Source organism: Flavobacterium sp. AJR (assembly GCF_002156885.1).
Lineage (GTDB): Bacteria > Bacteroidota > Bacteroidia > Flavobacteriales > Flavobacteriaceae > Flavobacterium.
In genome coordinates, this window is the sequence record NZ_NCWQ01000009.1 from 1 (window position 1) to 57,671 (window position 57,671).

The 57,671-nt window shown below is 32.4% G+C and carries 47 protein-coding genes (1 of these 47 running past the window's edge); 13 read left to right on the forward strand and 34 right to left on the reverse strand.

Annotation, left to right across the window (positions count from 1 at the left end; genetic code table 11):
* Positions 1-142: 142 nt before the first annotated feature.
* The gene (locus B8T70_RS03510; RefSeq protein WP_039115122.1) at positions 143-1,006 is read right to left on the reverse strand and encodes a hypothetical protein; all 864 of its coding nucleotides are present in this window, start codon (positions 1,004-1,006) and stop codon (positions 143-145) included.
* A gap of 115 nt (positions 1,007-1,121) precedes the next feature.
* Here B8T70_RS03510 and B8T70_RS03515 point away from each other — a divergent pair, with 115 nt between their 5' ends.
* Positions 1,122-2,138, forward strand: coding sequence for a glycosyltransferase family 2 protein (locus B8T70_RS03515; RefSeq protein ID WP_086893930.1), 1,017 nt, complete (start codon positions 1,122-1,124; stop codon positions 2,136-2,138).
* Here the strand turns inward: B8T70_RS03515 and B8T70_RS03520 are convergent, their stop codons facing one another.
* The 7 genes from B8T70_RS03520 to B8T70_RS03550 all read right to left on the reverse strand — a co-directional run bounded on the left by B8T70_RS03520 (position 2,139) and on the right by B8T70_RS03550 (position 7,946).
* On the reverse strand, positions 2,139-3,095 hold the full coding sequence (locus tag B8T70_RS03520) for a glycosyltransferase (RefSeq protein ID WP_086893931.1): 957 nt from the start codon (positions 3,093-3,095) through the stop codon (positions 2,139-2,141).
* 77 nt (positions 3,096-3,172) lie between these two features.
* Positions 3,173-3,808 carry an acetyltransferase gene (locus B8T70_RS03525; RefSeq protein WP_086893932.1) on the reverse strand — a complete coding sequence of 212 codons (636 nt, stop codon included), beginning with the start codon at positions 3,806-3,808 and terminating at the stop codon, positions 3,173-3,175.
* Positions 3,808-4,818, reverse strand: coding sequence for a ketoacyl-ACP synthase III (locus tag B8T70_RS03530; protein ID WP_086893933.1), 1,011 nt, complete (start codon positions 4,816-4,818; stop codon positions 3,808-3,810). The genes B8T70_RS03525 and B8T70_RS03530 overlap by 1 nt, the downstream gene beginning before the upstream one ends.
* A gap of 8 nt (positions 4,819-4,826) precedes the next feature.
* Complete coding sequence (locus B8T70_RS03535; protein ID WP_086893934.1) at positions 4,827-5,570, reverse strand: SDR family NAD(P)-dependent oxidoreductase; 744 nt, start codon at positions 5,568-5,570, stop codon at positions 4,827-4,829.
* Positions 5,570-6,658 carry an aromatic ring-hydroxylating dioxygenase subunit alpha gene (locus tag B8T70_RS03540; protein ID WP_086893935.1) on the reverse strand — a complete coding sequence of 363 codons (1,089 nt, stop codon included), beginning with the start codon at positions 6,656-6,658 and terminating at the stop codon, positions 5,570-5,572. The genes B8T70_RS03535 and B8T70_RS03540 overlap by 1 nt, the downstream gene beginning before the upstream one ends.
* Positions 6,655-7,710, reverse strand: coding sequence for a 3-oxoacyl-ACP synthase III family protein (locus B8T70_RS03545; protein ID WP_086893936.1), 1,056 nt, complete (start codon positions 7,708-7,710; stop codon positions 6,655-6,657). Before B8T70_RS03545 ends, B8T70_RS03540 begins: the two co-directional genes overlap by 4 nt.
* Positions 7,711-7,715: 5 nt before the next feature.
* Complete coding sequence (locus tag B8T70_RS03550) at positions 7,716-7,946, reverse strand: phosphopantetheine-binding protein (protein ID WP_035621212.1); 231 nt, start codon at positions 7,944-7,946, stop codon at positions 7,716-7,718.
* 256 nt (positions 7,947-8,202) lie between these two features.
* On the opposite strand from B8T70_RS03550, the gene B8T70_RS03555 reads away from it, so the two are divergent.
* Positions 8,203-9,279 carry a DegT/DnrJ/EryC1/StrS aminotransferase family protein gene (locus tag B8T70_RS03555; protein ID WP_086893937.1) on the forward strand — a complete coding sequence of 359 codons (1,077 nt, stop codon included), beginning with the start codon at positions 8,203-8,205 and terminating at the stop codon, positions 9,277-9,279.
* Positions 9,280-9,335: 56 nt separating this feature from the next.
* Complete coding sequence (locus tag B8T70_RS03560; protein WP_039115124.1) at positions 9,336-9,908, forward strand: L-threonylcarbamoyladenylate synthase; 573 nt, start codon at positions 9,336-9,338, stop codon at positions 9,906-9,908.
* 28 nt (positions 9,909-9,936) lie between these two features.
* Here B8T70_RS03560 and B8T70_RS03565 read toward each other — a convergent pair whose 3' ends face one another.
* Positions 9,937-11,067, reverse strand: a complete 1,131-nt coding sequence (locus B8T70_RS03565; RefSeq protein WP_086893938.1) for a cysteine desulfurase family protein — start codon at positions 11,065-11,067, stop codon at positions 9,937-9,939.
* 86 nt (positions 11,068-11,153) lie between these two features.
* On the opposite strand from B8T70_RS03565, the gene B8T70_RS03570 reads away from it, so the two are divergent.
* Positions 11,154-12,146 (forward strand): hypothetical protein, encoded by a 993-nt coding sequence (locus B8T70_RS03570; protein ID WP_039115126.1) that lies wholly within the window; start codon positions 11,154-11,156, stop codon positions 12,144-12,146.
* 175 nt (positions 12,147-12,321) lie between these two features.
* On the opposite strand, the gene B8T70_RS03575 is transcribed toward B8T70_RS03570, so the two are convergent.
* Together B8T70_RS03575 and B8T70_RS03580 are read right to left on the reverse strand one after the other, a co-directional pair.
* Positions 12,322-12,873 carry a Smr/MutS family protein gene (locus B8T70_RS03575; protein WP_086893939.1) on the reverse strand — a complete coding sequence of 184 codons (552 nt, stop codon included), beginning with the start codon at positions 12,871-12,873 and terminating at the stop codon, positions 12,322-12,324.
* Positions 12,863-13,048: a hypothetical protein gene (locus tag B8T70_RS03580; protein WP_039115131.1), complete on the reverse strand. Its 186-nt coding sequence runs from the start codon at positions 13,046-13,048 to the stop codon at positions 12,863-12,865. The genes B8T70_RS03575 and B8T70_RS03580 overlap by 11 nt, the downstream gene beginning before the upstream one ends.
* Positions 13,049-13,171: 123 nt before the next feature.
* Here B8T70_RS03580 and B8T70_RS03585 point away from each other — a divergent pair, with 123 nt between their 5' ends.
* A complete protein-coding gene (locus B8T70_RS03585; protein WP_369827353.1) occupies positions 13,172-13,435 on the forward strand; it encodes a DUF2752 domain-containing protein in 264 nt (87 codons plus the stop codon).
* Positions 13,436-13,455: 20 nt separating this feature from the next.
* Here the strand turns inward: B8T70_RS03585 and B8T70_RS03590 are convergent, their stop codons facing one another.
* Positions 13,456-14,157, reverse strand: coding sequence for a DUF1003 domain-containing protein (locus tag B8T70_RS03590; RefSeq protein ID WP_039115134.1), 702 nt, complete (start codon positions 14,155-14,157; stop codon positions 13,456-13,458).
* A 188-nt stretch (positions 14,158-14,345) separates the two neighbouring features.
* On the opposite strand from B8T70_RS03590, the gene epsC reads away from it, so the two are divergent.
* Complete coding sequence (gene epsC / locus B8T70_RS03595; protein ID WP_039115136.1) at positions 14,346-15,137, forward strand: serine O-acetyltransferase EpsC; 792 nt, start codon at positions 14,346-14,348, stop codon at positions 15,135-15,137.
* Between the two features lie 2 nt (positions 15,138-15,139).
* Complete coding sequence (gene cysM / locus B8T70_RS03600; RefSeq protein ID WP_039115137.1) at positions 15,140-16,027, forward strand: cysteine synthase CysM; 888 nt, start codon at positions 15,140-15,142, stop codon at positions 16,025-16,027.
* 176 nt (positions 16,028-16,203) lie between these two features.
* Here cysM and B8T70_RS03605 read toward each other — a convergent pair whose 3' ends face one another.
* Positions 16,204-17,241, reverse strand: a complete 1,038-nt coding sequence (locus B8T70_RS03605) for a sensor histidine kinase KdpD (RefSeq protein ID WP_242667418.1) — start codon at positions 17,239-17,241, stop codon at positions 16,204-16,206.
* A 192-nt stretch (positions 17,242-17,433) separates the two neighbouring features.
* Between B8T70_RS03605 and rlmD the strand changes: the two genes are divergently transcribed.
* From rlmD to B8T70_RS03620, 3 genes are read left to right on the forward strand one after another with little or no spacing between them, the layout of a single operon-like run.
* Positions 17,434-18,846, forward strand: coding sequence for a 23S rRNA (uracil(1939)-C(5))-methyltransferase RlmD (rlmD, locus tag B8T70_RS03610; RefSeq protein WP_039115140.1), 1,413 nt, complete (start codon positions 17,434-17,436; stop codon positions 18,844-18,846).
* A 45-nt stretch (positions 18,847-18,891) separates the two neighbouring features.
* Positions 18,892-19,434, forward strand: a complete 543-nt coding sequence (locus B8T70_RS03615; RefSeq protein WP_039118824.1) for a DUF6452 family protein — start codon at positions 18,892-18,894, stop codon at positions 19,432-19,434.
* Positions 19,406-20,221 carry a DUF6048 family protein gene (locus B8T70_RS03620; protein WP_086893941.1) on the forward strand — a complete coding sequence of 272 codons (816 nt, stop codon included), beginning with the start codon at positions 19,406-19,408 and terminating at the stop codon, positions 20,219-20,221. Before B8T70_RS03615 ends, B8T70_RS03620 begins: the two co-directional genes overlap by 29 nt.
* A 63-nt stretch (positions 20,222-20,284) precedes the next feature.
* On the opposite strand, the gene B8T70_RS03625 is transcribed toward B8T70_RS03620, so the two are convergent.
* On the reverse strand, positions 20,285-20,521 hold the full coding sequence (locus B8T70_RS03625) for a hypothetical protein (protein WP_039115145.1): 237 nt from the start codon (positions 20,519-20,521) through the stop codon (positions 20,285-20,287).
* Positions 20,522-20,709: 188 nt separating this feature from the next.
* Positions 20,710-21,873, reverse strand: a complete 1,164-nt coding sequence (locus tag B8T70_RS03630; protein ID WP_086893942.1) for a class I SAM-dependent RNA methyltransferase — start codon at positions 21,871-21,873, stop codon at positions 20,710-20,712.
* A gap of 164 nt (positions 21,874-22,037) precedes the next feature.
* On the opposite strand from B8T70_RS03630, the gene B8T70_RS03635 reads away from it, so the two are divergent.
* Positions 22,038-22,802, forward strand: a complete 765-nt coding sequence (locus B8T70_RS03635) for a bifunctional 2-polyprenyl-6-hydroxyphenol methylase/3-demethylubiquinol 3-O-methyltransferase UbiG (protein ID WP_039115147.1) — start codon at positions 22,038-22,040, stop codon at positions 22,800-22,802.
* Positions 22,803-22,894: 92 nt separating this feature from the next.
* Positions 22,895-23,563 carry a ZIP family metal transporter gene (locus B8T70_RS03640; protein ID WP_039115151.1) on the forward strand — a complete coding sequence of 223 codons (669 nt, stop codon included), beginning with the start codon at positions 22,895-22,897 and terminating at the stop codon, positions 23,561-23,563.
* Positions 23,564-23,929: 366 nt separating this feature from the next.
* On the opposite strand, the gene B8T70_RS03645 is transcribed toward B8T70_RS03640, so the two are convergent.
* The 3 genes from B8T70_RS03645 to B8T70_RS03655 form a co-directional block, all read right to left on the reverse strand.
* Complete coding sequence (locus B8T70_RS03645; RefSeq protein ID WP_039116545.1) at positions 23,930-24,895, reverse strand: IS110 family transposase; 966 nt, start codon at positions 24,893-24,895, stop codon at positions 23,930-23,932.
* Between the two features lie 330 nt (positions 24,896-25,225).
* Positions 25,226-25,567, reverse strand: coding sequence for a hypothetical protein (locus B8T70_RS03650; RefSeq protein ID WP_086893943.1), 342 nt, complete (start codon positions 25,565-25,567; stop codon positions 25,226-25,228).
* A gap of 262 nt (positions 25,568-25,829) precedes the next feature.
* Positions 25,830-27,557 carry a M14 family metallopeptidase gene (locus tag B8T70_RS03655; RefSeq protein WP_086893944.1) on the reverse strand — a complete coding sequence of 576 codons (1,728 nt, stop codon included), beginning with the start codon at positions 27,555-27,557 and terminating at the stop codon, positions 25,830-25,832.
* Positions 27,558-27,918: 361 nt separating this feature from the next.
* Between B8T70_RS03655 and B8T70_RS03660 the strand changes: the two genes are divergently transcribed.
* On the forward strand, positions 27,919-29,145 hold the full coding sequence (locus B8T70_RS03660; RefSeq protein WP_086893945.1) for a PQQ-dependent sugar dehydrogenase: 1,227 nt from the start codon (positions 27,919-27,921) through the stop codon (positions 29,143-29,145).
* 234 nt (positions 29,146-29,379) lie between these two features.
* On the opposite strand, the gene B8T70_RS03665 is transcribed toward B8T70_RS03660, so the two are convergent.
* The 16 genes from B8T70_RS03665 to B8T70_RS03740 form a co-directional block, all read right to left on the reverse strand.
* A complete protein-coding gene (locus tag B8T70_RS03665; protein ID WP_086893946.1) occupies positions 29,380-30,480 on the reverse strand; it encodes a hypothetical protein in 1,101 nt (366 codons plus the stop codon).
* A gap of 33 nt (positions 30,481-30,513) precedes the next feature.
* Positions 30,514-30,864 carry a DUF5977 domain-containing protein gene (locus B8T70_RS03670; protein ID WP_086893947.1) on the reverse strand — a complete coding sequence of 117 codons (351 nt, stop codon included), beginning with the start codon at positions 30,862-30,864 and terminating at the stop codon, positions 30,514-30,516.
* A gap of 10 nt (positions 30,865-30,874) precedes the next feature.
* Positions 30,875-31,723 (reverse strand): DUF5977 domain-containing protein, encoded by an 849-nt coding sequence (locus B8T70_RS03675; protein ID WP_086893948.1) that lies wholly within the window; start codon positions 31,721-31,723, stop codon positions 30,875-30,877.
* A 168-nt stretch (positions 31,724-31,891) separates the two neighbouring features.
* Complete coding sequence (locus B8T70_RS03680) at positions 31,892-33,745, reverse strand: BspA family leucine-rich repeat surface protein (protein WP_086893949.1); 1,854 nt, start codon at positions 33,743-33,745, stop codon at positions 31,892-31,894.
* An 87-nt stretch (positions 33,746-33,832) separates the two neighbouring features.
* On the reverse strand, positions 33,833-40,591 hold the full coding sequence (locus B8T70_RS03685; RefSeq protein WP_086893950.1) for a vWA domain-containing protein: 6,759 nt from the start codon (positions 40,589-40,591) through the stop codon (positions 33,833-33,835).
* Entirely contained in the window at positions 40,566-48,023 is a 7,458-nt protein-coding gene (locus B8T70_RS03690) for a hypothetical protein (protein WP_086893951.1), read from the reverse strand. Before B8T70_RS03690 ends, B8T70_RS03685 begins: the two co-directional genes overlap by 26 nt.
* A 484-nt stretch (positions 48,024-48,507) precedes the next feature.
* Positions 48,508-49,071 (reverse strand): endonuclease V, encoded by a 564-nt coding sequence (locus B8T70_RS03695; protein ID WP_369827354.1) that lies wholly within the window; start codon positions 49,069-49,071, stop codon positions 48,508-48,510.
* Positions 49,068-49,406 (reverse strand): toxin-antitoxin system YwqK family antitoxin, encoded by a 339-nt coding sequence (locus B8T70_RS03700; RefSeq protein ID WP_086893953.1) that lies wholly within the window; start codon positions 49,404-49,406, stop codon positions 49,068-49,070. Before B8T70_RS03700 ends, B8T70_RS03695 begins: the two co-directional genes overlap by 4 nt.
* 251 nt (positions 49,407-49,657) lie before the next feature.
* Positions 49,658-50,182, reverse strand: a complete 525-nt coding sequence (locus B8T70_RS03705; protein WP_123912065.1) for a hypothetical protein — start codon at positions 50,180-50,182, stop codon at positions 49,658-49,660.
* 28 nt (positions 50,183-50,210) lie between these two features.
* Entirely contained in the window at positions 50,211-50,432 is a 222-nt protein-coding gene (locus B8T70_RS03710; RefSeq protein WP_086893955.1) for a hypothetical protein, read from the reverse strand.
* Positions 50,433-50,475: 43 nt separating this feature from the next.
* Complete coding sequence (locus B8T70_RS03715) at positions 50,476-51,024, reverse strand: transposase (RefSeq protein WP_086893956.1); 549 nt, start codon at positions 51,022-51,024, stop codon at positions 50,476-50,478.
* 146 nt (positions 51,025-51,170) lie between these two features.
* Entirely contained in the window at positions 51,171-51,752 is a 582-nt protein-coding gene (locus tag B8T70_RS03720) for a hypothetical protein (protein WP_086893957.1), read from the reverse strand.
* 6 nt (positions 51,753-51,758) lie between these two features.
* Complete coding sequence (locus B8T70_RS03725; RefSeq protein ID WP_086893958.1) at positions 51,759-54,632, reverse strand: hypothetical protein; 2,874 nt, start codon at positions 54,630-54,632, stop codon at positions 51,759-51,761.
* A 3-nt stretch (positions 54,633-54,635) separates the two neighbouring features.
* A complete protein-coding gene (locus B8T70_RS03730) occupies positions 54,636-56,801 on the reverse strand; it encodes a hypothetical protein (protein WP_086893959.1) in 2,166 nt (721 codons plus the stop codon).
* A gap of 42 nt (positions 56,802-56,843) precedes the next feature.
* Entirely contained in the window at positions 56,844-57,335 is a 492-nt protein-coding gene (locus B8T70_RS03735; protein WP_086893960.1) for a hypothetical protein, read from the reverse strand.
* A 43-nt stretch (positions 57,336-57,378) separates the two neighbouring features.
* Positions 57,379-57,671, reverse strand: the 3' portion of a protein-coding gene (locus B8T70_RS03740; protein WP_086893961.1) for a CHAP domain-containing protein. 160 nt of this gene lie beyond the right edge of the window; 293 of the gene's 453 nt are visible here — the last part of the coding sequence; the start codon falls outside the window, past its right edge; it ends in the stop codon at positions 57,379-57,381.

Here is a 57,671-nt window from a genome sequence, read left to right on the forward strand (position 1 = left end):
GTAGATTTTTATAAAAAAACAAAAATACGCATAGAAGTTAACACTTCAAATTAATATCCTGTTTTCATAAATAAAGTATAAAGAAACAGCAAGTCTTGAATAAAAACTTGCTGCTACTTTTTAAATTTTATACATAGTACGATTATACAAAGAAATCTTTAAACCATTGTCCAAAGTTCTTTTTCCATATAAAAAAAGAGGTAGGCATTATCTTTTCAAGATCCAGATTCTCTTTTATTTCTTCAAACGTAGTTCCTTTAACAAATTCTAGTCTTTTCCATCTTTCTGGCTCTAAATAATAAAAATCGAATATAGTTTTGTAATTATTCTCATTTACACTTTCCCATTTTTCTATAAGCGCCTTTTTATTAATCTCAAAGTCGTGCCCCCAATTGCTGAACTTCATCTCTAATTCTTCCTTTGAGCGCGATACACATTCGTGAAGAACCAATCCTTTATAATAAATTACCCTCTTACGTGTTCTTCTTCCAATCTTATAACTCGGATAGTTTGTAGCTACAATAACTTTTGATGTTTTTTCAACATACAACATACCACTATCAACTCTCTTATAAAGATTTATCAGATAAGGAGATATTTGAACTTGATTTTTCTCAGGGTTGTCAAGAAAATGATCTTTAGTTCTTAAAAAAGCAACAAATTCTTTAAATTTTAAAAAATACTCATCACAATCTAATTGGATTAACCAATTACCAATACCCATTTTTTCAGATAATATTTTACGTTCACGAACTTCACATTCCATACTGTTTAGTTCTGGGCAATAAAAATTCTCTTCTATAATCTGAATTTTCGAATCTACGTCTACTGCTTTAATCCATTGAAAAAATTCGTCTTCTATAATAAAAGACTCCCCTTTCCAAGTTTTTCTTTCTTTATCAATTGCTAAAAAAATTGAATCTGATTCTTTATATACTTGAGGAAGAGCAGTTTTAAGATAACTATAATCATAAGAAACCAAAAAGCCAACTTGAATTTTTTTCATTTATCTATATTTAAAGGTACAAATGTACTAATATTAATTAAAATTATTTTTAGAGCTAACCTCAATTGAAAAAGTAATATTATATATTTGCGTTTTTCTGTTAATAACAAATATCATGCACACTCCAAAAATCTCTGTTATAATGCCCGTATATAATGCAGAGCCTTTTTTAAAAGAAAGCATAGAAAGCATTCTGAACCAAACATATACTGACTTTGAATTACTAATCCTGAATGATAAATCTACCGATAATAGTTTAGAAGTAATTAAACAATGCCAGCAGAAAGATTCAAGAATTATTATAATTGACAAAAAAATAAACGTTGGTCCTGCAAACCTTAGAAATGAAGGAATGCAGATTGCAAAAGGAGATTTTATTGCCCTTATGGATGCCGATGATATTGCTTTACCAAATCGCTTTGAGAAACAAGTAGAAGTTCTAAAAAACAATCCCGAGATTGGAGTATGCGGAACGTGGTTTACCTTTTTTGGATCAAAGCAAAATAAAGTTATCAGACATGGTGAAGATCATGACCACATAAAAATTTCATTTTTACATAGCTGCGGTATCGGAAACCCAACAGTTATGCTAAAAAAAGACGCTTTAAATAATTTAGAATTTAATAATGATTATGTCCCTGTTGAAGATTATGATTTATGGAGCAGGTTGTTGCCTAAAACTAAGTTTCACAATATCCAAGAATCTTTATTAAATTATAGACAGCATAATAATAACATTAGCAAGACAAAAATTGACAATGTAAATAAATCTATAAAAAGAGTAAAAGCAAACCAAATGACAGAATTTGGGATAAATCCTGCTGATCCTAAAATAGATTTTTACATAAATGCACTTTCTATAAAAAGAGGACTCGTTACTGACGAAGTAATTGAAATTATAAATGCTTCTAAATTTTTACTTTCACAAAATGAAAAACTAAAAAACTTTGATCATCCTCAACTTGAAGAACACATAAACAGGACATTAATACGTACAATTCGTAATGCTAGCAACTATAATATTTCCTATTATAATCATTTAAGAAAAAATGAGAATAAACTTTTCCAGAAAATAAATGGGCTGGACAAAATTGTTCTTTTATTTAAATCTATAATTAACCTGAAGAAATAATTAGGTTTTAATATAACGCCAAAGAAATTTTATTTTAGTTAAAAAACCAGCATTCGCTAAAAATGCTTTGATTGCTTTTTTAGGTTCTGTTTTATCTTGATTTTTATCTTTAACTAATTTCAAAGCTTCCTGTGCTGAATATTTCAATAATGAATTCATAATTTTTGCCACATTCTTTGTTCTGGCTTCTGGAATACATTCGTATATTTCTTTTAGATTGAGATATGATGAATATCGCTGAAAGAAAGCAGATTTTAAAGAATATATTCCTCCTGGATGCCATCTATAAACGGCACTTTTAAAATTCATATAAGCACCTTTTCCGTGACATAATGCCAAAGAATAAAGTGTATTATCCTTTCCGTAAGTAAACTTTTTATAATCAAGTGGATCAACCGCCGATTTTCTAAAAAGACAAGTTAAAGTATAGGTACAATAAGGAACAAAAAGATTATCAAAATCAATAGTATAAACTGAAGGCAAAGTATCCTTAAAATCATTAGGAACTAATTCTGTTCCTTTTTTAGTAAAAAAATCAGTCCATGTTATTACATAATCATCATTGCTTTCTAAAAAATCAACTTGCTTTTGTAACTTCGATGTATCAATCCAATAATCATCTCCTTCACACAAAGCAATATATTTTCCTTGTGCCATCGGAAAAGTAAGATCACTCCAAAAATTAACTTTTTTAGAATATTGATTTTCTTTCTGAAAGATAGGCTTAATGATTAATGGATATCTATCTACAAACTCTTTTACGATAGTCGCAGTTTTATCTGTAGAAGCATCATCATGTATAATTATCTCAAAAGGAAATGTCGTTTCTTGGCTTAAAAAACCTTCAAGAGTTTCCTGAATAAATCCTTCGTGATTGTATGTATCACACAAAATACTTACCAAGGGTTGTTCTGGATTACCTTTCCAATTTAAAATAATATTATGTTGATCTTTCATGAAATTATATCTAAAATGTAGTTAACTATCTGCTTAATATCTCTATTAAAAAGCCTACGTTTTCTTTTGTATTTAATTTAAAATTCAAGTTTTTTGGCAGGAACTCCAAAAACTGTTGTATTCTCTTTTACATTCCTAATAACTAAACTTGCCGCACCAACTGTAGCTCCTTTGCGTACAACTACATTTGGTAATATTGTAGCTCTTGTATTTAAACAAACTTCTTCTTCTAACACCACAAACCCTCCCGTAAAACAATAAGCGTTTAAATGAGACCATTTACCCAACTTTGTATCATGTCCTAATCCTACAAAACCTTGTATTGTAACAAAATCTTCTATCACACAATCATTACTTATATTGGAGTTCATAAAAGCTATCAATCCATTACCTATAACTGCATTCGTGTTTAAAATTACCGAAGGGTGAATTAAGTTAATAAACTTTCCTCCTTTGTCCAAAATTAGTTCTACATAATGTTTTTTCCATTTTACACTTCCTAATGCGCAAACAAAAACATCATTCTCTTGAATTTCATAACTCTCGACTGATGAAATAATTTCTGGGTAATTTTCAAATCCCGCAAGCGCATCAGATTTATCATCCAAAAAACCTTTTAAAACATATTCAGTATTATATCCCGAACATTGTTTTGCTAAGTCATGAACCTCACGACCATATCCTCTTGCTCCTATTATTATTAAATTCTTCATTACTCAATTATTAAATTACATGCTGCCCAAGAATATCCTACTCCAAAACCGGCTATTATCAAATTATGACAATTTGCTAATCTATTTTCTTTTTGGGCTTCATACAATGCTATCGGAATTGTAGATGAAACGGTATTACCACAATGTTGCATTGAGATAAAGAATTTTTCTTCTGGTATTTTGATTTTTTTTCTCAAATGATTAAGCATATACTTATTCGCTTGATGAAAAATAAACAAATCTATATCATCTTTGGTTAGATTAGATTTCTCTAAAATGGCCTCAGTAAGTTTCGGAACAAACTCTCCTGTAAAGTTGAAGATTTCGGTTCCATTCATGAATAAATTTTTGTCATTTCGGACATTTCCAAACTCATCAGAAATATCTTCATTATTGTTTGAAACAGGAAAACGCATTCCTCCTTGTTTTACAATTAGATTCTCTGCTCCTTTTCCGTCCGTTCCAAAGATAAAATCACCAATAGAGCAAAATCCTTCTTCACTACTTATTAATGTTGCAGCAGCAGCATCTCCAAAAATTGTTTTATTGCTTTTGTCTTTAGGGTGAATAAATTTTGAATAGGTTTCTGAAGTAATCAACAAAACATTTTTTGCCATTCCTCCAGCAATCAGCCCTTTTGCTAAACTCAAGCCATATACAAATCCGGAGCATCCTAAATTAAAATCTAAGGCTCCTATAGTGGTATTTAAGTTTAATTTTTCCTGAATAATACAGGCTGTAGTTGGTAAAAAATAATCAGGGCTCTGTGTACAAAACAATAAAAAATCTATAGTCGATTTATCTATATTATGCTCAGCAAATAATTTCTCGGCAGCTTTCACAGCCATGTCTGATGAAAACTCATCATTTGCGCTTATGTGGCGAGAATTAATTCCAGTTTTTGAACTGATTTTTTCAATATCCCATTCTGGAAATTCCTGATTAATTAAATCATTAGATAAAATAGCTTCGGGTAAATAATACGAAATGGCTTTTATATTAGCTTTCATTGTCAGAATTATATCGTTGATGTTCTTCCTCCGTCTAAAACTATATTTTGTCCCGTAATCCAACTACTTGCATCAGATAGTAAAAAAACGATTGGGTTGGCAACCTGAATTGGATCTCCATAACCTAAAGGGTATTTCTTTTCATCTTGCTGAATTACTTCTAAAGATAAATCTTCAATAGACTTAGATGTTATTTCAGTTTTAACCATTCCTGGTGAAACACAATTTACACGCGTTTTACTTGTAGCAAATTCAGCTGCCCAAACTTTTGAGATTGCAATTAATGCTCCTTTGCTTGCAGCATAAATTCCGTTTCCTTTCATGCCAAACAAACCTGCAATCGATGAAACTAAAACAATTGAACTTCCTTTATTTATTTTTTTCTTTTTGAAAATTAAATTGATTAGATATACAATTGAGTCAAAATTTATCGATCGCATCTCATTCATTAATTCTTCTGAATAAAATTTAACTGGGGCTAATGTTACAACTCCTGCTGAATGCACAATTCCATCTACGTTTTCGATAGTATCAACAATAGCTTTAATATCTTCCATTTTAGATAAATCGGCAACTATAAAACTGTTTTCATTACCACATTCCTCTATTAATTTTTCGAGAAAATCTTTACGTCTTGCTATAGCTATAAAAGTTCCTCCTTGTCTTGTTATTGCTAAACAAGTTTCATAACCAATCCCCGAAGAGGCTCCGGTTACTATTATTTTTTTTCCTGATAAATCAAATGGATTCATTATATATCTTTTAATTCTTTTTTACCATTAAAATATTCGTAAAACTTTAAAATTCTAAATTCTTCATCTCCAAATATTGGTGAGCTGTCTTTAAAATTCACTAAATTCGACTGAATATTTTCAATGATTTTTTTATCTTCATTTAAAACTAAATCCAAGGATTCATTGGAGCTATTATTAATAAAATCAATAATATTTTGCTCTGACTCGCTTAGGTCTTTATCAAATTTTGGAGAGAAATAACGTACTCTTAAATTTGTTTTAGAAGGTGACTCGGGAAGCATAAAGCCAAAATAAAACCCTTTTCCTTCTACCGAACTTATAAATGCATTAGGATAGATATAAAAATGTAAATATCCCTGTGTTTTAAATGTTCTGCCTGATAATGACTTTTCAATAATTTTACTCTGTTTTGCGCTTTCTCCTTTTGGAAATTCGCACCAGCTATGTGCATTATAAAAATCAAATTTTTCGGGAGATACTGAACCAAATCCCATTTTTGCAAATGAATTTTCATGTACAGATGTACAATGGTAGCACTCTAAAACATTTTCGACCAAAAGTTTCCAATTTACATTGTGTTCAATTGTATAATCGATTGTTTTTGTCCCAAAATGCTTGCTTATATCTTCTAGCGGAGTAAATATATTCCCTAAATACTCTTCTAAATTTTTATCTAGCTGATTATTTAATTTTATAAAAATAAAATCACCACAATAACCAACTTCGTATTCTTTAAGCCTTAATTCATTTATGTTATCTTTCTCAAATGAGTTTCGACACATAAGACCTACTACATTACCTTTTTTGCCATAGGTCCAATTATGGTATAAGCAAGAAGAAACTCTATTTCCATAAGGTTCCTGATGTATTGTATTAAATCTGTGCAAACACACATTCTGAAAAGACTTTATTGTACCATTAAAGTTTTGGACAAAAATTTTATCTCCATAGTACTCAAAAGTTACAAAATCATTATTGTTTAATAATTCATTTTTATGAGCAACTAATATCCAGGATTCATCAAAAAACAAAGCTTTCTCTTTTTGATAAACCACTTCGTCTACGTAATTTAAATTTTTGGTCATATTTCTATCAAATCTGAAATCATAACATTATCCAACCTAACTCTGGCTGTTCCCCAAGATAAACCAACTCCAAATCCGCATAAAATCAAATCCTGACTAGTATTAGCAAGACTATCTTTTAATTCCGTTACTATTGTTAAAGGAATTGTTGTAGAAGATGTGTTTCCAAATTCTTTCAAAGAATAAGGAACTTTCTCAACGGGTAGTTTTAGTTTTTTAACAATCATTTTGTTCATCATCAAATTTGCCTGATGAAATACAAAATGATTTATGGCATCTTTATCAATTTCAAATTTTTCGATAAGTTTATTTACGGTCTTAGGAGCCTGTGAGATCCCAAAACTAAAAACATCCATTCCGTCCAAAATTAGCTGACAAGCATTTCTTTCGATTCCTGGCGAAATAGTATGATAGGTCAAGGACTCAGAATTTGTTCTGTTTCTAGAACCTCCATCATTTACGATTATCGTTTTATAACCTGAACCATCTGTACCTAAATCAAAAAGCAAACGCTCTGCTTTTTCATCAAGCTCAAATGCTGTTGCACTACCTCCATCTCCAAAAAGTGGAACGGTACTTTTATCTGATTTCGAAAGTAATTTACTACTGGTGTCTCCAGCCAAAAGCAATCCTTTTTTAATTCCTGTTGAATTCATCATACTAGCAATTATCGACATACCATAAACATACCCTGAACACCCTAATGGCACATCAAAAGCAATACAATTTGTCGATAATCCTAATCTGTCCTGAAGTATAGCCGCAGAAACGGGTAAAATATAATCGGCAGTTTGAGAAACAAAAACTAAGATTTCTATTTCTTCTTTCTGCCAATTTAAATCTTTGATTAATTTTTCAGCAGCCTCACAACATAAATCAGAAGTACAAATTTCCTTAGTTGCAATACGTCGTTCTTCAACGCCTGTTGCATCAATGAATTTCTGAATTTCTTCTTGTGTCAATATATCTAAATCAATATTACGTTCTGTGTTTTTCGGAACGCAACATGAAATACCTTTTATTGCAATATTATTTACTGAAAAAGTAGCCATTTCAATTACCCTTTATTTTTTATTATTTCGAAGATATCGTTTAATGTATTTGAAGATTTAATATCATCTCCCGTTAATTTTACCGAATATTCTTCATCCGCCATAGCAATTAATGATAAGGCTGTTAATGAATCCCATTCTTCTAAATCTCTAAAAACAGTTTCTTGTTTTATTAATGTTGCATCCGTATCATCTAAAATATCTGCAAAATTTTGCAAAAAAGTGTTGATTTCCATATTATTCTTAATTTTATTTTGGGTTTATTATGTATCTAAATTCTGTAATAAGTCTATAAAAAATATTCTTGTTGTACAGGAAAAAACTACTCTTAAAATATTGTTCTTCAAACAAGTCTGACATTAAGAATATTTCTTCTTCTTTTATAATATTGACTTATACTAATAAATTAGGTTTCTTTTCCTATTTTTACCCCGCAAATATAACAATAGTTTACCCTTAACGGTTAATTAAACTCACTAAATCCATAATTAAATGATTCCTGTAACCAAAACTTTTTTACCTCCACAAGAAGAATACAATTCTTATGTAAAACGTGCGTGGGATAAAGCTTGGCTCACAAACCGTGGTGAACTGACATTAGAATTAGAACAAAAACTTAAAGATTATCTTAGTGTTTCTAACCTAACAATTACTAATAACGGTACAATCCCGATACAAATTGCATTAAAATTATTTGGCAAAGGAGGCGAAATAATAACAACTCCTTTTTCATATGTTGCCACTTCGGCTGCAATTGTGTGGGAAAATTGCAAACCTGTTTTTGTAGACATTCATCCTGAGTATCTAACTATAGATGAAACCAAAATCGAAGCCGCAATAACTCCAAGAACTACGGCAATATTAGCCACTCATGTCTTCGGAAATCCATGTCACGTAACTGCTATAGAATCTATTGCAAAAAAACATAACCTTAAGGTTATTTATGATGCTGCACATTGTTTTGGCGTTAAATACAACAACCAATCTCTCTTTAATTTTGGAGATGTAAGCACTTGTAGTTTTCATGCAACAAAATTATTTCACACAGGAGAAGGTGGAGCGATGTTCTGTAATGACAAAGAAATACATCATCAATTATTTTACAGTCATAATTTTGGTCATAATGGACCTCTTGCTTTTCATGGCCTTGGGATTAATGCTAAAATTTCTGAATTACAATCGGCTATGGGATTAGCGATTTTCCCATATATGAAACACATTATTACCGAAAGAAAAAAAGTAACTGATTTTTATAATGAAAATCTAAATTTCAGCAACTTAAAAAGCATAAAAATTAGAGAAAACACAGAATGGAATCATAGTTATTATCCTTTACTTTTTGATTCTGAAACAACATTATTGAGAGTTCAGGAAGAATTACAAAAAGAAAATATAGTTCCTAGACGTTATTTTTACCCATCGCTAAACACTATTGATTACACAAAAGGCGATGCAATGCCAATATCTGAATCTATTGCATCAAGAATAGTTTGTTTACCACTTTACGTAGGACTTACTCCTGAAGATTTAGAAAAAATTGTTCAAATTATAAACAAAGAAGTATCATAGTATCAGTTATACGCTGCTATCATGAAAATTTATCTCTCATTTAATATCCAAACTTTATGAGTCAAGACATAAACACTGAAATTCTCAACGCCTATGAAGTCATTAAAAATGGCGGAATTATACTTTACCCAACTGATACTGTTTGGGGAATTGGTTGTGATGCAACAAATCCTGAAGCTGTTGCCAAAATATACAAACTGAAACAAAGAGCCGAAACTCAAAGCATGATTTGCCTAATGAATGGCGAAAAAATGATGTATAATGTATTTAAAGATATTCCTGAAGTAGCTTGGCAAATTATGGATTTGTCTGAAAAACCAACAACGATTATCTTAGACAAACCCCGAAATGTAGCTCCAAATATTATTGCTCCAGATAATTCTCTAGGAATTAGAATAGTAAAAGAGCCTTTTTGTTTTAAACTTTTAGAGCGAATGAAAAAGCCTCTAGTATCAACTTCGGCTAATATTTCTGGACAACCTACACCAATAGCTTTCAAAGACATTAATCCTGAAATCATTAAGGGAGTTGATTATGTAGTAAACCTATATCACGATAAAGTAGCAGGAAAACCATCTACAATTATAAAACTTACAAGTGATTCTCAAGTAAAAGTAATCCGTAAGTAATTTAGAACTAATTGATAATTAACAATTGTTAATTATCAATTAGTTTCAAACTTTCTATCAACCAATCAATATCTTCCTTGGTATTATAATGACTTAAAGAAATTCGCAAATTCGGAAGTTTTAAATCAGCTTCCGAAAGCATTTCTTTTAAAACATGTGATGGTCTAATACTTCCAGACTGACAAGCACTTCCTCTAGAAACAGCAATTCCTTTCATATCCAGATTAAACAACAACATCGATGTTTTGTCTACCGAAAAAGGCAATATTACATTCAAGATTGTATAGAAATCATCTTTTGTTCCGTTAATTCTAAAACCTGGCAACTCTTTCTCTAATTGAGTAATTAAATAGGTTTTTAAATCTAAAATATATTTTTTTTCATTATCTAAGTTTTCATACGAAAGTGTCAAAGCTTTAGCCATACCTGCAATCTGATGTACAGCCTCTGTTCCTGCTCGCAAGCCTTTTTCTTGCTCTCCTCCAAAAAGTAATGGTTGTAATCCTGAATTTTTTCGAACAAAAGCAAAACCAATTCCTTTTGGTCCATGAAATTTATGAGCGCTTGCAACAATAAAATCTAGCAAATTACTTTGTAAATCAATTTTTGCCTTACCTACAGATTGCACCGTATCCGAATGAAATAGCACATCGTATTGCTTACATATAACACTTACTCTTTCTAGGTCTAAAACAGTCCCAGTTTCGTTATTAACGTGCATTAAACTCACCAATGTTTTTTTCTCATCTGAAAGTAAATTTGATAAATGAGTTAAATCTATTGATCCATCAGAATTAATATTTACATAATCAACCTGAATATTATATTCTGATTCTAATACCAAAACAGTATGCAAAACGGCATGATGCTCGATTTTGGTAGTAATAATACGTTCAACTTTTAAATCCTTTACAGCTGAACGAAGTATCCAATTATTAGCTTCGGTACCACCAGAGGTAAAAATAATCTCTTGTGCCGAACAATTAAATTGTTTAGCTATACTTTTTCTTGAAAGTTCTAAAATTGTCTTAGCATTACGTCCAGAACTGTGTGGCGATGATGCATTTCCATAATCTTCTGTCATTACTTTTGTCATTTCCTGAATGACTTCTGGACGTATGGCAGTTGTAGAGGCGTTATCGAGGTATACTTTTTTCATTGTGGCAAAGTTATGAAATATCAATTGTCTATTCTTAAATATCAATTATCAATTTTTTCACTATTTTTGACCCAAATAAAAACATAATGAAAAAAATTGCAAGCATACTATTATTTGCCTTTCTATTAAACGGTTGTGACGATGGAGATTTATCGGTTGATCTCATTAATTTTGAAGATACTAAAACATTAAATTGTCCTACTGATGATACAGTTCTAAGCTCTCTACTTTTTAAACTAAAAGAGAAGGAATCATTATTACTCTACGTACCTAAAACCATTTTTGGAGGAGAGCCAAATATAGTACCAAAATTTTACGACATCAACCTTACCGATCATCGTGTTATTTATCGCGCCTATAATGGTAAAATTGAGGAAAATAATATTTGCGCTGTTATCCCGCCCGCAACTCCTAATGTAATTGAAGAATGGATAGCAACTTCAGGGTTAATTAGAGTTCTCACATCTCCTATTATTGTAACCAATGAAACCAATAATAGTACTCGTATAACAGGATACAACTATAACATCGTTTTTAATAATATTACATTTGATAAACCTAGTGGGCCTCAAACTTATCAAACATTTTCATTCGGAGATTATAATACGACCGTTACACCTGCTACTTTAGCACAACCTTTTCTTGCGTCAAACGCAGGACAATGCACTGAGTTAAAACAAGTATACAATTATAATGCTGGATCTAGTGAATCAATTACTATCGATAATATTGACCCTAGTTTAATAGTAAACGAAGTTACTCCTCCTGATGCTCCTAGAACTGGATTAATCAATGACACAACAAACAAAGTAATATATCGTACTTATAAAGGAGGTGTTTTAACAAAAGATTATTTCTGTAAAGCCATCCCTCCAACTAGTCCTTCAGTAACTCAAATTTGGGCAGGTATAAATGGTATTGCTGAACAAAGTGGTATTATAGAAGTTAAGACTACAGGTATAGGAAGCACAGGTTTTTTACATACAATAACACTTAAAAAAGTTTCTTTACAGAAAGGAACTAATGTGTTCAAACTAGGTGATGCTTTTGTCTTAGGCGAAATAACAACCAGTAAATAAAACAAAAAAAACAACATTCAAAAAATCCCTTTTTCGAATGTTGCTACCCATACTTAGAAAAAATAATTCTTACAAAAACGTCTGTTTTTAAATTGAGTTTCAAATTGAAATTCTCTTTAAAAACAGACGTTTTTTTATGCTTAATACTAATTTATTTTATGCCTTAAAATATACCTTATTTAGCATTTTGCACAAAATAAACTTCAGTTGCTCCTAAGCCATATTTTTGATAATTGGCGTCCTGAAAATTGATTCCGTCATAACGTCCTAACAAAAAATCAAGTTCGGCTTTTAAAATCCCTTCGCCAACACCATGAATAAAAACAATTTTAGGAATACGATTTCTAATTGCAAACTCAATGTGTCGTTTTGCCGTTTCTGTCTGCAAAGTCAAAATATCATAGTTAGACATTCCGCGTTTATTTGGCACTAATTTTTCGATATGCAAATCAAATTCTGGGGCAGGAATTTCACGTTTATCCTTGCGTTCTTTCACAAAACTCCTTGCTTTTGGCTCTTCTTTCTCTTTTGAAACCTCACTTATATCAATTCTTTTAATAGAATTCATTAAGTTACTGGAATCATGAATCTTAATTAACTCGTTGACAAAAAATGTCATCGTAAATCCGTCCTCAGTTTCTATCGTTACCTCGTTATTTTTAGTCGATAACACTACTCCATTTATAGCTTCGTCCAGAACCGAAACCTTGTCTCCTTTATTCAACATCTTCCTCTTCTTTATCTTGATTTTTACTTGGCGTTTTTGCACTTAACTGCATCATCCCTATCATAAAAATTACAATCGCAATAATTGTAATATAAATATTTTTATCCGCAGATGACTGTTCATATAATGCAATTAAAATTGCAATTATCATTATTGGGATTCTTAGTTTTTTCATTTTAATACGTTATCAGAATCCAAAAGTAATCAACTTTAAAATACGATCTAATTATTCTTGAAACGCATTCGAATATTTTTTGTAAAATTGTAAAAAACAAATCTCTTGAATCTAGAAAAATATATGCTGCCATGCTTAAGCAAAACACTCTTTGGGATAGAGTGTTTAGGATGCGGTTTCCAGCGCGCTTTATTCCTACTTTTTAAAGGTGATTTTAAAGCAGCTTTTGAGATGTATCCAGCGCTTTATACAAGCCTATTATTCTTAATAATTATTGCTTTATATTTTTTTGATAAAAGTCGAAATTACAAAAAACCTCTTTGGATTTTTGGCATCATAAATAGCGTGATAATGATATTAGGTTATGCGTACAAACACTATTATTAATTCTTCACAAATCAGAATAATTATTTTTTTATCTGGTTCAAAATATCATTAATCATTTCAATTTGCACTTTCTGAATTTCGATTAATTCTTGTTGTTGATGCAAAATTAAATGGTCTAATTTTTCATGCATCATTCTTATTTCTAATTCTGATTTTAGGTTAATCATATAATCCTTTTTAGCCCTGTCACGATCTTTTTCCTCCTGACGATTTTGGCTCATCATAATTACTGGAGCTTGCAAAGCGGCAACACATGACAAAATCAAATTAAGTAAAATAAACGGATAGGGATCAAAACCTTTATTTGTCAAAATATAAATATTAATGGAAATCCATAACATTATAAAAACTACAAACAGAATAATGAAAGTCCAACTTCCTCCAAAATCAGCAACTTTATCTGCTATTTTTTGACCAAAACTTCTTGGCCCCATATCATCTTCAACAGCACTTACTAAAAGTTTTTCATCCGTTAAAGATCCAATTACATTCTTTTCAAGATTAGAAAGTACTCCAATCTCTTCAGATAAATAATTCGAAATATATTTTTCTCGAAATACATTTAATTCATGTATCGAAATATATCCTTCTCGGGTAAATAACGGATAAGCAGCAACAATTAATGCGAAAATTGGGCTCTGAATGGATTTTCCTGATACTTTTTCACTCTCAGGATAAGAAATATGTGAAAGTGTACTTTTAAACATTCCGTTTGTTTTCATTTTAATAATTTTATAAGCTAATTTACTCTTTTAATTCGCTTTATACTAACAACTTTAGTGCTGCTTAAAATTTTTTAATTATTGCAAACAGAATGTTAATGGCTAAATTTCTTTAACCAATTACTACCTCTATTTACAAAAAACACATTACTTTTAACATTTCAAACTAACAATTCAATTTTATAATTGTGACAAAAAATATGATTATCCAAAATATAAATGCTTTAAAGAGCCACACTACTATAAACTACGGAATCAAAACTAAAACGGAAGATTTTACAGAGAAGCTATTTTATACTTTATTCGACTCTAATGCTCCTTTAGACAAAAGCATCAATGAACTTGAAAAATGCTTTAAAGAAATTGCGATAATAGCTTGCAAAAAATCAGAAAATTCCTGTGAATCGATTTGGGAACAGTTCCTGGAAAAACTACCCACTGTTTTGGAAAAATTAATTCAAGACGCAACATATATTTTAGAGAATGATCCTGCATCAAATAGCATCGAAGAAGTATACTTGGCTTATCCCGGTTTTTATGCTATTGCAATATATAGATTAAGTCACGAATTATATAAACTGGACTTATTACTGTTTTCAAGATTAATGAGTGAATATGCTCATCGAATTACCGGAACTGATATTCATGCAGGTGCAACGATTGCTTCCCCGTTTTTTATCGATCACGCAACAGGAATTGTAATAGGTGAAACGACGATTATAAAAAAACATGTAAAAATATACCAAGGGGTAACTTTAGGAGCATTAAGCATAGCCAAAGAAATGAAAAATGCTAAAAGACATCCTACTGTCGAAGAAAATGTTTGTATTTATGCCAACGCTACAATATTAGGAGGAGAAACCACTATTGGCAAAGACAGTATTATTGGCGGAAATGCGTGGATTACTAAATCTATCCCAGAAAAATCTATCGTAACCAATACCACCACAACCGAAGTTAAAGTAAAAGAAAAAAGATAATTATGAACACTCATACATTAGTAAACCTGATAGGAAATACTCCCTTGATGGAAACAGTGAATTTAGTCAAAAATAAAAACGTCAAACTTTTATTAAAGCTTGAAGGAAATAATCCTGGCGGCAGTGTAAAAGATAGAGCAGCATATAATATGATCTTTTCAGCTATGGAGAGAGGCGATATTAAAAAAGGCGATAAACTTATTGAACCTACAAGTGGTAATACCGGAATTGCACTTGCAATGATCGCACAATTAATGGGTATTGATATCGAATTGATACTTCCTGAGGATTCTACCAAAGAACGCGTACAAACTATGCGTGCTTATGGCGCTACAGTTATTTTAACGCCTGCTAGCGAAGGAATAATCGGCTCAAGAGATTATGCCGAAAGAAAAGTTGCCGAAGGTGGTTATATTATGCTAAATCAGTTTGCAAACGATGATAACTGGAAAGCACATTACAAAACCACTGGTCCAGAAATCTGGAATGATACCGATGGAAAAGTAACTCATTTTGTTTCGGCAATGGGAACCACTGGAACTATTATTGGCACATCAACTTATCTTAAAGAGAAAAATGCCAATATTCAAATTATTGGAGCACAACCAAGCGATGGTTCTCAAATTCCAGGAATAAGAAAATGGCCAATAGAATATTTACCAAAAATATTTGATGCTAAAAAAGTAGATACTATTGTAGATGTAAGCGAACAAGAAGCACGCGATATGACAAAAAGATTAGCGCTAGAAGAAGGTGTCTTTGCAGGAATGAGTAGCGGAGGTTCTGTAGCTGTAGCTCTAAAAATTGCCAACCAACTAGAGTCTGGGGTAATTGTTGCTGTAATCTGTGATCGTGGTGATCGTTATCTATCTTCAGATTTATTTGATTGATAGAAAAAAGGTTCAAAGTTGCAAAGATTCTGAGGTACTAAGGTTTTAAAAGCTTGCTACAAAAAAATCTTTGCAACTTTGTTTTCTTAGAACCTTAAAAAAAGATGCAAAATTGCAAAGACTCTGGACTTGACACAAAAAAACTTTGAACCTTTGTTACTCAGAACCTTTGAACCTTAAAAACTAAGTTTCTCAGAATTGTTATAAGAAAAGACAATTGTAAAAGTTGCTCCTTTATTTCTGCCAAGGCTCATTGCACTTAGTTTACCACCATTCTTATCGATTATCTTTTTACATAAATATAATCCAATTCCTGTAGAAGTTTCATTGGCAGTTCCTAATTTACTCATTTTCGTAAATTTTTTAAACAACTCTTCGATTCGACTCTGGTCAAAACCAGTCCCATTATCCGAAACAGTAAAAACCAACTCCTCATTATCCTCAAAAATACGCAATAAGATTTCACTTCCAGAATAAGAAAATTTTATGGCATTACTAATCAAATTCACAAGAACCTGAATTAGCAACCCTTCATCTATTTTAAGTACAGCTTCATCAACTGTAATATCCGAAACCAACTTAATGTTTTTTTGTGCCAAAAGCTGTGATACTTGTTCTCTTACAGCTGGAAGAATTGGCGCTATTTGAATTGTTTTAATTACCGAACTCGATTTAGCAATTTCATCTTGTTGTTTTAATAATTTAATGAAATTTTCGATATATCGAAACTGCAAATCTGTCGATTCACAAATTAATTCGGCCATATTTTTAACCGATTCTGACGGATTCTCTTCTATAATAAGCTTTGCTAATCCCTGAGGGTTTCCTGCAAAATTTCTTAAATCATGAGAAATCATATATATCAAATCTTGCTTTTCATTTATAAAACTCTCCGCTTCATCAATAGATTCCTGAATATTACGCATTAGTAATCCAGCTTCATCCTCGTATAGAGATGGCAAAACAGATAACTTTCGGGCTGTTCTGTAATTATCCAATGCTTTAGATGCAACAACAATTGGTTTTATTAATTGAGTTATAACCACCAATGTAACCAAAGTAGCAAATAAGGTCATGATTAAAGAAAAAATCAAAATAGAATTGGCCGAAATTGTATTGTTACCATAAAGGACAAAAAACAAAATTCCGATTAACGGAATATGAATGCCTATAAAAGCAACAAAAAGAAATTTGAACGCATAGCTTTTCTTCAAAAAACTAATCTTCGACAAGATGTGGTACAACTTCATAAAAATAGTGTAAGTTCCTGATAAGCCATAGAATTTGGGGTTCTAGATTAAAACAAAGTTAACTTTTAAACACAAAATAAATGTTAAATAAAAGAAATTGATAAAATTTTTCCGAAATTAAATTTATAAAAGTTTACAAACCCTTATTTTTGCGCTATGGGAAGAAAAAATACAGACAAAGTTGTCTTTCATCAAATACAAGTCCTTGATGCTGGAGCAAAAGGCGTATCGGTAGCAAAAGCTCCCGACGGAAAAGTAATATTTATCCCGAACGTAGTTCCGGGAGATGTGGTAGATGTACAAACCTTTAAGAAACGCAAAGCGTATTATGAAGGAAAAGCCGTGAAATTTCATGAATTATCAGAACATCGCATAGAACCAATTTGCGAGCATTTTGGTGTTTGTGGAGGATGTAAATGGCAAAACATGAAGTACAGCCAACAGTTGTACTACAAGCAAAATGAGGTTAAAAATCACTTACAACGTATAGGAAAAATTGAACTTCCAGAATTTGAAAATATTTTAGGTTCAGAAAAACAGTTTTTTTACAGAAACAAAATGGAATTTTCATTTTCGAATAGCCGTTGGTTAACCGAAAAAGAAATTGATAGTACCGAAGATTTAGGGAATCGTAATGCATTAGGTTTTCATATTCCTAAAATGTGGGATAAAATTCTAGACATTAATAAATGTCATCTGCAAGAAGATCCATCAAATGCAATTAGAAACGAAATCAGAGCTTTTGCTAATGAACATAACTTAGCTTTTTTTAATCCAAGAGAACATTCTGGTTTATTAAGAACATTTATGATTCGTACTGCTTCAACTGGAGAGATCATGGTATTGATTCAGTTTTTTGAAGAAGATAAGGCTAACCGAGAATTACTTCTAGATCATCTTTATGATAAATTTCCAGAAATAACATCGCTACAATATGTTGTAAACGGAAAAGCTAACGATACAATTTACGATCAGGATGTAAAACTATATAAAGGTAGAAATTACATTCTGGAAGAAATGGAAGGTTTAAAATTTAGCATCAATGCAAAATCTTTTTACCAAACCAATTCTGATCAAGCATATGAGTTATACAAAATCACTCGTGATTTTGCAGGTCTTTCTGGTCACGAAACAGTATATGACCTATACACAGGAACTGGAACAATAGCACAATTCGTATCTAAAAAAGCTAAAAAAGTAATTGGTGTAGAAAGTGTTCCAGAAGCAATTCTAGATGCTAAAGCAAATGCAGAACGCAATAATATTACCAATTGTGAGTTTTTTGTTGGAGACATGAAAGTTGTATTTAACGAAAGTTTTATTGCCACACATGGTAAACCAGATGTTATTATTACTGATCCACCTCGTGACGGAATGCACAAAGATGTAATTGAACAAATTATGAAAATTGCTCCAGAAAAGGTAGTTTATGTAAGCTGTAACTCAGCTACACAAGCACGTGATTTGGCATTAATGGATGAAAAATACAAAGTAACTCGCGTAAGACCAGTAGATATGTTCCCGCAGACACATCACGTAGAAAATGTTGTACTTTTGGAACTTCGCTAAGTTCTAGTTAACAAAAACGCGTGAAGCATAAATCACAAACAATAAATGAAAAAAATACTTTTTATAATAATCATAATTGCCTTCACTTTTTCAGGATGTGAGAAAGATGATATTTGTGATGCTAATACACCTACGACACCTCGATTGGTAATTTCTTTTTTTGACCGTGATAATACTACAGTTCCTAAAACAGTAAGAAACCTAAAAGTGATTGGCGAAGGAATGACTGAAGGTATTGTCTTTAATGAAAAGGCTCTTGTCGAGGCAGACAAATACATCACTAATGGAAATACTATTTCTATACCGCTTAAAACAAATGCCGAAAGCACAACGTATCGTTTTATTTTAAATTACAATGATCCAAATACGGCTTTGATAAACGAAGATAGATTGAAATTTAATTATACCCATCAAAATATTTTTGTTTCAAGAGCATGTGGTTATAAAACCACTTTTGAATTAGATCGAAATACACCATTTGTTCGCACTGATTCTGATATTGCAGAAGGATTTTGGATGCAGGTTGTTAATGTAGAAAAGTTTAATATTGAATTAGAAAATGAGACACACATCAAAGTATATTTTTAGTTTTTGCCTTATGTTGTCTTTGTTTTTGGTTCAAGCCCAAGAAACACCTACAACAAAAACTACGCTAACAAACAAAACTGAAACAAAACCTGTAAAAACTACTCCTAAAAAAGCAGCTACACAGGAAGCTAAAAAAGACAGCATTCCTGCAAAAACTGATCGTTATGGAGTACGTGTTGGTGTCGATTTATATAAATTAACTCGCAGCTTATATGATTCGGACTATAAAGGTGTAGAATTCGTAGGAGATTATCGATTATCCAAAAAATATTATCTGGCTGCCGAAATAGGTATCGAAGATAAAACTACCGATGATGACAGACTTAATTCAACAACAAATGGTACCTACATAAAAGCAGGATTTGATTACAATTTGTATGAAAACTGGCTTGATATGGAAAACATAATATCAGTCGGTTTGCGTTATGGTTTCAGCACATTTAGCCAAGAATTAAATACATATAAAATATACAATTCAGATAGATATTGGGGAGAACTTCCTCCTGAGGTTTCAGGCACAAAGTATAGTGGTTTATCTGCTAGTTGGCTAGAAGTAAATGCAGGAGTAAAAGTAAAAGTAATCAATAATATATTTGTAGGCTTCAGCGTGCAATTAAAAACATTGGTTACAAACAAAAAACCAGACAACTTCGATAATCTTTATATTCCTGGATTCAACCGAACATATAACGGTAATTTCGGAATTGGTTTCAACTATACTGTTTCTTACTTTATTCCTATTTATAAGAAAAAGGTAGTAATCCCAGAAATAGAAACCAAAAAATAATATAATCTTACAATTTGGTTATTCATATAACAATAACCAAATTGTAAAATATATAAATAGGTACTACCCTATTTCTTTAATTCCTTTCATGAAAATCCATTTCATAAAAAGTTTCTCACCATCTTTAGTTTTAGCGGCTTGAAATTTTGGAGACAAAAGAGTTCCAATAACAAATGCTGTCATAGGAACCCAAAATCCTGTTAATCCTGAGTATTCAGCTACCAAAAATCGAGCTAATATAAATAATATAGCAAAACAGCCCAACTGATATAAAAAAGCTCTTACTTGTAATTTTGTCATTTTTTTTTTAAAGTTACTGAGGTTCTGAGGCTCTAAGATCCTGAGCTTAAAAACTCAGCAATTTAGTATCTTAGCCACTTACAACCTTAAATTATTATTATTTTTTAAAGTTACTAAGTTCCTCAGGCTCTAAGGTGCTAAGCTTAAAAACTCAGCAACTTAGTATCTTAATTACTTAGAACCTTAAATTATTCAGTTACCTGAAACTTAGTTCTCTTACTTCCTTCGTACATTTCGTATTTTACTAATCTGGCTTCTAAACTTGCGTTAAAAAGTTTGATTTTACGAGATGGTTTAAGCCCAACGTATTTCAAGGCTTCAAGATTAGCAGTAATAAACCAAGCATTAGTTGCTGGGTAATTTTTCTTTAATGTATCGCCAATGTTTTTATAGAATTCTTCCATATGAATATCCAAACGCTCATCATAAGGCGGATTAAATACCATGTGTAAAGTTCCTTGAGTTGTTTTTTCAGTATCAAAAAAGTTATTCTCTTCGATAGTGACATAATCCTCCAAGTTAGCATTCTTAATATTGTCTTTAGCTTTGCTAACAGCACTTGGTGCTTTATCAAAACCTTTTATAGTATAATGAAACTCTTTAGTTTTTTTCATCAAACTGCTTACAATCTGATCAAATAAATCATTATCCCAATCGTTCCATTTTTCAAAAGCAAACTCTTTTCTGTTAATATTCGCTGGAATATTACATGCAATCATAGCCGCTTCAGCAAGAAAAGTTCCCGAACCACACATCGGGTCTAGAAAATGACCTTGACCTTCCCAACCAGACAGCAATAAAATTCCTGCTGCCAATACTTCATTTATAGGAGCAATATTTGTAGCCGTTCTATATCCACGTTGGTGTAATGAATTACCAGAAGTATCCAAAGCAACCGAAACCTGATCTTTATCGATATGTACATTAATCCTTAAATCCGGATGTGTTTTATCAATACTTGGTCTTTGCCCGGTACGTTCTCTAAATTGATCTACAATAGCATCTTTACACTTTTGAGAAACAAATTCAGAGTGATTAAAATGTTCTGAATGCACCGTTGCATCAATCACAAAAGTCTGATTAGCGTTTATAAGCTTAGACCAGTTTACCCCCGAAATACCTTTATATAAAGCTTGTTCATTATTTGCTCTAAAAAAGTAAATTGGTTTTAGCACCTTCAATGCTGTACGCAACGACAAGTTGGCTTTGTACATAAACCCTTTGTCCCCCTTAAAACTTACCATTCTCACACCTTGTTCAACATCTTGTGCTCCTAGCAATTGTAGTTCTTTTGCTAAAATTTCTTCAAAGCCAAAAAAGGTTTTGGCCACCATTTTAAAATTATCTTCCATTTTTATATTTAAATTAAAACAGATTTATTTAAACTAAAATCAATCTGTAATAAAAAATTTTCGAATTTACACAGCGACATTGTTAGTCTATCACTTGCAAAATAGTTATTTTTCAGCAAAAATACACTAAATTTGCGGGACTTGAATTAATTGAAAAAGAATAAATGTCTGAAGCACATAACCCATCTACCCCAAATACAAACCAACCGTCCGAAAACTGGTTCACTTCTTGGTTCGACACACCCTATTATCATATACTATATAAAGACAGAAATTATAGAGAAGCGCAAATTTTTATGGATAATCTTACACATTATCTTAACCTTCCAGAAAAAGCCAATGTACTTGATTTAGCTTGTGGAAAAGGACGCCATTCTATTTATTTAAATCAACTAGGATTTAATGTTCTAGGAGCCGATTTATCAGAAAACAGTATTGCCGAAGCTAGCAAGAATAGCAATGAAACTTTGCATTTTAAAGTGCACGATATGCGCGAGCCATTCGAAGAAAAATTTGATGCTATTTTTAATTTGTTTACCAGTTTTGGTTATTTCGAAAGTGACGACGATAATCTTACCACACTAAAAGCAATAAAAGCAAGTTTAAGCGAGTATGGTTTTGCTGTAATCGATTTTATGAACGTAACACAAGTAATCGAAACACTAGTTCCCGAAGAAGTAAAAACAGTCGACGATATTGATTTCCATATCAAACGATACGTAGAGGACGGACATATATTTAAAGAAATAGATTTTGAAGACCAAGGACGTAAATTTCATTTTACCGAAAAAGTAAAAGCACTAACATTAAAAGATTTCGAAGACTTAATGGAACAAGCAGGTATTTTCCTTTTGGATACATTTGGTGATTATAAACTAAAGAAATTCCATAAAACTGATAGCGAACGATTAATCATGATTTTTAAATAGGTTTAATCGTTTAACTGTTAATTTGTTTAATCGATTAAGCAAAGTAACAAAATCGACAAAACGATTAAACAAAAAACCGATTAAACAAAAAGATGAATTATCTATTACCCCTACTTTCTGTATTACTAGGATATATTGTTGCATTGGTACTTAAACCAAAAGACAAAACCAATCTTAAACTTTTATTGGCTTTTAGCGGGTCATTCCTGCTATCACTTACAGTAATGCACCTGTTGCCAGAAGTTTACGAATCCCACAACCACAATATTGGGTTATTTATAATGCTCGGAATTTTATTCCAAATCATACTCGAGTTTTTCTCTAAAGGAGCTGAACACGGGCACGTACATGGTCATGCCAAAATGCATCAAATTCCGTGGTTGCTCTTTATAAGTTTATGTATTCATGCTTTCCTAGAAGGATTTCCTGTGAGTCATCATCACGATATCGTCATAGGAATTGCCATACATCACTTACCTATTGCAATTATTTTGACCACTTTTTTCGTCAATGCCGAGCTTAACAAAAAAGCCATTTTCGCATTTATGATAACCTTTGCAATCATGACACCACTAGGAACTATTGCATCGGAATATTTACCATTTTTAAACGATTATTACACCGAAATCACAGCCGTAGTAATCGGGATATTATTCCATATTTCATCAACTATAATCTTTGAAAGTAGCGAAGGACACAAATTTAATATTGCCAAAATTTCGATGATTATATTCGGAATCGCTTTGGCATATTTTATATAGTTTGGGCGTGACCACATTTACAAAAGGCGCTATTTAGCAAACCGCTTATATGCGCCTTCTGTAAATACGGTCGGGCTATCCGCACTACTTCGGTAGTTAGCTCCTATCCCTCACGCAAAAACAATAACTTATCGTTTTCAAAAAACATCTAACAGTTCCGAAGTCCAATGTTATTAAGTTAAGCTTATTAGAAAGCAACATTAATCTTGTAAAGATGTAAAACGCAAAGCTTAAACACAATCTTGTCATTTCGACGAAGGAGAAATCTTCGTGAGCAACTCTACAAAGCTAGGACTCTCGTTGCGGAGTTTCTTGTGGAGATTTCTCCTTCGTCGAAATGAACTGTGTTTAAAAGCAAATTTATTTTTAATTATTTTGTAAATAATATTCATTTTTTGATGCTAAAGCAAATGCTTGTTTAAGTAGTTTGTTTGCTACAGCGATTAAAGCTATTTTTTTAGCTTTTCCTTTTTCGACTAATCTATCGTATAATTCTTTACAAGCAGCATTACATTTTTTAGCAGACCAAGAGCAAACATATAGCATTGCCCTAATGCGACTCATGCCCATTTTACAAATTTTCGACTTCCCTTTTACACTTGTTCCAGATTCGAAAATACGAGGACTTATTCCAACATAAGAACTCAATTGTCTTGCATTATCAAATTTTGTAAAACCACCACTTATGACAATTAACAACATAGCTGTTTTTATTCCGATCCCAGGTATACTTTTTAATTGCTGAAAAAGTTCATTATGTTGATCCTTTATAATTGCAATCATTTTATTCTCAATAAGAGCAATTTCAGTTTCTAATAACAATATCATTTTTTCTAAACTTTCCTTTAATGCCAAAGATTCTACCGCATTGTATTTAAAAGCTTCTCGCTGTCTGATCAGACCTGTTCTGGATTTATTCATTTGCTCAACATAAGCATGCATTTGCTTTATCTCCAATACATATTCTGCTTCTGGTTTCCATAAATTTGGAGTTTGACTCTTTCCATATTCAGCAATCATTACAGCATCTTTTTTGTCTGTTTTTGTTCGGGACATTCGCATTTGGCTAAAACGTCTGATTACTAGAGGGTTTATTACACAAACCGAGGCCTTCCTATTAAAAAGAAATGTAGCTAATTTTAAGTAATAAGGTCCGCTGGCTTCCATTACACATATAGCATAATCTTGATTTAATAACTCTTTGAATTTTATAAACCCCGCATTGTCATTGCTAAACTTAAAATGTGAATATTTCTCATTCTCCATTTTAATAGCAACATCAAAACTTAATTTTGATATGTCAATTCCGATGTAATTTTTGTTTTTTGTCATAACTTTGTTTTTAAGTAAAAAGTAAACGGAAGAAATCTGCTATTGACTTATCAATCCTAAATACAGGCTCCAGGCCTAATGAACTGTCCAAGCTCAAAAGCAGAGAGGGAAAGGAACTACCATTTCGAACAGTCTATTATGACAAATGACAATTTTTAGTTTTTATCTTTCCCTTTCTTCTGTTGAAAATCTAAACATAAATGTACTAAAAACAGAAATCCTTTTTTATTACAAACATAGGATGACAAGTTTAGGGTTATTTTGTGTAAAACTAAAGTTCTTTACATCCGATAGCACAGATTAAAAATCCGTGCTATCGGAGCAGGTATTTTAATATGGTGGTTTTAATTTTTGTTCCATTTCTAAACTCGTCAAATATATTTTGTCAATATTTGGCCAAGCAATATAATAAGTCCAGTTTTTTCCATCTCTTGTACAAGCAATCAAATATTCACCGTTTTCTATTTCTTTTACGTGATATTCGCCACAACCTTTAATGTTGTTCTTTATCATTAACTTACTAATTGTGAGGAGTTCTTTATTTGTTGGTTCTCTCCAGTTCGTTTCATAGGTTCTTCTATCGTTTATAGCAGTATTGCTTTCTTCACTGTATTTGCCTAATATCCAAAAGAAACCAATTACTATTAATATTATCCATAAAAGTTTTTTCATAATTTAATTAGCTTAAAGTTTGTAAGATTATTTCTGTTTTGTATATTTTCAAGAAAATATCAGTCCAAATATAAAAGCTTATAATATTGTAATATTATGGTTAACCATAAAAGCTGTTGATTTTTAAATCTCAGTTTTACCTTTGTCAAAGTTCAAAAAACTTTGACAAAGGATTAGCGAAACAGCTTTGCGACCTTAGCGTTTTACAAGCTAATCAATATAAAAAACCTTTGCTCCCGAAGCCTCGGGATTGCAGTTAAATTCACAATACACGATATACTGGATATTGCAAATGAGCCTTTTCATAATATGCAGAATGTTTGTAAACCCAATCCAGTTGTGCTTCGGGATCTTTGGCAAGTTTTGGATCGTTGAGTTTTGCTTGTTCCAATTCAGCTTTTAATTTTGGGTTGTCTTTTAGAAGTTTAGCCGCAGTATCTTCAAAAACATACTCCGAATAGCCTTCTTTTTGTTGTAGCATTGTATCAAAGAAATTCCAATTAAAGAAAGAGTCTACACCTTCTGGTTCTAATGTTTCCAATAAGTATTTAATTGCTTTTTGTTGGGTCGAGAATACATAATCGCCTTTATAAAAAGGTACTTTTGTTAACTGAGAAGTTACTTTAGTATTTCGATGTAAATAATGTCCTTCGTAAGCAGAATTCGTCGTTTTAAAATCGGCAATTCGGTAGCTCTCAACTTCTATAATTGTATCTTTTTTTAGTTGTGTATAAGTTACACCATTGCTTTTTAGTAAATCGATAACATTCCAGAATCCTTTAGGAATAATATACGCCGTAGGAACAGTAATATTCTTAACCGATTTGAATTCTTTGATATAAGGAATGTCTTTTTTGTATGGTTTTGTTCTGTCATAAAATAATCTGTTACCAGTTGTAACTTCGCTCTTTTTGTGAGTTGCTTCATATCCTAAAAATGAAAAGGTTGTCATTTTTGTGCTATCGATTTCCCATTTTATAGTATATGGTTTTTTAGGAGCATATTGCGCTTCGTTTTTTAAACGCATTTCCTTTATTTTTTTATAATTAGCATCTGTAAAATCAATTGTAGATGTCATGTATTCGTAAGTAGCTTTTACACGATCGGCATAGTTTTTAAGCATATGTGTTTCGACCACAAAACCTATTGTATTAAAAAGAGAAGTGTATCCTGTTGTGTAACGCGGACTATCCGAAAATTGTATAAAACCATTGTCAGGAGTTTCTTCAAATGCATTCACATAAGGTGTTGTTTCCAGATTTTTTTTCTGTAAATCCTTTACCAATGCCGGCATCATTTCCTGATTTAGATAATCACCTAAAACTGTTCCTAGCTTATTATGTTGTGTCATAATATAAGTCAGCTTATATTGATAATCGGAACCATTGCTTACATGATTATCGATAAACACATCAGGGTTTGTTTTATGGAATATCTCCACAAAACTTTTCGTGTTGCGAGTATCCGATTTAATTAAATCACGGTTTAGGTCATAGTTTCTGGCATTTCCGCGAAAGCCATATTCTTCCGGTCCATCCTGATTGGCTCTTGTAGTCGAGTTTCTGTTTAAAGCACCGCCAATATTATAAACAGGAATTGTTACTATTACTGTGTTTTTTGGTGCTTTTATCTTTCCTAAAGCCAAATCTCTAAACAGTTGCATAGTTGCGTCAATTCCGTCAGGTTCGCCAGCATGAATCCCATTATTAAGAAGAATTACTGCTTTATTCTTTTTGATTGCCTCAAAATTAAATTGCTTGTCAGGATTATAAGTTATCATGTGTAGAGGATATCCACTATCTGTCAGTCCCATTTCTTCCATTTTGATAGTCGGAAAATCATGCGCAAGAAGCGTATAGTATTTTATGGTTTCTTGATAATTAGCAGATTGGTTTCCGTTTCCTTTTTCGAAATAAGTCTCGTATTTATTGTTTTTCTGAGCAAATATCGAACAGGTTAGGAATAAAAAGCATAAAGTAAAAATTCTCATGGTTTGGTTTTTTTAATAGAAATCAAATATAATTATTTTCTTTTAAGGCACTATCCCGAAGCTTCGGGACTAAGTTGCAAAGGTTGCTTGATTGTCTAATATTATGCAACGATTAACTATAAAGAATACAAAGTTTTGTTTTGACTATAGTAGAGATTAACCGCAAAAGAGGCACGGTTTTACGCAAAGAGCGCAAGGTAGATAAAAGTACCACGAAGCTTTGTGGTAAAATAACTTGACGTTAAAATAAAACCATCATTTTTAAAACTTATAATCATATAACTTTTCTCATAAATTATATAATTTTTTTTATTTTATAATTATGACTTTCGTTATGTTTTAATTATAAAACCCCAAAACTATGAGAAATATTAACCAAATTGCTATTGTTTCGAGTATGCTAATAAGTTTATTAAGCTGCTCTAGTGATAAAGATGTCGATGTAAATCCAGGTACAATAACAAATCCTGTAGAAGGAAATGCTGCCAATACAACTTACAAGCCAGCATTTGAAGGACAAACCCGAATTAGTGGTGTGCAAACCAATACACCTTATGAGGGAGTTGTTATTGCTACAACATTAACAAGCCCATGGGGAATTACAAGTCTTCCTGATGGTAGATTATTAATCACCGAAAAAACAGGAACGACGCGTATCGTTACGACTACAGGAGTTGTAAGTAGTACAATTACAGGTATTCCTGCCGTTAATTCTGCCGGACAGGGTGGTTTATTAGGACTATGTATTGACCCTGAATTTGTAACTAATCGTATGATTTACTGGGTTTTTGCAGAAGCTACAACTGGTGGAAACAATACAGCAGTAGCCAAAGGAAAATTATCAGTTGATGAAAAAACAATCGAAGGCGCAACCGTTATTTACAGAGCTAAACCAGCCAATGCAAGTACACTTCATTATGGCGGACGTATTCTTTTTGATAAAACAGGTTTTCTTGTTGTAACTACCGGAGAAAGATCTGTGCTTGAAACCAGACCATTAGCACAATCAGTTGCAACAGGTTTGGGTAAAGTAGTTAGAATAACAAAAGAAGGGCAACCCGCAACTGGAAATCCTACTTTTACGCAAACTGGAGCTTTACCAGAATTATATAGTATTGGTCATAGAAATCCACAGGGTTTAGCACTTAATCCTGTTACTAATGAAATTTGGGTTGCTGAGCACGGGCCACGTGGAGGAGATGAAATCAATCGTATAAAGGCAGGTGCAAATTACGGATGGCCAACCATTACATACGGAATAGAATACAGCGGAGAAAAAATTGGAGCGGGAATTCAGCAACAAGATGGTTTGGAGCAACCAGTTTACTATTGGGATCCAGTGGTTTCACCAAGCGGAATGACTTTCTATACAGGAAATCGTGTTCCAGAATGGCAAAATAATCTTTTCATAGGGGCTTTAAGCGGAATGCATATCGTACGTCTTGCCATAAAAGACAATAAAGTTGTTGGGGAAGAAAGACTTTTGGCTTCAGAAAACCAACGTTTTAGAGATGTCACTCAAGGTAAAGACGGAGCATTATACGCTATTACTGATGGAGGAAGACTTTATAAGATTGACAAAAAATAACAATTAATTTCTTTGTATTATTACAAACTAAAAAATAAAATGTACATAAATTAAAAATGGAATGTGCATTTTCAAGGAAAAATATCAATTTTAATCTTTATTCAAATGGTTAGTTGAGAGGTTTTTTATTGATTAATAATGTAGTTACAATATAAAAGCCAATGAACTTTTAAAAGAAGTATATTATCTTTCAAAAGCTCATTGGCCTGTTTGTTAAAATATTTTATTAGGTGTTTATGCTACTTTTGCAGTAGAAATTTGTAACCAACCAGTAGTTGCTTTTTCATATATAAAAGAACCGAATGCCATATTTGTACAATGAACACGGAAACCAATTAGAGCATTAGGATATGTTGAGTTTAAATATGCTAAAGATGGTTGAGATGTTGATAGATCATTTACTATTGTTGCTTTCGCTACATAAGCACTATCAGCTTGTCCCTTGGTTACAAATTGATTATTTAAAGTTGCAGGACTACCTGAAACAGTACCATTTACTTGTAATTTATCGACTAAATTATCAACTTTAGTATTAATTAATATACCTCCAGTATTTTTAAACCTCATCCACTCATTTCCAGTTAGCATTCCAGTAATAGCTAAGTCTCGTCTAGTACCTGACTCTACACCAAAACCTGATTGAATCCAATTGGTATCAGCTCCACTTATGATTCTCATATAGCTATTTACACCTCCGTTATCTCCTAAATAAAATGGAATGTTAGGAGGAACACCTACAGCTTGCCCTGAGTCAATGATAGTTCCAGTTGTCAAAGCTCCATTTAACCATCTAGATACCCTATTGTTTGTTCCAGTTCCAGTTATGATATTTGATGGGATATCTGCTGTTGTAGCTAATGTACCTGATTTATTAGGTAGCCATAAATCATTATTTTGAGTTGGTTTTTGTGTCTGCAGCATAACACTAAAACCATCAATTATCCAAAATAGTCTTTGATACCCAAATCGGAAATAATTGGTTGCACTAACAAAGTTATATGTGGCATCTGAACTTACAGCAGAGTAAGGATAATCGGCTGTTTTGGGTGCCTTAATTACAATATTATTATCGTTTATGATTAATTTATTGGATAATGTTATAACATTTGAACGAATCCAGGCCCACCAATTAAATAGTTTTAATCGGCTCACAGTTTTTCCATCTTCTGTTACTGTTGCAGTAATTTGTGTTTCTGCATCAGAGGCAAGTGGTGTGGTTTTTAGTTCAGTAATTTCACTAAACTCCAATTCTCCTGTAGCGTTTGTAGTTAATATTTTGTTTGGTTGATTTTTCTCTAAATCAGCAACCTTTATTCTGTTATGATTTGTACTCATTTTTATATTTTTTTAATTATTTTATTCTATGGTTTAGAAGCTACACGTGCCGGAAAGATTTGCATATACTTGTGCGTTTTCTGCCAACCATGAATCTCTTTTTGCATTTGCATCAATTAGACTGCTATTAGATAAAAACATATTAGGATAAGCAGTAAGTGTTACAGTACTTCCTTTTTGTCCGTTAGGGCATTCTTTTATTTTGTCAAGGGTACTTAATGTACTATAATATCTTGGACTTGGAGGACAAAACCGAGTATCCAGAATAGGAGCGATATAATCTACATCTGAAATTAAATTATCTTTTATTTCTCCAGCAGAACTATTATCATCTGTGTAGTATAGTTCAAGTTTAGTAAAAAATTTATATCCTGTATTTCCCATATTTTTTGTTTTAATAATTTATTACTATTTCTGCTGTAGAGGAACTTTTGGTATATGTTATGTATCCCAATTGAGATGGTTTTCTTGCACCCCAAGGTATTTTTTTAGAAAAAATTAATTTTTGAACTTTACTTCCTCCTGTATTTATCATATCATATCCTTCCTTATTCATTGTGCCTCCTCTATAGGTAGTTATTTCTATTTCCATATTTTCGGTATCTCCATCATTACTTGACCATTGACAACCAATACTTACTTGTACTGTTTTTAAAGTAGAGAAATCGGTTGTGAATTTTTTGAAGTTTACTAAATATGCATCTTTTTCTGAGATTTTCTGAAGTTCACCAGATGACATCATATAGGCATCTGCCGCTTTAAGAGTGCCCTTAGGAATTTCTAGTAAAGGAGCCCAACTGACATTATATCCCAAACGATAATCATATTCAGTTCCTGTGTTAATAAATGAAGTAGAGGGTTGGATGCTTTCTCCTTTTTCTTCTCCCCATTTATAGCGTATTACCATATAATCAAAAGGCAATAATGCTGTTGTAGGTTCAATTACACAGGTAGGATTTATTCCTCTCCATGCAGTAGTCCTTGGCCTACATGTTCCTAAATTATTTGCATATGCTTGTGCATTTGCGTTTAACCATGAAGTAGCTTGTAAATTTGCATCTGCAATACTTATAGGCGATACAAATTGCTTTGCATTGGCCGTAAGCATAACAGGACTCCCTACAATTCCACCTGAACAATCATTTTTTGCTGTAGTTACAGTTTTTTCTATATTGAAGTGACCTGTAATAGGCTTATCTGGATTATTTGGATCTAGTGAAGCAAAAGGTGTATATTCTTCCATATTTTATTTTTTAAGAAGTTTTATGATTTACTGTTTAATAAACCCAAACCGTGTATTAGAGAAATCTTTAAAGTATGATTAAACATCTTTTAAAGCTTTTATTTTTTAATGTATTTGTTTTCTAATACAGGTGGTTTGAGTTAAATTATCTTTTATAAAGAGCTTGAACTATATCATTCCTCCATCAGTAATTGACCAATTGTTTGGTTGTCCTGTTAATTTGGCTCTACCTGTAGCACTGGACGAAGAATATTTTGCAGTACCAAATGATATGTCTTTTAATTTGTTTACATATTTTGAACTCCAACCGTTATAGATAGAATCTAAGTTGGCAGAAGAGAAAGTAGTTGGAGTTTTATCATCCATGAAGTAAAAAAAGTCATTAACATTTGTTACATCCCAATTTCCAAGTGGCTGATTAAATGCAGTTGCGTTATAGAACATAGAACTCATATTGATAGCAGATTGAGTATTCCAATTTCCAATAGGTTGGTTAAATGCAGTAGCTCCTGAAAACATCATTGACATGTCCGTAACATTACTTGTAATCCATTTACCTATTGGTTGATTAAATTTTTCTGTATATGTAAACATTTGGGACATATCGTTAACCTTGCTTGTGTTCCAATCTCCAATAGGTTGATTGAATAATTTTGCTGTAAAGAACATTCCGCTCATTGTAGTAACATTACTTGTATTCCAGGAACTGATATTTTGATTAAATTTATCTGAAAATCTAAACATGCAGCCCATATCTGTAACCGAATTTACAATCCATTCGTTACATCTGTTTATTGTGGTCATTTCAAAACATGATTCAAACGCATATTCTAATGATGTTGTACCAGTTAAATCTAATGTATCGGTTACTTTAGATAAGTCAAGATTTTCACACCCGCGAAAGTATCCACCTTCAGTTGTTCCTAATTTTAATATTCCCCATTGAGAAATACTTAATATTTTTGATTTATCATTGCTTCCATCAAATTTCCAACCTGTACATACACCACTAATAGAGACGGTGTAAGTTCCTGCTACAGCATAAGTATGTGTCACTTCGGGTGAATTGTATGAATTGATAATGCTAGTCTTACCATCACCCCAATCAACAGTCATATCATATGTGCCTGAAGATATTAATGGTAGTGTTATTTGATAGTCTGATGAATTGTTTGTTCTCCAGGTAGATATAAATTTCCCTCTTGGAGCAGTTGGTATTCCAATCTCTGGACTATAGACCCTTATCTCTATTGTAGCAGGTTCTATAGCGTCTGATAGTGTTCCTGTTGTCATAGCTGTACTATAAACACGTACGACATTATTGTCTTGTCTAGAGCCTCTAAGGTATTTTGTTGTTAGAAACGAGTCGGTTAATAGGACAGTTGTTTTGTCATTTATGAATGCTCCAGCTAAAGTAGCCGAATATTGGCCTACAGCATTTCTGCTCCATACAACTGTTCCTCCTAATGTGTTTTCTAGAACGGTTGCTACAGGAGCAGATGTTCCTGATTGTGTTAACAATGCAGTATATACTCTATATGGACGACGTTCTATTGTAGTCCCAGAATCAGATTCAGAACCAGATGTAGCACTTAAATTTTTATACCAATAATCTACCTCTATATTCCTATTTGTTATTGGAGAGGAGAAAGTAAGTATTGCCGTATCATAATTCAAGGTATAATCAGCTCCTTCAAGGAGTAATTGACCATTTTTAAATGCTTGAACACTAAAATTAATTGGTGATTTTTTTAAAAAGATTGTTGTACCATTAAAGTTATCAAAATTTTCTTTAAGTGGAAAGTAACAATTACCCGTAATAGTACTTACATTTTGTAAACCAGCACGCAAAAGTGCTGGTGTTACATAATGCTGATCATCGGTTCCTGTTTCGACCATCTGGATATTGGCCTTATCCTCATCTTTATGAACAAAACTATCGAAGATCTCTCCAAAATCGTTTTGTGAAGGAATATCACCATTTTCAAATTTGTTTCTAATGTTAATTCTGCTTGTAGCCATGTTGCTTTAATTTTATTTTTTGTACTATAAATGTTTTTAGATTCTCTTATTTTATATCGTAATACTTTGATTATGGTATTTTGTTTGTTAAAGAGTAAGGATGTTTTCTTCGTAGCTGAACATGCCCGAAGAGTTTTCGGAAATTAACTTGAAGTGATGATAAATTCTCTCATCGTTTTGAGTCTTGATTATTAATTCGTCGCTGTAGCCTTTTATTTCTTCCAATGGTATGATAATTTCATTTTTGTTGGATGTTGCTACATGAATTTCATCCCAATTTCCTTGATTATTCATTTTATAGAGATGATATTTACCATTATGTACAGTTTTTTCCCAATTAAAAATGACTGGTTTAAGTACCGATTTATTTGCTCCAATAGGAATCCCAGAAGCTTTTAATACAGGTGATTCGGGCGAAACATTATCAGCAATAACTGTTGCAGTAATTTTTGATGGTTGCGAAGGAGCATAATCGATATGGATAATCGTATTTTGCTCAGTCGAACTTGGATCAGCATACTCAATTTCGCGCGATACAGTAACTCTATAAAAAAGGCCTTCTCCAAACGGAATATTTTCCAAATCTTCGAAATCATCATAAACCGTCCATATATTATCAAAATCATCTGATAAGGTTTCTTCATCAATTATGATTTCTTTAACCAGTGTCATTGTTCTTGTTGATTGAGCGTTTAGTAGCGAATCGGCACGATAAATATTTATTTTCCTAATTTTATGCTCTGGTTGATATGGATTTAATTCTATCTGGATTGCAGGTTGAATTCCTAAAACAGGATTAGCCAAAACAGGCATGATTCGTTTTATTTCTGGTGTTTGTGGCGGGTTTGAGGCCACTAACTTTACAGGACCTAAAAACGGACCAAATTCACTAAAATTCATTTTAATATCCATTTCACGAACTCCATAAAAATAAATATTTTGTGAGGTTCCATCCAGGGTAAAATCTGTAAATTGAGTTATATTATCAGCAACATTGATCATTTTCATCATCGGAGCTATATCAAAATCTGAATCGGTAGGTTTTAAAATATTTCCGTTTTTGTCTTTGATTGTTTGTTTCTTGGCAATAGGAACATAACTTTCATGTGCATTAATTGCATCATAGATAATAGGTACTTCAGTAAGTGGTACAAAGGCTGTATGAACAGCTTGCTCAATAAAATGAATTGCTAATAAATGGTCTTTGATACCGTCTTCCTTAGAAATTAAAATCTGATTAAGAGCTGTTAATTTTGTAATCTTTTTTACTGATTTTTTTTGCGTTTTATTATGCCAATCGATAAAATCATTAATAGATTTTATTAATTCTTCATTGTCTGGAAGAGGAAAGCGAAATTTAAGTAAAGCATCTTCTTCTTGTGGATATTCGTTATATTCAATAAGCTTCCTCACTGGGGCAGGAACAGGCACTTGGCCAGGTTCTAACAAATCGCCAGGATTCAATTGCTTGTTGAGGTTTAATAAAGAACCAAAATCTAAAAAGTTTTCCCATCTATTGGCAAAGAACTTTTCATTGTTTCCGCCAAGTTCTTTTAGCTTTTCGCGAATCGTGTTTATTGTCTTTCTCTCATATAAAACGCTTAACAATGCTTCATCATTGGCTCGATAATGCAATATGCCATGTGGTTTATGACCATCTTTGGTACTGTATTTCGTTGTAAAAGTATAGGTCGAACGTTTAAAAAAGTCTGGTCTGGTAGCATATAAACTACCTTTTACTTCTTCGGGTTTAATAGGTTTTTCGACTGTAACGGCATACATAGGACTAGGTGTACTAATTTTAGAGTCGTAATCCAATTTATCAGAGTGGCTACGAATCCCGAATATAGAATACCTGGTATTTTCTCCTTTTTCAGGGTAAATATTCTCTTTGGTCAGGTCATAAGCTGGATTTGCAAAAAGATATGTTTTATAACTTGGATAATAGTTTACTTTTTGGTGTCCTACTCTGATTTCATCATATGTTGGGTCCATCGTAAAGCTGCCATCATCAACTAGTTTAAAATCTGAATCATTAATATAAAGGACTAAATCATCAGTTCCTCCAATATTGTCTGTGCGGAATACTTTAAATTCTTTTCTTGGTTTTACAGGAGTTGTACCTCCTTTTTCAATAGAGTGTTCTGTAAATAATCTGATGATTCCGTTGAACCATTCTACCGAGTTCTCTATGTTTTGCCCTTTATATTGTGGATGTTGCTCCAGTTTAAAACCAGGGAACGTAATTTTATATAATCCTAAATGTTTTTCATCTTCCAAAGGAATTTGGTTTCCATTAGCGTCATTTTCATAAGCTACTTCTGTGACTCTTTCTATAAAAGCTGATTCCCAAATACCTCGAGTTTTTTCTACTTGATAATTTTTATTGCCATCAGGGTCTTTAGAATAAATTGTTTCTCGATTTACCTTTTTTAGATTAGTTGGATATTGGACTTTAAAATCAATAGGACCAAGCTTATGCCAATTTGTAGGCGTTAACATATTCTCAACCAAAGTGCATAATTTGTTTTCTGGAATTATAATAGGCTGGATTTGTTCAGAATCTATAGTCGCATTTCCTTCAGAAAAGATACTTGAAGCGACTTCTTTGTTCATTACCTCAACAGTCACAGAAAAGTCATTAGGTTTTTTCGGATCAATAGAGTCAATAATTTCAACTTTATTAACAACGAAGTTTTGATTTCCTATGGTTAAAATCCCGCCGATAAAACGATCTTTATTAGTTTTTGTAATTCCTAAAACAATTTTTTCACCAGTACTAAGAATAGTGTGGCCTTTTATTGTAACAGTCGAAAGGATACTATCGTCTTGATTATTTTCAACACTAACAATTTTTGCAATTTCGCCTAATGGGAGACTATTTCTATAAAAAATATCAAAAGAGTCTGCGAATAATTCTTCATTATCAGGATAAATGGCCTCAGGATCTTCTTCAGCAACTTTAGGGTTCATTTCTTTAGGAATACTATAATTTACCAATTCATGTATTGAATAATAGTCGAAAAGGACTCTGATAAAAGTATCATCATCTGAAGTAATTTTTTCTAAACGATTTTGCTCATTTTGAGTCGTAAACATCAAAGGATTTTCCTCAGTAATCAAAAGTGCATTGATGCTACTAGGAGCCATTAATGTATTAGTAGGTTTAATATCTGAGGTAATACTTACTTGTTTACCCGATGTTGCTCTCGAAAAGATATTTATACCATATCCTTGGTATATATGAAGTCCTGTTTCTCCCTGGCGAACATTTAAGAACGATTTTTTAGATTCAGGAATAATGATAGGGGTAGGTTCATAATGAGCAATCTTTAAGTCTTTATAGACATTAGAATACTCTGAATCATGAGCTAATTCTGGTTTCCTCCAATTTAATTCTTGATTAACTTTATAATCAACTCCTGCATAAATAGGGAAGCTAAAAGTACTACCATCATATTCTATTGAAGAATTAAAGAAAAGTTCATCTGTGTCATAATCCATAACATCTTCCATAAATAAACTCGCATACCTTTTTTTTCCGTCAAAGCTATATCCGTCTTTATCTGTGATTTTTGTAGATTCATTTCCATCTTCACCTACATTTAAACCAGGTACAATTTTATTTAATTGTATAGGAAGCGGAAGACGTTCATCATTTATAGAAGTTGGAACACTCATCGAGATATGTTGTACTTTTCTTGCTCCTAAGCCGTCTTTTAAATCGCCTAAAGTGGTGTATTCTGCAAGATAAATGTAGTCCCCAGATAAAACGGTCTCTTCAGTATCTAAGTAACCAAGTCCCAACATACGAGCAATATGATAATCATTTGCAGCAATGTTTAATAAATCAAGATTTGATATTGTGGTTGTGTTATCAGCATCTTCTCCGTCTAGAGAAGCCCCCAAACTAACAGTCTCTGTTGCAGTAGGATTATCTAATAATTTGTTATTACTTAATTTAATGTAATTTTCAACGACTTCACTAATATTTCTATCATCAGCATCAGTAGTTCGGTTCCATTTATCTTTGTAATTGACAATATTTACATATTCTCCATTGTTGTATTTTAACCATTTTCCATGAACCGAATTAAGTTGAGGTTCCAATTGTTCAAATACTTTTGCTTCATCTAAGCTTAAGGCGTACTTTCCTTTTACATCCCAGCTTTCAGATTCATTTGCATGAAGAATAAAATCAGAATAAAATTCAAAATTAATTTTATTCAAACTGCAATTATTTGCTTTAAATCTTATGCTTCTGCCATTTTCTGCTTGTACTCGAACAGTATCCAGTTGAGATGAAGTATAAGTTTTTCGGACAGTAACTTTTTTCTCTACCAACTCAGCATTTCTTACCTCAGATAATGTTTCTAATCTAAGAATACTGGAGTTGTTGATTGAATTAAAATTTAGTTCTGCGGCAAAAAATAGTTCTGTCTGATTTTGAATTTCAATAAGTTTGTTTCCATAGGCTTGAATAAATCCCGATGGATTCGTTAGTGGGTTGATTGAGATTGAAGCGTACTTTTTTGCATCTCTAAAATAGACATGGAATATTCTTTTACCTCCATTCATTTTATAAACCCAGAATGCATTCTTACTATCTACTAGTTGGGGAGGAGTATTTAAATCTAGCGTAGTCGAAATTTTAGTATAAGGACTTCTATATACTTTTACAAAATCATCTTTTTTAGTAAAATTAAATTCTGTACCAGTAAATGAATCTCCTTTAGGAAGATGTTTTTCTCCCAATTCTCCAGCTAAAAGCCAGCGAAGATGTACTCCTTTTGTACTATCGTTTCCTCTTGAACCAGCAGCAGAGAGATAGAAGCTAGAAGATTGTAGCAATGTCTTTTCAGTAATGTCAACAGTAGGTCTTTTTATAACATTAAAATTAATACTGAATTTATTAGGATTATTAACTTTCTCCAGAGCTATTAGTTCTGTGAAATCTCCTGATAGTAATGGTTTTCCATCTATTAAAACGGCAACTTCTTGTTGAGAATAGGCTGGTATATTTATAGTGCTTTTTAATGTAAAAACTAGTCCGTTTAAAGTAGTTGAATTATGGATTTTTGTTCCAGCGGTTAGTTTTAAATCATTGCGACTTTCATTTTTAAGTACCAAACTACCAGCCTGTTTATGAATAATAATTCCTTTACTTAAAGCAGGATAGACCAATTTATTTTCGATAATAGTTACTTTGGCCATGCAACCAATCTCATTTATGGCTAAATCAGTGGAAAGCTTATTTAATTCGAAATTTAAATTAGCAAAATCAGGATATCTTATATAATCTGAATCTAGCATGGAAACTGTGCCAATCTTTAATACTGGCGATTTCCCTAAATAAAAACTAAGTGGTTTTACTAATTCAGTTTGGATAGTCGTTTCAGCATCATTTCCTGTTACTCCATAAACAAAAACATGAGATTTTTTGTTTAGAGTACTGTATAAATCTTTAAGTATGTTAGTATTGTTTACTTGCATACCATCTGTAACAACAATAATAATGTCGGGAGTTACAGTTAACTTATTTACAGCTTGTAGACCCGATGCCCAATAATCAGATTGAGCATTGATTGTTCTTGAGCCAAATGTATCTATCCAGTCTAAAAAGTCTTGTTTATTGCTTGAAACTCGTTTCTGAATAATATGATCTTGTCTTAAATCATTATCACTGTTTGACATTCCTATTAACGAAAGTGTCAATTTGCTAGATTCTGTTTGAGATTCAATAAAAGAAGTTAATCCACTACGTATTTGTACTGCTTCGGTTTCACTAATAGAACCTGACTCATCAACAACAATGGCTACGTAGGTTTCGCAATACGAAAGCTCTTTTTCTACATTAAAATTGATTTTAAATTGATTAGAGTTATTAATATTTTCAATAGTTATTAATTCTAAAAAATTACCAGCTTGAGTAGGCGTTCCATTTATTAGAATTGTAACTTCTGCTGAAGATTGGGCAGAAATAACAGTAGTGTTTTTAATAATAAAACCAAATCCTCCTACAGACGTTTCAGGATTATGAATTTTTGTTCCAGCAGTTAATGTTAAATCAATACGACTTTTGTTCTTGAAAATTAAACTTCCTACTTCTTTATTTATAATAGATTTTCCAACAGCTAAAGCAGGATATACTAGCTTATTTTCAATTATATCTACGTTAGCTAAACAACCAACATTAGCCGACGCTAAAGCTGAAGTTAAGGTGGTAAGCTGATCGTTTAACTCTGTAAAATCATTTAATTCGATGTAATCAGTTATTAATATAGAGTTTTGAGCTGTTTTTAAAACTGGGACTCTTTTTAAATTACTTTCCAATGCTGAATATAAATTTACAAATCTGTCTGGATCAACGCCGTAAGAATTATCTTTAACTCCGTAAACAAAAACATGAGATTTTTGGTTTAAAGTTTGATAAAAATTCTGAAGTACACTAGGATTAGTAACTTGTAAACCATCTGTAACCATAATAATAATGTCGGGCGTTACAGTTAGCTTATTTACTACTTCTAGACCAGATGCCCAATAATCAGATTGAATATTGATATTTCTAGAACGAAATGTTTTTATCCAGTTTAAAAAGTTTTGTTTGTTGTCTGAAACTCGTTTCTGAATAATATGATCTTGTCTTAAATCATGATCACTATGTGACATTCCTATTAAGGAAAGTGTCAACTTATTCGATTCTGTTTGAGATTCAATAAAAGAAGTTAATCCACTACGTATTTGTACTGCTTCGGTTTCACTAATAGAACCCGACTCATCAACAACAATGGCAATATATGTTTCACAACCCGAAGATTGACTATCTTGAAGAATTATTGGACTCATTTCCTTGTTTTTTAATATTTATATTTATGTTTTTCACGATTACTTCATTACTAGGTAATGTCAATGGCACGGTTTTCTCAATTTTTAACGTAATAGGATTTTTTACTTCAACTACTTCTCCACTATTATTCCATGTTTTATACTCAAACTTAAAGTTTAAACTATCGGCTATGATTTTCTTACTTTCAGGCATGATTAATACTTGAGCATAATCTATAGAATGCAATGTTTTGTAGTTTCCATCTTTATCAAACACTTCCTTTTCTTCTCCGTTTACCATTTCTTGTCTAGTATTTCCTATAACAACGGTATCCTTGATTTCCTCTAGTGGTATTTTAGGAATATTAAACGGTTCTGGATTACGAATTAACAATGCGACTATATCTCCAGTATTTGTATTGATAATACGATTGAATTCTGTTCCTTGTGCAGGGTCTAATGGAGATAATTTTAATATTCCTTCTATAGCACGATCAAACGAATGCTGGTATTGTAAGGCGATTGCATCACTTAATGCGTTTTCTTCTTCTTCAGAGATTATTGCATATAAACCATCTATTTGATTTTGACTTAAGTCTAACTCTATATCAAATAGGGCAGGACGTGAATCTAGTAAAACTCCTTCTGCATCTTTTTCTTCTAGCATATAACTGTTTACTTGCTCTGCAAAATCCTTGTAGCGTGAAGTTTGGAACCCAAACTGATGTATCAGTACATTTTCACCAGGGTCTTCTATTCCATTTTGATTACGATCAAATTGGTTGTTTACTAAAATGGTATAGAGTTTAGAAGGTTTTAAATCAGTTAATTTTACCGTGTAACCGTATGATTTTGGTTTTAAAGCTTTTCCTATATTCAACTGACATTTCATTATAGGGTCTTCTGGTGAATCGTTATGATTTATTGCGGTTATTAAATTGTTTAATAATTGAATTCCAATAGGAATTCTAGGATCGTTATCGTCTTCCCATTCTACATTTTTATCCTCTGCTTTAGGATATTTGGTTGGTTCATCCCCAAGTGGATATGGAATAATTTCATCGGTAAGAGGATCTTTAATAATAAGATTTAAAGCGCCCTTAATTTTAGGTCTTTTACCATATTCTTCCCAATCTTTAAGCATGTGGTATACATATGGATTTGTAAAGAATAGAGACACTTTACATTCTTTATTTCCGTAGAATGATGGTTTGGCTTGCAATAAGCTTCCATCAGCGTTAGGATAAGAACGATTGTAATCTAAGTATTGACGAAGCGATGCCAATGGAGATTTTGCTAAATCTAACAGTTCATTACTTTCAGTCTTAACTTCACCAGGTTTAACAGGAATAGGATAATGTCCTATTGGGCCTAAGGTTTTAAAACCGTAATAGTAATTAAAAGGGGTTGGGCCTTTACCAGATACCAAATCCTCTAAAGTAAAATGTAGATAGTAAGTAGTATTTGGTCTCCAGATAGGTTGTACTGTTTCCTGAATACCTTTAACCATAGCTTTTTTATCATCTTCTACAGCTTTGATATTTGGTATATTACTATTATAGATATAGTTCTCTTTACTTAACCAGCCTATTCGTTGTATGTACGTGATACAATCTAATTCATCGTTTTGTCCCCCAGTAGACCCATCACCAGAACCTCCTCCAGATCCATCACCAGACCCACCAGTAGAACCTCCTTTTGAGCAGATAGTATCATTTATCGTAATTAAATTAGAAGATTTAGATCCTCTAGTATAGTCTAAACCTGTAGTATTACTAAGCTTAGTAAAAGTAGTGCCAAAGCTTTTTAGTATAACTGTAGATGAAGTTACTGTTGGCGTGGTTTTTGGGTTTAAGGAACAGTTATCAAATTGATCATTAATTAGAGTGAAATAAACTCCTTTTTCATTCTTTTTAGTAGAAAGCATTAGTATTTCGTTCGCCGAAGGATCATTTTGAACGTTAATGATTGTAGTATCATTTGCCACATTGACTCTTTCGACCAATCGGATAAGTTGTAATGCATTATTAAATAAAAACAGATATTGCTTGTTGTAGGCTATTATCGAATTATCGCTTAGTACATAGTTTGAAAGATAAAGAGCCGAGTTAAAAACAGTACTATTCTTTACAATAATGCAATTGGTGCCGTTTACTTGGGCTAAGGCAAATTCTCCATTCGTCATTTTAATCGAAATAACGGTTTGGGTGTTAGCAATAACGGCATCGGTAATTTCGGCTATACTAGCATCTGAAAGCACTTGAGAATTAGGTGATAAAATTATAGTCTTGGCAGTTGTATTGATATTAAAACGAATGATTTTTTTATCTTTAGTAATCAAGCTAAATTCAGTACTGTTATGCTGAAGTACTTTGATCACCTTTTCGGGAACTTCAGTACGATTAATAATTGCATAATCACTTCCGCTAAGCCAATTAATTTGAGTACCATTTGCAAGCGTATTGATCCAAAGTATCTCATTATTAGCTAGTGACAATAATTTATTATAGCCCAAAGAGTACGTGTTTGCATGTTGTATTCCAAAATTTTGGTTTAATTCTGAATCTAACTCAATTATTGCTGTAGTTGCAGCAGGGCTTTGGCAACCTACTATAAAGTCATCGTTTATAATAGCTGCACCAATTCCTTTACATTGGTTAGTATCCAGAGCTTGAGTAAGTATCAAGCTATCGTTTACTTCTTGTATAGAAGTAACTATACCGTTAAACAGGCGCTCTCTTAAAAGTTTTCCTTTAGCATTGATTTGAATAAGAGCAGTAGTATTTTTTTGTGGATGGAATGAAATAAGATATGTATCTCCAAATTTCATAACATTTTCGAAAGTATAGTTTCCGTTGCCTCTATATCCATAAAAATGTGTGAAAGTAACATTTGTAGGAAGTTCAGTAGTAAGAGTAGACCTAAGAAGCGTACTAGGAGTAGAGCTACCACTATTACAACTACCTTTTTTAGGAGTAATTACAATTTTGTCTATTTTGGTCTTTAACGATGGAGTTTTTTCAAGGTCATATAGTGTTATTGCTTTTAGTAACTCATTTTTTGTATACGTTAGCTCCTTTGCGAATAATGAATCATTTTCACCCTTTTTCAGAAAAACCTCTTCATAGGTAACAAATTTTTTATCTTCTTCTGTAACTGCAGTATAAGCTTTTATACTTATTTCTGTAGCATGAGTTGTAAGGTCCAGAGTGGGTTCAATAGCCGATTGTGGAAATATAATTTCTAATTGATTATTGTTGTTAAATGATAGTGATCTACTATATCCTAGAGGGTTAGTAGCTCCGGTTATACTCATAAAGTCACCTTTTTCAATCGTATAGGTTTGTAGATTATCAGGATTAATATTTATGTCTAGTATATCACCTTCGCCAATAAGTTTAAAATATAAGCCGTTAATTTTGTCTGCCTCATATTGGGTAGGGATATAATAACGCTGCCCAATATCCTTATTTAAGAAATCAGTATATTCTTTCTCGAATTCTTCGGATACGCAGAACAGTTTAGACGGAGTGATTCCGTATTGTTCCGGAACGTGCCAGCCTGGTTCTCCCGCACTTAAAAAAGAAAACGGATTGGTTCCTAAAACACGTATAGTATCATACTGGTCTATTGCTTTTTGCCAATACGCCCATGGCAGTTCTTTTAGTTCATCTGATCTATCTGTATCTTTTACAATTGCTTCAATTGGATGATAATCTTCCCAAGAAGAAGAAATACTGTTCCAAGATTTTAAATCAATTGATTTTATAGAATATTCGTGTCTTACCTGGCGTAATGATCTGCCACCTGGAGTTGCTCTCTCAACAGGGGGCATTAAATCGGTATAATTTTGAGGCCCCGAAGTAAAACCTCCAATTTTTTGAGATAATCCTGGGTCTGGTATTACTCCTTTGTTTGTTTTAATATCAATAAATGTATCTAAAGGAATGACATTGGTAATATCACTTGCTGTTTTAGGAATATTTTCAAAATAATTTAAAGGGAAGGCTTGATTGGTAAGCATATGTACCCCTTTAACCAGCTCTAATGTTCTGTTATCTCCCTTGTCTCCTTCTGTTCCTTTAGGTAATGGGCTATAAGGAGTGTAGTCTATTGTTCTATTTAAGTCCCATTGTAATTCTATTTTGAAAGTTTTACGCACTCGTATAGGACCAAGTTTCACACGTACGCTTAAGTCTATTCTGGCATAAATTAAAAACGGTTTAAATGACTCTACGGAGAATATCGTATCTAAGACTATTTCGACGTTTATAATCCAGATTTTAATTTGTATACCTCCACCAGCAGCTATATAACCACCCATTTGCGGACGTTTAAAAGAAATATTACCACCTAATTCCAGATATGCCCATAATTTAACCTTGGCAGGACCAAAGCTTTTGTCTAAATTATAATCTAAGCTTGCTCCAGCTGCAATTCCCTGGGCAGAAAGCATGATAAATGCTTTAGCCTCAAATAATTTGAATATTGTCGCTTTGATTGGATCTTCTCGAGTACCTATATTTACATACCAAGGCTTTTGGTTTTTAAAGAAAAAACCAGCTTCTAGCAATGCGTGTAATTTAAAGATTTCTCCAGTTTTAGGGATACTAAAATCTGCACCAGCAGTTAGTTCTAAAGAATCATCTCCAAAGGCAACCGTTGCAAAAAACGGAGGATTGCTTTGATCTTCTTCGATAAGACCTAATCGACCACCAATAACATTTAAGCCGGCCTCAATATAAAATAATGTAGGAAGAGACAATAACATCATGGCTCGTAGCGACAATACATGTCCGCCATCTGCAGTAGTTCCAAATGTAGCACCAGCACCAATAGAAAAAGGGTCTTTATGTTTTAAAGAGTCAGGTGGACCGCTAAATTTGTTTATATTTATTCCGCGTTGGGGCTGTTTATAAAATTCGTACCAAGTATTATCAGATGTTAATTTTGCAGCCTCTTTCGTCGCTACATACCTAAAGCCTAATAAACCTCTAAAAGCATTAATAGATATAAAACCTAGTGGAATAGGCACTGGTAATTCTATATACGCATCTACTAAAAAGGCAGGGTGTTTTGGCATAAATCGCATACCAACTCCACCAGAAATTTTTGCTTTTGGTAACTTTAATGAAACTTCTCCAATAAACTCTTGTGATTCTCCTGGTTTAGGAAGAGAAAGCATACCGTGGATAATTGCCATAGCAGATGATTCACTTGCAGTTCCCGGAATCATTAAATCTACTTCGATAGTTTGGATTCTTAAAAATGAATCTCCATCTCCTTCTGTAGAGTAATAGTACTTAACTCCTTCTCCACGAGCGTCTAACCCTAAAGGGTTGATACTGATAGCGCCATCAAATCCCCAAAAGTTATATTTACGATTATTAATTTGAACAGAACCAAAATTGATGTTAGATACAGCCATTTGAACAGGACCAAGATCTATAGAAAGGCTTAATGGTGTAGGAATAGACCCACCTTCGAGTTCTATGTTTCCGTCGCTGTAAATACGAAGCTTCTCGATGATAATTTTTTGATCCTTCATGAATTTTTTCATGATGCCGTTAGGAAACGAGACCTCGCAAGCTGTTCCTATATAATAGTCATCATTGTCTTTCCCTAGTTCCAGACTATTAAATTTAAAGTCGACTAAGTTGAATAATGAAGCTTCAGGTTCGCTACCTTTTAAGAATGAAGCGGTAAGATTAAAATCACCATCTTCGTATAAATGACCCTCAATTTGTGTAGTAAAAGATTTTTTGGTATTTCCTTTTTCTTTGAATTTATTAAGTTCTAATAGTCCTTTTATGTTCGAACCTGTAACTTTATTTTGCTTAAAAGTAATGTCAAATTTATTGAAACCGACTCTAAAACCGTTATCTGGTGAGCCTATGGTTTTCCAGAGTGTATTTTCAATAATCGTCGATAAGAAAAATTGATATTCTTGTGCCGAGTTAAAAGTATAAATCGTAGACGGACTGTATGATGAAACTACTTTTGCATTAGTTTTTAAGGTTAGCGGATATTTAAATGGAAAGGGTAATCCTAAAGTGTTTAACTGTTGTAAATAAACTATTAAATCGCTGTAATTTTTAATTTCTTTTTCTTCAACAACATTATCTATATTGTTCTTTTCGAACATTGTAATAGGATAAACAAAGTCGAATTTGTCATTAAAATAATTAAAAGGACCACCAGTAACTGCTGGAACTGTTTCTAAAAATATATTTCCCGATAAACCACCCGTACCAATTAATAGGTCATGAGCGCCAATTTTTAGTTTAGGAGCAGTATTTTCTTCCGTTTTTTTATCGTCATGAAACCATCTGGAAGGTAAAGTTACCGATACTGCACGGGCGTAAACCCCAACAAAATCATTAGGTCTGCCATCGGCATCAGCCTCGGGAATGTTAGTTTTCTTGCTTAGATCGACTTTTAAAGTGTCTAATTCAAGTATCAATCCTGTTTTACCAATTGTTGCATGAGTAGAGGGGCTTAAAGATCCTCCCATTTCCATTTGGTACCCAATCCCAGCTTCGTTATCGGCATACAGTTGTGCCTCAGCAAATACAAACATTGATTTTGCTGTAGGGTCTTTATAAGCAGTACCATCTGCGTTAATAGGTTTTAAAATATTTTGAGGAAACTCAATACCCGCACTCAACGCAAGACTTGCTTTGGCCTTAGGCGTGATGATTCTTTTTATATGTGCTTCGATACCATCGGGGGCGATGATATTGTAAAATTCCTGTAGTCTTAGTTTTGTTTCGCTTAAATCTGATCTTAAGATATAAACAGCAAACAAAAGCAACGGAATCGATTTTGTAATTTTTGAGTTGTTATTTATTAGCGTAACAATATCTCCTATAGATTGTTCGGCACCTGCAGGAAATTTTAATTCCTTGTAGGTTGGGTCTGCAGTAACTTCTGGGAAAGTATTAATATCGGCTAGAAGTTGCTCGTATTTTGTTTTTTCATCTTTTGCCTCTACAAAAATATTAAGCATATGAGCAATTACTTGTTCTTCGCTAATACGGAAAACTTGTAGTCCTACTTTGTAAAAATCTTCGAGCGAAAACGAAAAACTACTAGAGCTAAATGTTTTTATAAATGCCAGGATCTCCCACTGGTACTCTAATGTAATTGGGAATGATGAGATAGATGAATCACCATCTGTTATATCAGGATTAAGTATAAGCGACAAGTCAAATGGTAATGGAATAGCCAGTTTCTTGCTCGTAACGATATCTAGGCTGTAAAAGGCAGAATCTCCTCGATACCCCTTAGAATATTGTAAGTTTTTATAGTGTATGTTATCAAAAACGGCATTTAAACCATCTTGAACAAATGACAAAAACTCGGGTAAATCATCTACAGTGATGACTTCCGATAATCGCGGGTAATATCTTGCTGTAGGGATTGGAACCGCTGGAATTGGATTAGTTGGCATATTCTATTTTTTTTGACTTTAATTTTTTATTTACCGCCTGAGTGGCTATTGTAGTGTGTTACGATTGTAGTATTTTGTATTCCTAATCTGTTGGGGTTTAAGGAATTTTGTATGATTGTTTTGTATAGTACGAGAGAAATTTTCGGATGATTTAGGGTATAAACAACCCAATAGAAGGCTCGGGGAGCTTGTAGTGTAAGTTCCTTATTGGTTTAAAAATCTATGTTTTGAGAGTGTTACCTCATTAGTTTCTGACTTATAAAGTCAGTTTTTTGATGGTTATACTAGCTTTGGTTTTATGAACCTGGTTATTTTGGCTAGTAATTTATAGTTTATTTATAGTTTAAACTTTGTAATAGAAGCCTGGGGAACTTGTGGAGACAAGTTCCTTTTTTGAGGCTTATATTGTATTTTTGGAGAATCTTTGTGGGACTGAAAGAATTTTTGTCTATCGGTGTATTGAGATATCTTTACGATTGGGATTTTATTCTTTTGTAATTCTATCTAATTCTTTTAAGATGGTTGGAATTCTAAAGTTACCATGCATATTTTTCACTTTGTTGATGGCAATATATAAATCGATACCAATTGATGAAATATAAAGAGGTTTTATACTTTCACCTCTAAAAACCTCTCTGACTGTATTCTTATTTCTAAAAAAAGAAGTTTTCGCAACACCAATAATAGGGATTTTTTCATTCAAACTTTTCCAAGTATATCCGCCTAATCCAAACTCACCATTATTATCTACATATATATGTCCATCAATTATAATAGCTTCAATGTTGTTCAAATTAACTTTTTTAACAATGCTCTCTATACATGGTAATTCTCTTTTGTAAAATTCACCTGGAACATATTCTTCTATGCCAGTAATTTGTTCAACAATTGTGTCTTGAGGAGTTTCATCTTCCCAATTAAACAAAACAGCTACAACTTTAGCTATGTTTTCTCTATAATGAACATCTATTGCTAAAATCATTTTAATTGATTTTTTTTGTGATTGTTTAAAATTAATTTTGAAATCAATTTTAAAGTAGATAATTATCCAATAACTCTTTGAATCTCATTTCCATTATTATCATGGATGATATGTAGAATTAAATTACCTAGCTCATTCCAATACTTATAAGTATTATATAATGCATTAAGTTTTTCGAAACACTCTTCTTTTATTTGTCCATTTTCGTAATATTGGGTTTGACGACCATCTACATGACCATTCACAACAGTAATTTCTCCAATAAGATTACCATTAGAATAAAATTCTTCTAAAATTCCAGTAAATGGTTGTCCTTGATAATAATAATAATAATAAGTTCCACCACCAGCATCTGGGTGTTTTATTTCAATATTATCATCATTAAAGTTAATTCTTGTCATCTTTTGTTATTTTATGAACGTTATTAAACCGCTGCTGTGTGAAGTCTCCTGACTTCGTACCCACACCAATGATCCGCAAAGAGAATGAAAAAAATTGGAACGGAATGTAGCAACTGGTACGAAGTCGAGAGACTTCACGCAGCAATTGCGAACACTTCGTAGAACGGGGACTTCGCACAGCAATTGCGAACACTTCATAGAACGGGTAAATCTGCGCGATCGGAACGGATTGCAAATCCGCGCGATCGGGGTTAAAATTCTCTTTCTAATTGAGCAACATACTGAGTTTGTGTTAAATTGAAATCACTAGATTCTAATATTAAACTAAAAATTATATTATTCAAAGTAATTAAAAAATGAGTATCTGATGTTGACCATCTTTTGTATTTTGATGGATTGACTTTTATTGCAGCAAAGGCTTCACCAATTATGGTTTTATAATAATCACCTGCAAGACATTGTTCTTTGAATTTCTTAAGTTCCATTAAAAAATCTCTCAAGCGTATCGTAGATACTTCATATCTTTCTACTTTGTCAAAATCTCCATATCGAGATACTGCTGCTTCAGAAAATACATGAAACAAATCTGTACCCCAATCTAAATACTCTAGGCCGCCAGAAATAACTGCATTTAATTCTGCTAGTGTCTTTGTAATCTCATTTATTGACATTTCAGATAAAGATGATGCTTGATCTAAATCTGAAGAACCAACTCCAATCATTACATATCTTTGTGTATAATACCTTGTTACTGTTAATTGATATTCATATGACATATTTGATCTTTTTATTGTTTACTATTTTTTATTTTTTCGGTATCACAGTTCCATAAGGTAATGTACGGCTAGGCATTGCTGTTGGTGGAATCATTACTTCAGTGCCAATACATAAATGTATCTTTCCTCCTTCGCTTGTTTTTCCTACCCACGTGTTAGAACTTCTGTTTGGCCTAATTTGTATCCAGTCATCTAAAGTTAAATTGTGTCTGGCATACGTTATTTCAATAAGAACCTTATCTTCATTCATCCCCAGGCTGGCGCGAGCGTCCCGCTTGTGAACGTACAGAATATCAATTAATATCGATTTCTAACACAGTTTGATCGTTATCGCCATAATTTCTGGCAGAGCTGTATTTCCAATCCACGGGATTAGTGACAAAACCAGTTTCAAGTGGATTGTTATGAATATAGTTTAACTTTTGTTCAAAAACTTTTAAAGACCAAATTTCAATAGGTTTATTGTTTTGCTGCCAAAACTGCCTGAATTTTACATTGCTGTTTTTCTTTCCCGCTCTTTCAAACATCCAAAGCATCCATTCTTTTCTGCTTTCTTGCGGATTTTCTTCAATTGTTTTGAGCATTTTTCTAGAGGTAAAACCTTTTAAATCTCTTATTAGACCGGAAGGATCTCCATTTTCAGATCTGAAAATTAAGTGAATATGACTTGGCATAATACAATAGCCGTAAATTTCCATTCCTTTGTTCTTTCTGCAGTAATCTAATGATTCTACAATGCTGCCAAAATACTCTTCTCTCGTAAAAACATCTATCCAGTAAACTGTAGCAAAACTTATAAAGTATGCTCCAGTTTTGTCTCCAAATTTGTATTTTCTGCTCATTTATTATTTTTGAGCTAATGTAAGAAATACTTTGCGTTCACGAGTGAGGGGCTATTTTTTGTATATCTTTTTTTAAGATAAGACATTCCTTAACTTAATGACATTGCGCGCTAGCGAGGGAATTGTTGCCATAAATCATGATTGTTTTATGGTAAAAAAGTTGCATTAGCATAATATGGATTGTCAATCAACAGATTTGGGAAATATAAAGGAATTTTATCAGCATCTAGATATTGATTATACTCGCTAAAAGGATAGCCAATGCCTGAAACATTTTTTAATGATCCATCAGCATTATAATTAAAACTGAAAATTTCTTTGCCAATTTCGCTTCCATCAGAATCAAACAAATATTTTTCGCAATATAATTGTCCCGCTGTTTGTTGTTCATGAATACAAATTATTTTATTATTTAATAAAAGATGTTTTTCAATATGAGTGTTCACTCCTTCCATGTACGAAAATGAATTTACAATTTTATAATTACCAATTAACTCAATTTGAGTAATTAATAAAGAATTGGTACCAACTAAAGTAAAAATATCGTTTAAAGTTTCATTATCCTCTTTGAAATATTCAATTCCGTCAAATTGCCCGTTATAGTATGACTCTATCTTTTTTATGACTCCATTTAATTTATAAACTTTATTGTAATCTTTAAGCGTACTTAATTGTTGTTCAGTAATAATCTCATTGTAACTGTTAGTATATATAACTGTTGTTGCCATAATATTTTAATATAAAATTGAAGGTGATGTATTATTGTAGTCTTTTAATTTTGGAGTAATATCTGTCTTAAGAAATTCAGGAAAATCATCTAAATAGTCCTGTAATCTATATACAATTCCATTTTTATCAATAGAAATGATGCTGTTTTTTGGAATATACCCATTTTTTTCAAAAAAACTCAACATTGAATTAGCTCTGGCATTAGCATATTTTCCAGGCTTATTAATGTTCTCAATTATCGCTTTTTGTCTATACAAATCTTTTTGCTTATTTATGAATTCAAGAATATCTTCTTTTTTATCCCAGTATACTGTCCAATCTGTATCTTGAACTCCTCCACTAAAACTCGTATTAGAAGTAATAGAAGACCCTCCATAATATTTGTTTTTATTAGGCAATCCAAATTTATCTAGAGTAGTTTCTATATAAGTTGAAACATAACTATCAAATTCTTCCTTCGTCTCAAAAGTAAAAGGCCATCTTCTCCTTTTTACTAATAAATATCTTTCCATTCGAATTTCAAACTCACTAATTGAAATTGGCATTGTTGGGGTTCTTCTTCTACATGCCTGATGTATAATCCCAGAAATTTCATCAGTAGATAATCCTTTATTATATCCTATAGCAATAAGTTGTTGTTTTTCAGAGGTACTATATAAAGCTCTGTCAAAGTTTTTGTAATCGAAATTAAACTTTTTTTCTAGACGATTTATTGCATCAGCTGTAAAATTAGTTAAATCAACTGTTATACCCGAAATTTTTTGAAGTGTTAATTGTGCTTCAAGTCCTCTCGGGTCTGTAGTAAACTCTGTTGGCCAATTATTGTTAGTGTTAAAATCTTCAACTAGAGCTTTAGTTTTCTTTCGTAACATATTTTCGGCAACCATACTACCAACTCCAGAGAATATCTCTATCCACATAAGCGTTTCTTTCATGTTAATTAGCCATGGTTTGTCATGATTACTAGAATCAGTAATAATCTTGCAATATAAACTTAAAGATGCTGCCGTAAAGTTTATCGCTTCAGTGGCAAATGCTACAGACAATTTTACTACAGTACCTATTCCATGTTCACTCCCCAAAATAATTGCCTCTGAAAAACCGGAAACACTTCTAATGTAGCGAAACTTACTTACTAAAGCAGTTCCTCCAAAATATAATGATGCAATATCGATTAAATACCCTACAGTAGTTTCTATATTGCTAGATAAATTCCTGTCATCAATATACTTTAAAACAAAAAGAGGGATTAAATTGTTAATATCGGTATTGGTAGGATTGTATCCATTTACTGCAGGTATTTTTACAACGGCGTCAATTTCAGCATTTACTAGGGATACGGCTTGCAAATAATCATAAGTACCGTAAAGGCCATCTTTTGAGTTTAAACGATATTCTTTTTGAAAAGCCAATACTTTATTTTTAGGAGCTTCATGCAGATTTGTGAAATCGCTTAAATCAGTTCCTAAATTATCAAGATGAGCGTGATTTAAGTTTCCTCTAATATTTGTTGAACGAAAATAGAAGTTATCAATGTAATATCCTGCAGAGGAAGTGGAACTGTAATTTAAAGAAATTGGTTGGGCTTGAAAGTTTACTTTAGTAGAATCATATATATCAAAAAAAGAATTAGTGGGATCAGGATTTGTACCTAATTGGTTGTTGTAGTTAAATTTTTTAAGGTTACTTTCGGAAAAAATATCATTCTGATAAGGATTATATGAACTGGCTTGCCATATTAAATATAAAGAGATTATGAACTTATACCTGTTATCTTCACCTAAGCCAAAAGTTGAATCGTCTATTGAATTGTCTTGTAAAAATCCCTTATCATCAGCCAATCGATCAAATAAATTATTATATGTTGTAGTTGAATATTCAAACAAGTTATCTAGAAAAAGATCAGCTTGTTCTTCGGTAACGGAATCAATTATTTTTATAACTAAGCTCTCATTATCATTAAAAAACAGCCAATGTTGACCAATTCTAACATTTATTTGCATCCAACTTAAAAGCGCTATTTTATTTAAAGCGGTAAGTAATTTTAATGCATTGGTAGATAAACAAAGGGCTAGCCAATAAACTTTTTCGTATCCTTTAGCCTCTTCAATTCTCTTTTGATTGATATAACCCGCTCTGAAAAAATTATAGACAGAACTAAAATATGCTTGAATATCATTTAATGATGGATTTTGAAAGACATCTGTCTTCCAGTAATTATTTTGCTCTATTTTTAAATTATTTAATTCTGTATTATTTAATGCGACATTATTAAATATGGGGAATAATTTAGCATTAATGTTATGAATATAGATTGCAGTTTCTGCAATTAATAATGCTCTTTCGTGTTTTTCTTCATTTGTTATTGCATTACTATTATGATGTATGTTTTCTTCATAAAATTTTTTAGCAACGTTATTTAAACCCATATCTAAAGGCACGGGATTATAAGGAATTGGTTTGATTATCTCGCCTAATTCATTTACTAACGGGTGTCCTTCATAAGTTAAGGTATAAATTTCCCAATAACCAAAATCTTTGACATTGTAAGGAGATGTAAGTTTGATCTTTCTTACGTTAATTATATCTTCTCTTTCAGCAGAAATAAAAGGTTCATATTCTTTGCTTAATTTGCTAAGATTTTTTGTCCTTCTATATTCTAAAAAGCTATCTTCCGTATAATAGCCTTTTGAGATGTGTTGCTGAAACATCTCAAGATTTGATTTAATAACATCATCTTCTACTAGATATATATATTTATCACCTGTTGCAGTTACTGTAAATCCTGTTAAAAAACCATCTAATGAATAAGCGAATTCAGATAGACCTTTTAGCTTGACTGCTATTTTATTTACTAATATTGCTCCTTGATCTGCCATGATTTAATAAAGTATTGTATAATAATCGATTGTTAATGTTGGTAATTCTTCTTTTGCCTGCATATACTCACTATACCCCTTACTAAAATGATAGTTTCTGTCTAGTGAATACACAAAAACATCAGGATTGGGTTTGGAAAGTTTTTTATTCCCTTGAGTATCTTCTGCCACGATGGCTACTTTGTATTTTTGGTATTTTATATTTTCGGGAGAAACCAATTCATTATCATCTTCAAACAAGTCAATTAAAAACAAGCGAGGATTTTTTAAGTCTTTTGCAATTAATGCTTTTATACTTTCGTTTTCGGTTTGAGTTATTCCTAGAATAATTTTACCAGAAGTAGAGCCATCCAGCGTTTTAAGTTCTAGTCCTGTAATGGTTTGTGTACTATCGGTAAACAATTTTCGAGAATAGTAATATGGCTCTGGTAACTCGTAGGTTTTATTTGAGGTAACTACCCCACTGGCGGAGTGGCTGGTTCTGGTAGCAGGAGTCATACTTCCGGTAGCAGAGACGGCATTATTCATAACATCTACAGTTTCGGTAAGATACGTTATGCGGTCGAGCATCGGCGTAGCTTCGATTCCAGTTTCGATGGTATCGTTTATTGTAAGCGTTTGCACTATCGAGATTCCTTGCTGTTTCTTGTCATAAAATGCATTTATAAGATGCAGTTTTTCGTCAGTAATTTTAGAGAATTCGTTACTGCCATTTAGTTTTAACAATGGTTTAGCATTGATTAAACCAAAAACATCGTCGAAAAAATTGGCTTGACCTTTTAGCATAATTGTTTCTCCGTTTGTATCTAGTATTGGTTCGTCATCGTATTCATTAATTATACCCTGATAAAGTAATAAACTTAGTGTTGCGATGTTCTCGCCTGCAATAGCAGGAGTTGTAAGTTGTATGGTTGAGGTAAGACGTTCATAGTTACCATCAGTATCAGGTGGTAATCGCAATCCATCGGCATTAATAAAACTGTCCTTTTGAGCGTTGGCAACTTTTGCAATGTGCCCGTAAAAGGCAGTATTATTGTTATTATCGGTTACCAATTGCAAGTACAGGTTGTTGGTTGTAACTGCCGTGGCTTGTTTTTGGGTATTAATGATAAGTGGCCAGCCCTCAGTTCCGTATTGGGCCTCGGTCATTGCAACTATTTTTATTTTTGAGTCTTCCAGTAATCCTGTTTTAAGATTATTGATCCCTGTTTCTTTTATTATTTTATAGTCGCCATAAAAATCGTAGCTGCGGGTGCGGTCTCCTTGAATGTAGATGTACCAATTGTTTTTTGTCGCAAAATTGTTGATTACGGTATTATATATGTCGATGCCTTTTTTATCAGTTTTAGTTCCAGCTGCTATTGTACTTACGATACCTTCGGGAACATATAAACCATAAAATGCAGCAATATCTATAAACTGAGTACTTTGCTCACGTTGTAGTTTTTGTTGAAAATCGGTTGTTCCATTTATGTCTATAAAAGCCTCGTTTTTGCGCGCATATCCTAAGTCGAAAGCAAATTCTTCATTATCAAAACTGTGTTTGTAGTCGCCGTAATTTAGCACTACATCAATACCACATTCCCCCTTAGCAAAATTCCCTAATGATTTACCTATACTAATCATAGGTAATTCGTAATCGCCATTTTCTTTTCCTTCAATAAATTGTGATTCTTTAAAGAAATAATTAGATAACGATATCGTATTATCAGTTACTGCGGTATCGTAACCAATATATTGAGCTGTAAAATCGGGTATATCTATTGCATTACCTTTATCATCTTTGCGCTCTTTATGAAAAGCTTCAAAATCTTCGGTTATTTTATTGATAAAATCAGAAGTTGAGCCCGTTTTTTTGATGATTTTAGGAGCGGAATCTGAAGTAAAGAAATCACTTCTTTGTAAACCTCTATAAACGAAGTATTTTATATTTAGTCCCGGGAAAGGTTGTGTGTAGGGACGAAGAATGAGGTTTACTTTGTCTTTCTCCGCTCCTGTTTGCGGTTGCAATAAAATCACGCCTTTGCAGATAGCAAAGGCTTTTTTAGGACCAGTTAAAGTAAATTTTGAAGTCAATCTAAATTTAGTTTTAGAAACTGGTCCAAAAGATTGTTCGTTTTTTTGAGTAAAACTTCCTGACTCTATGAAAAAATGAGACTGTACAGACATATGTTGTGGTATGAAATTATTTTTAAAATGATATTCTCGATCTTAAAAAGATCTGTTGAGTTTGCTTATTAACTTTATGATGCAATAGATTAGAACTATAATGAAGATTCTGCCTAACCAGATTTGCACCTTTTGCCAAAAAGTTAGCTCGTTGATGTACAGGGTAGTGTTGATGGTTTTAACCTGAACATCATTAACTTGTTTTGATTTCCAAAAAGCGTAGAGCTCTTGTTCTTTAATCTCACAATCAACACTCAGCTTATTGTTCTCAAGGCGAACCTTTGGGCTTTTTAAGCTACGCCCTGGTTCGGCTTGAGTAACATTTTTTATCACTACAATTCCGTTTAGACATTCTAATAATGCTTTGTATGAACTGCTATCTTTTTCAATTTTAAAAACCGTATCGTGTACTGTTTCCTTTATAGTAACCGTTTGAGTGGAGTTTTCGATTAGAGTTGGTTTCGAACTCCTACAAGAAATTAGTAACATGACTGGAAGAATCAATAACCCAACTTGTTTCAAAATTTTGTCCATATTTTTTTAAATTTGAAGCTTAAGAAATTTTTATTGCTTGATTTTAAAGTCTTAAAAAAGCTTTTATGGTTTTTATATCTCTTTTTCGCCGGCAAACTTTATAGCCTTCACGGCCTCCATGATCATTTGTGTTTCCTTCGATAGTGTGAATTATATTTCCTACTACTTTTTCGACTATCCCGGCATGCCCCAAACCTTTTCCAAAATCGATTATAAAAATATCCCCCAGTTTAGGTATGGTTACCACCAAATGCAGTCTTGATCGGTATTGCTCCAGTACGCCTGCTGTTTTCTTTAAAGGGTTGTTAACTCCATTTTGAAGGGCTGCTTTTTGGG

Coding starts and splice junctions, on each gene's coding strand:
- B8T70_RS03520 (WP_086893931.1), bottom strand. CDS start 3,095: ATGAAAGATCAACATAATATTATTTTAAATTGGAAAGGTAATCCAGAA.
- B8T70_RS03530 (WP_086893933.1), bottom strand. CDS start 4,818: ATGAAAGCTAATATAAAAGCCATTTCGTATTATTTACCCGAAGCTATT.
- B8T70_RS03560 (WP_039115124.1), top strand. CDS start 9,336: ATGAGTCAAGACATAAACACTGAAATTCTCAACGCCTATGAAGTCATT.
- B8T70_RS03640 (WP_039115151.1), top strand. CDS start 22,895: ATGAATTATCTATTACCCCTACTTTCTGTATTACTAGGATATATTGTT.
- B8T70_RS03525 (WP_086893932.1), bottom strand. CDS start 3,808: ATGAAGAATTTAATAATAATAGGAGCAAGAGGATATGGTCGTGAGGTT.
- B8T70_RS03510 (WP_039115122.1), bottom strand. CDS start 1,006: ATGAAAAAAATTCAAGTTGGCTTTTTGGTTTCTTATGATTATAGTTAT.
- B8T70_RS03665 (WP_086893946.1), bottom strand. CDS start 30,480: ATGAGTACAAATCATAACAGAATAAAGGTTGCTGATTTAGAGAAAAAT.
- B8T70_RS03630 (WP_086893942.1), bottom strand. CDS start 21,873: ATGGAAGATAATTTTAAAATGGTGGCCAAAACCTTTTTTGGCTTTGAA.
- B8T70_RS03715 (WP_086893956.1), bottom strand. CDS start 51,024: ATGAGCAGAAAATACAAATTTGGAGACAAAACTGGAGCATACTTTATA.
- B8T70_RS03555 (WP_086893937.1), top strand. CDS start 8,203: ATGATTCCTGTAACCAAAACTTTTTTACCTCCACAAGAAGAATACAAT.
- B8T70_RS03545 (WP_086893936.1), bottom strand. CDS start 7,710: ATGGCTACTTTTTCAGTAAATAATATTGCAATAAAAGGTATTTCATGT.
- B8T70_RS03590 (WP_039115134.1), bottom strand. CDS start 14,157: ATGAAAACAAACGGAATGTTTAAAAGTACACTTTCACATATTTCTTAT.
- B8T70_RS03685 (WP_086893950.1), bottom strand. CDS start 40,591: ATGAGTCCAATAATTCTTCAAGATAGTCAATCTTCGGGTTGTGAAACA.
- B8T70_RS03730 (WP_086893959.1), bottom strand. CDS start 56,801: ATGTCTGTACAGTCTCATTTTTTCATAGAGTCAGGAAGTTTTACTCAA.
- B8T70_RS03650 (WP_086893943.1), bottom strand. CDS start 25,567: ATGAAAAAACTTTTATGGATAATATTAATAGTAATTGGTTTCTTTTGG.
- B8T70_RS03535 (WP_086893934.1), bottom strand. CDS start 5,570: ATGAATCCATTTGATTTATCAGGAAAAAAAATAATAGTAACCGGAGCC.
- B8T70_RS03690 (WP_086893951.1), bottom strand. CDS start 48,023: ATGCCAACTAATCCAATTCCAGCGGTTCCAATCCCTACAGCAAGATAT.
- B8T70_RS03515 (WP_086893930.1), top strand. CDS start 1,122: ATGCACACTCCAAAAATCTCTGTTATAATGCCCGTATATAATGCAGAG.
- B8T70_RS03655 (WP_086893944.1), bottom strand. CDS start 27,557: ATGAGAATTTTTACTTTATGCTTTTTATTCCTAACCTGTTCGATATTT.
- B8T70_RS03720 (WP_086893957.1), bottom strand. CDS start 51,752: ATGGCAACAACAGTTATATATACTAACAGTTACAATGAGATTATTACT.
- B8T70_RS03615 (WP_039118824.1), top strand. CDS start 18,892: ATGAAAAAAATACTTTTTATAATAATCATAATTGCCTTCACTTTTTCA.
- B8T70_RS03675 (WP_086893948.1), bottom strand. CDS start 31,723: ATGGAAGAATATACACCTTTTGCTTCACTAGATCCAAATAATCCAGAT.
- B8T70_RS03635 (WP_039115147.1), top strand. CDS start 22,038: ATGTCTGAAGCACATAACCCATCTACCCCAAATACAAACCAACCGTCC.
- B8T70_RS03575 (WP_086893939.1), bottom strand. CDS start 12,873: ATGTTGAATAAAGGAGACAAGGTTTCGGTTCTGGACGAAGCTATAAAT.
- B8T70_RS03550 (WP_035621212.1), bottom strand. CDS start 7,946: ATGGAAATCAACACTTTTTTGCAAAATTTTGCAGATATTTTAGATGAT.
- B8T70_RS03670 (WP_086893947.1), bottom strand. CDS start 30,864: ATGGGAAATACAGGATATAAATTTTTTACTAAACTTGAACTATACTAC.
- B8T70_RS03580 (WP_039115131.1), bottom strand. CDS start 13,048: ATGAAAAAACTAAGAATCCCAATAATGATAATTGCAATTTTAATTGCA.
- B8T70_RS03710 (WP_086893955.1), bottom strand. CDS start 50,432: ATGAATGAAGATAAGGTTCTTATTGAAATAACGTATGCCAGACACAAT.
- B8T70_RS03705 (WP_123912065.1), bottom strand. CDS start 50,182: ATGTCATATGAATATCAATTAACAGTAACAAGGTATTATACACAAAGA.
- rlmD (WP_039115140.1), top strand. CDS start 17,434: ATGGGAAGAAAAAATACAGACAAAGTTGTCTTTCATCAAATACAAGTC.
- B8T70_RS03625 (WP_039115145.1), bottom strand. CDS start 20,521: ATGACAAAATTACAAGTAAGAGCTTTTTTATATCAGTTGGGCTGTTTT.
- B8T70_RS03620 (WP_086893941.1), top strand. CDS start 19,406: ATGAGACACACATCAAAGTATATTTTTAGTTTTTGCCTTATGTTGTCT.
- B8T70_RS03570 (WP_039115126.1), top strand. CDS start 11,154: ATGAAAAAAATTGCAAGCATACTATTATTTGCCTTTCTATTAAACGGT.
- B8T70_RS03585 (WP_369827353.1), top strand. CDS start 13,172: ATGCTGCCATGCTTAAGCAAAACACTCTTTGGGATAGAGTGTTTAGGA.
- B8T70_RS03725 (WP_086893958.1), bottom strand. CDS start 54,632: ATGGCAGATCAAGGAGCAATATTAGTAAATAAAATAGCAGTCAAGCTA.
- B8T70_RS03540 (WP_086893935.1), bottom strand. CDS start 6,658: ATGACCAAAAATTTAAATTACGTAGACGAAGTGGTTTATCAAAAAGAG.
- B8T70_RS03565 (WP_086893938.1), bottom strand. CDS start 11,067: ATGAAAAAAGTATACCTCGATAACGCCTCTACAACTGCCATACGTCCA.
- cysM (WP_039115137.1), top strand. CDS start 15,140: ATGAACACTCATACATTAGTAAACCTGATAGGAAATACTCCCTTGATG.
- B8T70_RS03680 (WP_086893949.1), bottom strand. CDS start 33,745: ATGGCTACAAGCAGAATTAACATTAGAAACAAATTTGAAAATGGTGAT.
- B8T70_RS03660 (WP_086893945.1), top strand. CDS start 27,919: ATGAGAAATATTAACCAAATTGCTATTGTTTCGAGTATGCTAATAAGT.
- B8T70_RS03645 (WP_039116545.1), bottom strand. CDS start 24,895: ATGACAAAAAACAAAAATTACATCGGAATTGACATATCAAAATTAAGT.
- B8T70_RS03700 (WP_086893953.1), bottom strand. CDS start 49,406: ATGACAAGAATTAACTTTAATGATGATAATATTGAAATAAAACACCCA.
- B8T70_RS03735 (WP_086893960.1), bottom strand. CDS start 57,335: ATGGACAAAATTTTGAAACAAGTTGGGTTATTGATTCTTCCAGTCATG.